Origin of the sequence: Bartonella sp. PS7NMGDW, assembly GCF_042193585.1 — a bacterium.
Taxonomy (GTDB): Bacteria; Pseudomonadota; Alphaproteobacteria; order Rhizobiales; family Rhizobiaceae; genus Bartonella; species Bartonella grahamii.
This window is the reverse complement of the sequence record NZ_JBHILX010000010.1, coordinates 18,268-75,938: the sequence shown is the minus strand read 5'-3', so window position 1 is coordinate 75,938 and position 57,671 is coordinate 18,268. Positions and strand designations below refer to the sequence as shown.

54 protein-coding genes, 1 tRNA gene, 1 other RNA gene and 3 pseudogenes (1 of these 59 running past the window's edge) are annotated in these 57,671 nt (G+C 40.0%); 41 read left to right on the top strand and 18 right to left on the bottom strand.

Annotated features, from left to right (window positions below; all coding sequences use genetic code 11):
* Positions 1–795, bottom strand: the 5' portion of a protein-coding gene (locus ACFIKJ_RS06995) for a DUF1376 domain-containing protein (RefSeq protein ID WP_375670377.1). Its footprint begins 273 nt before the window's first position; 795 of the gene's 1,068 nt are visible here — the first part of the coding sequence; its start codon is at positions 793–795; the stop codon falls past the left edge of the window.
* Between the two features lie 416 nt (positions 796–1,211).
* On the opposite strand from ACFIKJ_RS06995, the gene ACFIKJ_RS06990 reads away from it, so the two are divergent.
* From ACFIKJ_RS06990 to ACFIKJ_RS06970, 5 genes are all read left to right on the top strand, one after another.
* Positions 1,212–1,529, top strand: coding sequence for an XRE family transcriptional regulator (locus tag ACFIKJ_RS06990; RefSeq protein WP_375625349.1), 318 nt, complete (start codon positions 1,212–1,214; stop codon positions 1,527–1,529).
* A gap of 312 nt (positions 1,530–1,841) precedes the next feature.
* Positions 1,842–2,231 (top strand): hypothetical protein, encoded by a 390-nt coding sequence (locus ACFIKJ_RS06985; RefSeq protein WP_375626389.1) that lies wholly within the window; start codon positions 1,842–1,844, stop codon positions 2,229–2,231.
* A gap of 2 nt (positions 2,232–2,233) precedes the next feature.
* Positions 2,234–2,422, top strand: a complete 189-nt coding sequence (locus tag ACFIKJ_RS06980; RefSeq protein WP_375626388.1) for a hypothetical protein — start codon at positions 2,234–2,236, stop codon at positions 2,420–2,422.
* A 392-nt stretch (positions 2,423–2,814) separates the two neighbouring features.
* Complete coding sequence (locus tag ACFIKJ_RS06975) at positions 2,815–3,087, top strand: hypothetical protein (protein ID WP_375670375.1); 273 nt, start codon at positions 2,815–2,817, stop codon at positions 3,085–3,087.
* Between the two features lie 276 nt (positions 3,088–3,363).
* Complete coding sequence (locus tag ACFIKJ_RS06970; protein ID WP_375626382.1) at positions 3,364–4,107, top strand: lambda exonuclease family protein; 744 nt, start codon at positions 3,364–3,366, stop codon at positions 4,105–4,107.
* 565 nt (positions 4,108–4,672) lie between these two features.
* Here the strand turns inward: ACFIKJ_RS06970 and ACFIKJ_RS06965 are convergent.
* Positions 4,673–4,747: transfer RNA gene (locus ACFIKJ_RS06965), tRNA-Thr, on the bottom strand.
* Between the two features lie 177 nt (positions 4,748–4,924).
* Between ACFIKJ_RS06965 and ACFIKJ_RS06960 the strand changes: the two genes are divergently transcribed.
* The 5 genes and pseudogenes from ACFIKJ_RS06960 to ACFIKJ_RS06940 all read left to right on the top strand — a co-directional run bounded on the left by ACFIKJ_RS06960 (position 4,925) and on the right by ACFIKJ_RS06940 (position 8,927).
* Positions 4,925–5,077 carry a hypothetical protein gene (locus tag ACFIKJ_RS06960; RefSeq protein ID WP_015856869.1) on the top strand — a complete coding sequence of 51 codons (153 nt, stop codon included), beginning with the start codon at positions 4,925–4,927 and terminating at the stop codon, positions 5,075–5,077.
* A gap of 159 nt (positions 5,078–5,236) precedes the next feature.
* Positions 5,237–6,532: a UDP-N-acetylglucosamine 1-carboxyvinyltransferase gene (murA, locus tag ACFIKJ_RS06955; protein WP_375625353.1), complete on the top strand. Its 1,296-nt coding sequence runs from the start codon at positions 5,237–5,239 to the stop codon at positions 6,530–6,532.
* A gap of 188 nt (positions 6,533–6,720) precedes the next feature.
* Positions 6,721–6,920 (top strand): annotated as a pseudogene (locus tag ACFIKJ_RS06950) (UDP-N-acetylglucosamine 1-carboxyvinyltransferase); the annotation flags it as partial.
* Positions 6,921–7,110: 190 nt separating this feature from the next.
* Positions 7,111–7,377 carry a hypothetical protein gene (locus ACFIKJ_RS06945; protein ID WP_375625354.1) on the top strand — a complete coding sequence of 89 codons (267 nt, stop codon included), beginning with the start codon at positions 7,111–7,113 and terminating at the stop codon, positions 7,375–7,377.
* Positions 7,378–8,150: 773 nt separating this feature from the next.
* Entirely contained in the window at positions 8,151–8,927 is a 777-nt protein-coding gene (locus tag ACFIKJ_RS06940; RefSeq protein ID WP_375670374.1) for a type IV secretory system conjugative DNA transfer family protein, read from the top strand.
* A 6-nt stretch (positions 8,928–8,933) separates the two neighbouring features.
* Here ACFIKJ_RS06940 and ACFIKJ_RS06935 read toward each other — a convergent pair whose 3' ends face one another.
* The gene (locus ACFIKJ_RS06935; RefSeq protein WP_375649683.1) at positions 8,934–10,130 is read right to left on the bottom strand and encodes an RNA-guided endonuclease InsQ/TnpB family protein; all 1,197 of its coding nucleotides are present in this window, start codon (positions 10,128–10,130) and stop codon (positions 8,934–8,936) included.
* Positions 10,127–10,750 (bottom strand): IS607 family transposase, encoded by a 624-nt coding sequence (locus ACFIKJ_RS06930; RefSeq protein ID WP_375626484.1) that lies wholly within the window; start codon positions 10,748–10,750, stop codon positions 10,127–10,129. The genes ACFIKJ_RS06935 and ACFIKJ_RS06930 overlap by 4 nt, the downstream gene beginning before the upstream one ends.
* 51 nt (positions 10,751–10,801) lie before the next feature.
* Between ACFIKJ_RS06930 and ACFIKJ_RS06925 the strand changes: the two are divergent.
* From ACFIKJ_RS06925 to ACFIKJ_RS06915, 3 genes and pseudogenes are all read left to right on the top strand, one after another.
* A pseudogene (locus ACFIKJ_RS06925) lies at positions 10,802–11,955 on the top strand (type IV secretory system conjugative DNA transfer family protein); the annotation flags it as partial.
* 119 nt (positions 11,956–12,074) lie between these two features.
* The gene (locus ACFIKJ_RS06920; RefSeq protein WP_375670373.1) at positions 12,075–12,503 is read left to right on the top strand and encodes a hypothetical protein; all 429 of its coding nucleotides are present in this window, start codon (positions 12,075–12,077) and stop codon (positions 12,501–12,503) included.
* 348 nt (positions 12,504–12,851) lie between these two features.
* Positions 12,852–13,204 (top strand): annotated as a pseudogene (locus tag ACFIKJ_RS06915) (helix-turn-helix domain-containing protein).
* 359 nt (positions 13,205–13,563) lie between these two features.
* On the opposite strand, the gene ACFIKJ_RS06910 reads toward ACFIKJ_RS06915, so the two are convergent.
* The 5 genes from ACFIKJ_RS06910 to ykgO all read right to left on the bottom strand — a co-directional run bounded on the left by ACFIKJ_RS06910 (position 13,564) and on the right by ykgO (position 17,374).
* Positions 13,564–14,385, bottom strand: a complete 822-nt coding sequence (locus tag ACFIKJ_RS06910; RefSeq protein WP_375626371.1) for a TIGR00282 family metallophosphoesterase — start codon at positions 14,383–14,385, stop codon at positions 13,564–13,566.
* An 18-nt stretch (positions 14,386–14,403) separates the two neighbouring features.
* A complete protein-coding gene (locus ACFIKJ_RS06905) occupies positions 14,404–15,009 on the bottom strand; it encodes a 5-formyltetrahydrofolate cyclo-ligase (RefSeq protein WP_375648811.1) in 606 nt (201 codons plus the stop codon).
* 319 nt (positions 15,010–15,328) lie between these two features.
* A non-coding RNA gene (gene ssrS, locus ACFIKJ_RS06900) (6S RNA) lies at positions 15,329–15,489 on the bottom strand.
* An 819-nt stretch (positions 15,490–16,308) separates the two neighbouring features.
* The gene (locus ACFIKJ_RS06895; RefSeq protein WP_375670372.1) at positions 16,309–17,094 is read right to left on the bottom strand and encodes a tetratricopeptide repeat protein; all 786 of its coding nucleotides are present in this window, start codon (positions 17,092–17,094) and stop codon (positions 16,309–16,311) included.
* 154 nt (positions 17,095–17,248) lie between these two features.
* Entirely contained in the window at positions 17,249–17,374 is a 126-nt protein-coding gene (gene ykgO, locus ACFIKJ_RS06890; protein ID WP_013545486.1) for a type B 50S ribosomal protein L36, read from the bottom strand.
* A gap of 502 nt (positions 17,375–17,876) precedes the next feature.
* Between ykgO and ACFIKJ_RS06885 the strand changes: the two genes are divergently transcribed.
* Complete coding sequence (locus tag ACFIKJ_RS06885) at positions 17,877–18,065, top strand: hypothetical protein (RefSeq protein WP_375626368.1); 189 nt, start codon at positions 17,877–17,879, stop codon at positions 18,063–18,065.
* On the opposite strand, the gene ACFIKJ_RS06880 is transcribed toward ACFIKJ_RS06885, so the two are convergent.
* Together ACFIKJ_RS06880 and purE are read right to left on the bottom strand one after the other, a co-directional pair.
* Positions 18,039–19,190, bottom strand: a complete 1,152-nt coding sequence (locus tag ACFIKJ_RS06880; protein WP_375648816.1) for a 5-(carboxyamino)imidazole ribonucleotide synthase — start codon at positions 19,188–19,190, stop codon at positions 18,039–18,041. The two genes, ACFIKJ_RS06885 and ACFIKJ_RS06880, sit on opposite strands and share 27 nt — an antisense overlap.
* 1 nt (position 19,191) lies before the next feature.
* Positions 19,192–19,689: a 5-(carboxyamino)imidazole ribonucleotide mutase gene (gene purE / locus ACFIKJ_RS06875; RefSeq protein ID WP_375625365.1), complete on the bottom strand. Its 498-nt coding sequence runs from the start codon at positions 19,687–19,689 to the stop codon at positions 19,192–19,194.
* Between the two features lie 810 nt (positions 19,690–20,499).
* On the opposite strand from purE, the gene ACFIKJ_RS06870 reads away from it, so the two are divergent.
* The 3 genes from ACFIKJ_RS06870 (at position 20,500) to ACFIKJ_RS06860 (ending at position 22,058) form a co-directional block, all read left to right on the top strand.
* Positions 20,500–20,652, top strand: coding sequence for a DUF5993 family protein (locus ACFIKJ_RS06870; protein ID WP_375626364.1), 153 nt, complete (start codon positions 20,500–20,502; stop codon positions 20,650–20,652).
* 10 nt (positions 20,653–20,662) lie between these two features.
* Positions 20,663–21,238 carry a disulfide bond formation protein B gene (locus ACFIKJ_RS06865; protein WP_375626362.1) on the top strand — a complete coding sequence of 192 codons (576 nt, stop codon included), beginning with the start codon at positions 20,663–20,665 and terminating at the stop codon, positions 21,236–21,238.
* Positions 21,239–21,935: 697 nt separating this feature from the next.
* A complete protein-coding gene (locus tag ACFIKJ_RS06860) occupies positions 21,936–22,058 on the top strand; it encodes a hypothetical protein (RefSeq protein ID WP_375626360.1) in 123 nt (40 codons plus the stop codon).
* A gap of 49 nt (positions 22,059–22,107) precedes the next feature.
* On the opposite strand, the gene ACFIKJ_RS06855 is transcribed toward ACFIKJ_RS06860, so the two are convergent.
* Positions 22,108–22,302 (bottom strand): hypothetical protein, encoded by a 195-nt coding sequence (locus ACFIKJ_RS06855; RefSeq protein ID WP_375626358.1) that lies wholly within the window; start codon positions 22,300–22,302, stop codon positions 22,108–22,110.
* A 346-nt stretch (positions 22,303–22,648) separates the two neighbouring features.
* On the opposite strand from ACFIKJ_RS06855, the gene ACFIKJ_RS06850 reads away from it, so the two are divergent.
* Positions 22,649–22,822, top strand: a complete 174-nt coding sequence (locus ACFIKJ_RS06850) for a hypothetical protein (protein ID WP_375670371.1) — start codon at positions 22,649–22,651, stop codon at positions 22,820–22,822.
* Between the two features lie 322 nt (positions 22,823–23,144).
* Here the strand turns inward: ACFIKJ_RS06850 and ACFIKJ_RS06845 are convergent, their stop codons facing one another.
* Positions 23,145–23,516, bottom strand: coding sequence for a helix-turn-helix domain-containing protein (locus ACFIKJ_RS06845; protein WP_375626356.1), 372 nt, complete (start codon positions 23,514–23,516; stop codon positions 23,145–23,147).
* A 1,777-nt stretch (positions 23,517–25,293) separates the two neighbouring features.
* Here ACFIKJ_RS06845 and ACFIKJ_RS06840 point away from each other — a divergent pair.
* The 6 genes from ACFIKJ_RS06840 to ACFIKJ_RS06815 all read left to right on the top strand — a co-directional run bounded on the left by ACFIKJ_RS06840 (position 25,294) and on the right by ACFIKJ_RS06815 (position 28,935).
* Positions 25,294–25,452: a hypothetical protein gene (locus ACFIKJ_RS06840; RefSeq protein ID WP_375626353.1), complete on the top strand. Its 159-nt coding sequence runs from the start codon at positions 25,294–25,296 to the stop codon at positions 25,450–25,452.
* A gap of 317 nt (positions 25,453–25,769) precedes the next feature.
* Entirely contained in the window at positions 25,770–25,988 is a 219-nt protein-coding gene (gene infA, locus ACFIKJ_RS06835) for a translation initiation factor IF-1 (protein WP_004857577.1), read from the top strand.
* Between the two features lie 275 nt (positions 25,989–26,263).
* Positions 26,264–26,956 (top strand): Maf family nucleotide pyrophosphatase, encoded by a 693-nt coding sequence (locus ACFIKJ_RS06830; protein ID WP_375648872.1) that lies wholly within the window; start codon positions 26,264–26,266, stop codon positions 26,954–26,956.
* A 21-nt stretch (positions 26,957–26,977) separates the two neighbouring features.
* Positions 26,978–27,262, top strand: a complete 285-nt coding sequence (gene yacG, locus ACFIKJ_RS06825) for a DNA gyrase inhibitor YacG (RefSeq protein WP_375626349.1) — start codon at positions 26,978–26,980, stop codon at positions 27,260–27,262.
* A 234-nt stretch (positions 27,263–27,496) separates the two neighbouring features.
* On the top strand, positions 27,497–27,643 hold the full coding sequence (locus tag ACFIKJ_RS06820; RefSeq protein ID WP_375670370.1) for a hypothetical protein: 147 nt from the start codon (positions 27,497–27,499) through the stop codon (positions 27,641–27,643).
* Positions 27,644–27,726: 83 nt separating this feature from the next.
* Complete coding sequence (locus tag ACFIKJ_RS06815) at positions 27,727–28,935, top strand: MFS transporter (protein WP_375670384.1); 1,209 nt, start codon at positions 27,727–27,729, stop codon at positions 28,933–28,935.
* A 428-nt stretch (positions 28,936–29,363) separates the two neighbouring features.
* On the opposite strand, the gene ACFIKJ_RS06810 is transcribed toward ACFIKJ_RS06815, so the two are convergent.
* A complete protein-coding gene (locus ACFIKJ_RS06810) occupies positions 29,364–29,729 on the bottom strand; it encodes a helix-turn-helix domain-containing protein (RefSeq protein WP_375670369.1) in 366 nt (121 codons plus the stop codon).
* A gap of 359 nt (positions 29,730–30,088) precedes the next feature.
* On the bottom strand, positions 30,089–30,472 hold the full coding sequence (locus tag ACFIKJ_RS06805) for a helix-turn-helix domain-containing protein (RefSeq protein WP_375670368.1): 384 nt from the start codon (positions 30,470–30,472) through the stop codon (positions 30,089–30,091).
* 999 nt (positions 30,473–31,471) lie between these two features.
* Here ACFIKJ_RS06805 and ACFIKJ_RS06800 point away from each other — a divergent pair.
* From ACFIKJ_RS06800 to ACFIKJ_RS06790, 3 genes are all read left to right on the top strand, one after another.
* The gene (locus ACFIKJ_RS06800) at positions 31,472–31,618 is read left to right on the top strand and encodes a hypothetical protein (RefSeq protein ID WP_375625376.1); all 147 of its coding nucleotides are present in this window, start codon (positions 31,472–31,474) and stop codon (positions 31,616–31,618) included.
* 589 nt (positions 31,619–32,207) lie between these two features.
* A complete protein-coding gene (clpB, locus tag ACFIKJ_RS06795; protein WP_375670367.1) occupies positions 32,208–34,787 on the top strand; it encodes an ATP-dependent chaperone ClpB in 2,580 nt (859 codons plus the stop codon).
* Positions 34,788–35,648: 861 nt separating this feature from the next.
* On the top strand, positions 35,649–36,788 hold the full coding sequence (locus ACFIKJ_RS06790; RefSeq protein ID WP_375670366.1) for a hypothetical protein: 1,140 nt from the start codon (positions 35,649–35,651) through the stop codon (positions 36,786–36,788).
* Positions 36,789–37,027: 239 nt separating this feature from the next.
* Here ACFIKJ_RS06790 and ACFIKJ_RS06785 read toward each other — a convergent pair whose 3' ends face one another.
* A complete protein-coding gene (locus ACFIKJ_RS06785; protein ID WP_375625379.1) occupies positions 37,028–37,399 on the bottom strand; it encodes a helix-turn-helix domain-containing protein in 372 nt (123 codons plus the stop codon).
* A 374-nt stretch (positions 37,400–37,773) separates the two neighbouring features.
* Positions 37,774–38,145, bottom strand: coding sequence for a helix-turn-helix domain-containing protein (locus tag ACFIKJ_RS06780; RefSeq protein WP_375670365.1), 372 nt, complete (start codon positions 38,143–38,145; stop codon positions 37,774–37,776).
* Positions 38,146–39,082: 937 nt separating this feature from the next.
* Between ACFIKJ_RS06780 and ACFIKJ_RS06775 the strand changes: the two genes are divergently transcribed.
* From ACFIKJ_RS06775 to ACFIKJ_RS06765, 3 genes are all read left to right on the top strand, one after another.
* Complete coding sequence (locus tag ACFIKJ_RS06775) at positions 39,083–39,505, top strand: hypothetical protein (RefSeq protein WP_375625381.1); 423 nt, start codon at positions 39,083–39,085, stop codon at positions 39,503–39,505.
* Between the two features lie 114 nt (positions 39,506–39,619).
* Complete coding sequence (locus ACFIKJ_RS06770) at positions 39,620–40,072, top strand: DNA polymerase (protein WP_375626650.1); 453 nt, start codon at positions 39,620–39,622, stop codon at positions 40,070–40,072.
* Between the two features lie 490 nt (positions 40,073–40,562).
* Complete coding sequence (locus tag ACFIKJ_RS06765) at positions 40,563–41,798, top strand: MFS transporter (RefSeq protein ID WP_375625382.1); 1,236 nt, start codon at positions 40,563–40,565, stop codon at positions 41,796–41,798.
* A gap of 989 nt (positions 41,799–42,787) precedes the next feature.
* Here the strand turns inward: ACFIKJ_RS06765 and ACFIKJ_RS06760 are convergent.
* The gene (locus ACFIKJ_RS06760; protein ID WP_375670383.1) at positions 42,788–43,159 is read right to left on the bottom strand and encodes a helix-turn-helix domain-containing protein; all 372 of its coding nucleotides are present in this window, start codon (positions 43,157–43,159) and stop codon (positions 42,788–42,790) included.
* Positions 43,160–43,971: 812 nt separating this feature from the next.
* Between ACFIKJ_RS06760 and ACFIKJ_RS06755 the strand changes: the two genes are divergently transcribed.
* From ACFIKJ_RS06755 to ACFIKJ_RS06705, 11 genes are all read left to right on the top strand, one after another.
* Positions 43,972–44,313 carry a hypothetical protein gene (locus ACFIKJ_RS06755; RefSeq protein WP_375625412.1) on the top strand — a complete coding sequence of 114 codons (342 nt, stop codon included), beginning with the start codon at positions 43,972–43,974 and terminating at the stop codon, positions 44,311–44,313.
* 731 nt (positions 44,314–45,044) lie between these two features.
* Positions 45,045–46,406: a PBSX family phage terminase large subunit gene (locus tag ACFIKJ_RS06750; protein WP_375648314.1), complete on the top strand. Its 1,362-nt coding sequence runs from the start codon at positions 45,045–45,047 to the stop codon at positions 46,404–46,406.
* Positions 46,406–48,247 (top strand): portal protein, encoded by a 1,842-nt coding sequence (locus tag ACFIKJ_RS06745; protein ID WP_375670364.1) that lies wholly within the window; start codon positions 46,406–46,408, stop codon positions 48,245–48,247. Before ACFIKJ_RS06750 ends, ACFIKJ_RS06745 begins: the two co-directional genes overlap by 1 nt.
* A gap of 352 nt (positions 48,248–48,599) precedes the next feature.
* Positions 48,600–49,373, top strand: coding sequence for a hypothetical protein (locus tag ACFIKJ_RS06740; protein WP_375625387.1), 774 nt, complete (start codon positions 48,600–48,602; stop codon positions 49,371–49,373).
* Between the two features lie 241 nt (positions 49,374–49,614).
* A complete protein-coding gene (locus ACFIKJ_RS06735) occupies positions 49,615–50,733 on the top strand; it encodes a N4-gp56 family major capsid protein (RefSeq protein WP_375625388.1) in 1,119 nt (372 codons plus the stop codon).
* A gap of 83 nt (positions 50,734–50,816) precedes the next feature.
* Entirely contained in the window at positions 50,817–51,512 is a 696-nt protein-coding gene (locus tag ACFIKJ_RS06730; protein WP_375625389.1) for a hypothetical protein, read from the top strand.
* A gap of 500 nt (positions 51,513–52,012) precedes the next feature.
* Positions 52,013–53,476 (top strand): hypothetical protein, encoded by a 1,464-nt coding sequence (locus ACFIKJ_RS06725; protein ID WP_375653682.1) that lies wholly within the window; start codon positions 52,013–52,015, stop codon positions 53,474–53,476.
* 284 nt (positions 53,477–53,760) lie between these two features.
* A complete protein-coding gene (locus ACFIKJ_RS06720; RefSeq protein ID WP_375626325.1) occupies positions 53,761–54,243 on the top strand; it encodes a hypothetical protein in 483 nt (160 codons plus the stop codon).
* Entirely contained in the window at positions 54,240–55,379 is a 1,140-nt protein-coding gene (locus tag ACFIKJ_RS06715; RefSeq protein WP_375626323.1) for a tail fiber domain-containing protein, read from the top strand. Before ACFIKJ_RS06720 ends, ACFIKJ_RS06715 begins: the two co-directional genes overlap by 4 nt.
* On the top strand, positions 55,376–56,380 hold the full coding sequence (locus ACFIKJ_RS06710; protein WP_375651936.1) for a phage tail protein: 1,005 nt from the start codon (positions 55,376–55,378) through the stop codon (positions 56,378–56,380). Before ACFIKJ_RS06715 ends, ACFIKJ_RS06710 begins: the two co-directional genes overlap by 4 nt.
* A 952-nt stretch (positions 56,381–57,332) precedes the next feature.
* Positions 57,333–57,536, top strand: coding sequence for a hypothetical protein (locus ACFIKJ_RS06705; protein WP_375626319.1), 204 nt, complete (start codon positions 57,333–57,335; stop codon positions 57,534–57,536).
* Positions 57,537–57,671: the final 135 nt, after the last annotated feature.

Here is a 57,671-nt window from a genome sequence, read left to right as displayed (position 1 = left end):
AAGGCGATGCCCTTTGGCAACTGAGGCAGTGGGTTTTTTGTTGGAAGAAGGCGGAATGGATACAGAGAGGCTGGGTGGGAGTGTGGTGGCGGATTTTGTTTTTTCCTCCGTGACAATTTGTGTAATAGGGGCAGGGGCAAAATCGGTTTGGGGAGCGTTTAAAGAGGGGGCGTTTTTTTGCTCCGCTTCTTCTTGTGGAGGGGAAGGGAGAGCAGAATCAAGAGCCGATGAGGGTGATGGGTGATCGCTTTGTTCAAAGTTCTCTTCGCAGGAAAAACAAGGTTCTGTCTCATCAAACAAAATTTTCTTTTCTAAAACACCGTAAGGTGTTTCCTTTTCTTCTGTCTTTTGAGCTTCTGAGCTTTGTGCAGCATCTTTTGTACTCTCGTTAAGCAGGTGTTGAATCTCAGCATTGATTTTCTTGCGTTTTTTTGCCGAAGAACGACCCGCAAAGGATTTTTGTTCAAGCAATTTTTCACGCTCTTGAAAAACATTTTCGCAACGCTTGTTCCATAATCCATTGGCTAAATTTAAAATCTTACCCTCTTGGATGAGCATTTCTAAAACATTAACAAAAGTTCGCTTGTCACAACCACAAAGACGCGCTAAACGTTCTTTCGATATTTCTAGAGGACGGCCGCGTGCATACATTTCATTGAGAAGAATCGTATAGATTCCAATTTCGTGTGCGCGCATCCCACGTACGCCTCCTAGAAAGTCATTTTGATACCAACAAACATATGGAAGCCTAGACGATTCATAATGAGGAGTTTCTTGTTGATTAGCGTGTTTCATACTGCAATCTACTTTCTTCTTTTTTATACATTTTTAGTGATGATAAAAGCGCAAATAAGGATTTAACTTGTGTTGTGTTGGGCTCTGTTCGATGATGACGAGAGGCTTCTTTACGACGCTTATAAATGATTGGGTGTGCTTGAAGGGCATGCAAACTTACGATTTAAGATTGCGGTGATGGAAAAAATAAAGAGTACCACACATTTTCAATGTATCTGCTTTGGGCAGCAACTTTGGGAGGTGGTTTTGTATATCCTATAGGGTGGTTAAAGTGTTTTTATGATCCAAAAATAAAAAAATTTTCTCCCTAAAAAGTAAAATTTGTTTCCTTAATTTTATCCTTTTTAGAGGATAATGCAAGCTCGTTTTATAAAAAGGACGTGTTTTTTTAAAAAGACGCGCTATATGGTGAAATTATGAATATCGATGGTTGGCGTCAAAGATTAAGGATCGCTTTTGAAAAAAGTGGGCGGTCAAAAAGATCTATCTCCCTCTCTGCCGGTAAAGGTGCGGGGTACCTTCATTCTATTCTTTCTGAAGGAAAAGAACCAACAATCGAATCTCTTTCGCGAATTTGTCACGAAATTAATATCAGTATGAATTATATTCTTTACGGTAAAGGGGCTAGCCCTGAAGATAAAGAATTTATAGAGCTTATTTCAAAACTCTCTCCGCAAGAGAGGCAGGCGATTTTGACTCTTTTGCGGCGACCCGTTGACGAAGCTCCAAAATAACTTCCTTCTGTGCTTTTGAATCAAGACGACTCCAGTATTTTATTAATATCATATCACTCATTTTATCTCTCCTGTGTGTTTATAATTGCAATCGAGTAAGAACAAATAGAGAACAACAAAGGGACATGAGAGGAACAAAGAATAATAGATTTTTATTTACATATGTCATTTGAACCCCGCAGAGATTTAAAATATATCTTTTATGAAGGATAAAATGGTTGACATCTCTCCTATAGAGGATATAAGACTAACGCTATATTTAGTCTTGTCAAGACAAGGTTATGCTTTATCAACTATCTAAAGGGGGAAATAATGAAAAATATTCCATTCGTTAAAGAGGATGAAATCATTATCGTTTTATGCGAAGAGGAAAATCCTGATACTTATGAAGGACCAATTGACGAAATCGAAGAAGTGCTCGAATTGATTGAAGAATGTGAAACTGTTTATAGAGTTTTACGACTCGATCTGACAACTTCTCATGCTGAAGATGTTACGGAAAAAATCGCTGATTTTTATGTCGAAAATCATGAAATGAATGAAGAAAATACGCCATTGCAGCCCTTCGTTTTGAATAGTGAAGCTTATCATGCTTGTTTAAATGAAAGAGCGGCTTGCGATTATGAAGATAATCTCTATGGCTCTTATGAAAAACAGCATCGTTTACGGCCATGTGATGTCTTGACAGATTATTGGTGGTAAACATGCCAAGTTATCTCAAGACTTCTTATCAAGGGATTCCACTTTATTATGCTGGAAATGCGCGAAATTTAATCAGACTCGAACCACAAAAACACAACGCTATTCTTTTCATATCGCAAGAGGTGGCTCTGTTGATGGTAAAAAAATTGGAGGAAGAATATTGTCGTCATGATTTTTCCGTCGTGCAATAGCTAGATTGAAAAAGGAAGCCGCAATGATGGGCCCAAATGCTTTTTTATTGCGGTGACCATGATGCGCGTTATGTTTTCCTTCTTGGGGGGGGGGAGCGTTTTGCGGGAAATTTTTTAGCCGATATGAGAGAGAGGGGGGTATGAAGAAAAGAGCCTATATGTGAGAAATTGTGGGCGTTTTGCGAGGGGAAAAGCTGTCGGCTGGGTTTCACATTGGGGGGATTGAGGAAATGGAGGGAGAGGTAACTATTAGTGGCTTGGAGTGAATAGAAAGCATGTTGTAGAACGAACATGAGGCTTAGGAGGAAGAGAAGAAGCAGTACAGCATTGAGCAGAGGCAAAGTTTTATAAAAAGGAAAGAGCAGAGGAGGAAAAGCAAGAGGGGATTTGGAGTGAATAGAAAGCATGTTGGGAAATGGAGGAAGATGTTTGAAGGGGGAATTAAGACCGTTAAAGTTTGTTTAGAAGTATTGGGACAGAAAGGGGGGCTGGGAGCTTTTGTGTTGCGTGTTAAGGGGGGGGGCATTATTTTACTCATGAAAGAGCAAATGCTTTTTTATTGCGGTGACCATGATGCGCGTTATGTTTTCCTTCTTGGGGGGGAGCGTTTTGCGGGAAATTTTTTAGCCGATATGAGAAGCCGATATGAGACAGGGGGGGTATGAAGAAAAGAGCCTATATGTGAGAAATTGTGGGCGCTTTGCGAAGGGAAAAGCTGTTGGCTGAGTTTCATTGGGGAATTGAGAAATCTGCGGGGGGGATGTTGGGGGGCAGTTTTTGTGTTTTCGGGGGCACAATACTTGAAGGATGCATTGAAGGATGCTGTCGCTTTTAGTCTGTGTGAGGGACACTGCTTAAACAGGAATACAGCTTAAAAAATGTGAATGTTTCAAAGAGAATATATTGCAAAAAAAACTTTAAAGGTGAAGGGGAGAAATACTATGCCAATCATTATCGATTGTGTTCAGGGAACAGAAGAATGGATGAAAGTGCGTAATGGTTTGATTACGGCTTCTTTGTTTGAGATGGTTATGGCACAAAAAAAACAGGGGCAAAAAACTTCACGATATCATAGTGTGATGATGAAATTGGCGGGAGAAAGAATTACAGGAAAAACCGTTGAGGAAGGAACAACAGTTTCTCAGCGACGCGGGACAGAATTAGAACCAATCGCACGACAGCTCTATGCAAAACTTACGCATACAGAACCTGAATGTATTGGCTTTGTTTTGGCAGATGATCGCGGACAAGGATTTTCTCCCGATGCTTTTGTGGGAGAAAATGGCTTATTAGAAATTAAAACAAAAAAACCTGAAATTTTGATCCCTCATTTCATGCAAAAGACTTTTCCAGCAGAACATAAAGCACAATGTCAAGGAGGGTTATGGATTTCTCAACGCGAATGGGTGGATTTAATGCTCTATTGGCCTGATATGCCACCTTTGATTAAACGTGCTTATCGTGATGAAGCGTATATTTACAAGCTGGAAAATGAAATTAGCCGTTTTAATGAGGCTTTGGAGAAGATGGTACAGCAAATTAAGTGTGTTGGGACAGGTTTTAGTATAAGGACAGAAATTGCTCTGAAGGAAAGGAAAAACAGAGAGCGGGGAGCGAATGCAAAGCGTCTGTTGGTGGGAAACACAAGAATGAGGCGGGCAAGAAAGGGATCTGTACAGCGTTGAGGAGGGGTAAAGTTTTATAAAAAGGAAAGAGCAGAGGGGGAAAAGCAAAGTGGGGTGTTTGAGGAAAGCGCAAGGAGGGAGCTTGGAATGAATATGAAAGCATGTTGGAAAATGGAGGAAGATGTTTGAAGGGGGAATTAAGACCGTTAAAGCTTATTTAGGCGTATTGAGCACGTTGTTGTTCTGGGAGCTTTTATGTTGAGTGTTAGGGAGGTACAATGAAAGGGCCAAGAGCTTTTTTATTGCGGTGACAATGATGCGCGTTATGCTTTTGTTTTTTGCGGGCTATCTGTTTTAGTCAGTATGGGGAAAGAGAGGCATGAAGAGCCTATGCATGAGGAACTGTGGGAGGTGTGTTGGGGGAAGTGAGACAGGAGACGTATTGGGGTTTGAGCTGTTTTTATGTTGAGTGTTAGGGAGGCACCAATAAATAAGGCAAGAGCTTTTCTTACTGAGAGAGTGCTGCGTATGATATTTTCGTTGATGGAGGATTCAATGGAGGTGATTGGTGTTTGCAGAAAAAGAGGAGAGGGGTAAGAGAAGAATAAACAAAAGAAGAATAAAATGGTGCTGCGAGAGAGGATTGAACTCTCGACCTCTCCCTTACCAAGGGAGTGCTCTACCACTGAGCTACCGCAGCCCCTTTTCAATCTTTGCGCTGTCTTGTGCCATATTGTCAGAAAATAGGCAAGAGAACATTTGTATATTCTTGCAAGAAAACGTATCTTATGTCATGACATATGTTTCTTATACGCTTGAATATTTAAGGTTATGAGTTGCTTGGATAGAAGCTCAACACTGTTTAAAAGGTTGCGCAATGACACAAATGCATCAAAAACAAAAACAAAATGAAATGAATCATCAAGATGAAAAAGCAAAACGACGTCAAGAAAGATTGGCGCAACAATTGCGTCAAAACCTGAAACGTCGAAAAGAGCAAAGCCGACAAAGAGCGCAAACAGAGCTCTAAAATGCAAAAAAATGTTTTTTAGTGAAGCTTTGCAACCAAACTTCTCAATAATTTGTTCTCATATTTAGAATGCGTTCTAAAACGATTAATAAAGCATAACTTCTCGAAGGGGGAAAAACCTTTGGAAGGGCAGGCACAAAGGAAAAGAGGGAAAACACGATGGATTCTATTCAAATTATTGGGGGAAAAAAACTTAAAGGAACAATTCCTATCTCAGGGGCAAAAAATGCTGCATTGCCTCTTATGATTGCGGCGCTTTTGACAGAAGAAACGCTCACTTTAGAAAATATTCCTCATCTGGCTGATGTCGAACTGCTTATTCGTATCCTCAATAATCATGGTGTTGGATATGCCGTTGATGGACAAGAGTTTAACGATGAGTGTGTGAATTCAAGAACAATTCATTTTACTGCGCAAAAAATAGCGACAACACGGGCGCCCTACGAACTGGTGAAAAAAATGCGCGCAAGCTTTTGGGTTATCGGACCTCTCCTTGCACGATGCTTAGAGGCTTATGTTTCGCTTCCTGGAGGATGCGCTATCGGAACCAGACCTGTCGATTTTATCCTTGAGGGGCTCAAAACTTTAGGCGCACAGATTACGATCGAAAATGGATATGTTCATGCAAAAGCACCAAGGGGGTTAAAAGGTGCTCACTATCGTTTCCCTAAAGTTACTGTTGGTGGAACCCATGTAATGCTTATGGCGGCGACATTGGCAAAGGGAACAACCTTTCTTGAGAATGCAGCTTGTGAACCAGAAGTGGCAAATCTTATTCGAACTTTGAATGCTATGGGGGCTCAAATAACTGGTGAGGGAACAACAACGCTTACAATTGAAGGGGTTAAAAAACTTAAAGGAACAAAAATACGCGTTATTGCTGATCGAATCGAAGCGGGGACATATGCAATGGCTGTTGCTATGACAGGAGGCGATGTCTTTCTTAAAAATGCAAATCCTAATCACCTCACAAAAGTGCTTAAGGTGCTCCAAAAAACAGGGCTCGAGATTCAAATAGAACCTCAAGGAATTCATGTTAAGCGAAATCCAAAGAACACCAAAATTATGCCTGTTGATATTAAAACAGGACCTTATCCTGCTTTTCCAACCGATCTCCAAGCGCAATTCATGGCGCTCATGACACGGGCTGAAGGCATTGCGCATATTACAGAGACGATTTTCGAAAATCGTTTTATGCATGTTCAAGAACTCAATCGTTTAGGGGCTTCGATAAAGCTTGATGGGCAAACGGCAACCGTTTATGGAACAGAGAATTTGCAAGGGGCTCCCGTTATGGCGACGGATTTGCGCGCTTCTGTTTCTCTTGTGATTGCAGCATTGGCAGCAAAGGGGGAAACAATCGTTAATCGTGTCTATCATCTTGATCGTGGATTTGAGAGATTAGAGGAAAAATTAGTCCGTTGTGGCGCAAAAATCCAACGCATCACAGTGTAATTCTCTTCAAAGGTATTCGGTCTCCCTTTAAGGGGCTTGATCTCAGACAACAAGGGTTGTTAATCCTCTCAATAAACGCGGGGCTCTCATGGTTTTGGAGTTTTTACGAGTTGGCATAAGCGTTTGAGAGGCGGGTGGGGCTTCATAAAACAAACAAATAGAGACTTGTATCATTGTTCTCAGTGTCGTTTACGGCGCTTATGACACGGGGTTGAGGGAACCACGCATATTACAGAGACGGTTTTCGAAAATCGTTTCATGCATGTTCAAGAACTCAATCGCTTGAGAGTGCAGATAAAGTGCCATGGGCGAGAGGGCAACTATCTCATGGAACAGAGAATTTGGAACAGAGAATTTGGAAGGGGCTCCCGTTATGGCGACGGTTTTGTATTTGCGCGCTTGTTGTTTCTTTTGTATTTGTGTTCGTTGTATTATCATTGTCAAAGCAAAGTATTAAAGAATATATATTCAAAATGATAGTAAATATTCACAGTATTTATTGTTTTTTAATATAAAAATATGGTAATAAAATAATTTATGTACTTTTATAGTATTTATAATTATTCAAGGAAAATAAAATGAAGAAGACTTTTAAATTATTGAGTGCTTTATTGATTATGATTGGATGTTATCAAGCTCAATTGCCTCAAACGATTGCAGGTACATGGAAAAAGTCTGGTGCAAATCAACTTGAAAAAAAAGTTCTTTATGATGATCCTGAAGATTTTCAGAATGACCCCGCTTATATAGAATGGTGTATAGTACATGACAAGAATCCGGAGTGTAATCCTTTAAAATCTCGCAATCCATGGAAGTTTAGTAGAACTCTTGGGCACGGGTATTGATGAAAAGGGCGATGTAATTTCTTTAATTGATGAAAAAATGAATATGGAAAACCTATAAAAGACGACCATAACAAAAAAGTCGCTTCATTCTTTAAAAGCTGAGGATGGCATTGTTAATGGGGTGCCGATAAAGTGCCCATGGACTAGAAGGAAATGCATCTCATAAAACAGAGTAGGGGTGCTCGTCATGACGCCTGATTTGTACGCTTTTTCTTGTCTTTGTTTTTCTTCCGCTTTAAAGGATGCATATTCCTGACTTAAGGGCTGTTTTGTAAAAAGTTCGGATTCTGTTGGCGCGGTTTGACCTACTCCTGACTACTCCATGTGGTTCACTTTAAAAAGGCTCTACGGGATAAGTCATGCCCATTTATTACACACTCTAAAAAAACACTTAAATATGTGAAGTTTTACATGCCTTATATCACGGCTCTAAACAACGATGTTTTACGGAAAAATATGATAAACCGCGCTTTTTTTCAGTGAACACTAATGCGTATTGTTATTGGGGGGCTCTGTTAAGAAGCCGATACAGTGTCGTAAAAGAGTTAAGTAAGAAATTTAAATAGCGCGTGAAGCATCAAAGAAACTTTGGAAAAATTTTTGAAAAAATTAGTTTAGGAGAGCTTTTTATAAAAGCCCGTCTTAGAGAGGCAGATAAGTCTTTCATCTGAAGATGGTTTGCTTGACGTTTCAAAACTTGATAAAAATTCAAAAAATTCAAAAATTTCGAAAAAAATAGGAAGAGAAGCTTTTTCTGATATGTCGGGGGGAAAATGGTCAATAAATTAGACAAAAAACAGATTATATTTTTAGCATTGCCACTCATCTTTTCAATCATTGTAGCTTTTTTGGTCAATATAACGATCAATAACATTACAGAAAATGGAACGACGCCTGATGCTTATTGGTTTGTAAGATCAAAGCCACTGGATATTTTAATCCTTATTGCACTTTCATGTTCTTCATTCATCTTATTACAAAAAAGGCATACCAGAAAAAATATCACTATTTCGTCCATGATCATCTTTGGTTTGTTTGCAACTTATTATAGTGCAAATGAATATATCAGACTTAGTCCCTATGTAGGTCAAAATAATATGACATGGGCGGATGTTTTTCCTTTCTTTGATAGGATGGTTTTAGGGGGTGTTATTGTTGGCATTGTTATCCTTGGTTACACGATAAAACTATCATTACCTAAAGCTTCACCTTTGAAAAATTCAAAAAATACGATCTTTGGTGGTGTTCAATGGATGAGTATGAAAAAGATTGAAGAGATTTTTCCTCGTGATGGTGAAGTCGTCATAGGAGAGCGCTATAGAGTTGACGAAGATGTTGTTAAAGATGTCAAATTTGATCCTAAAGACAAAACAACATGGGGAAAAGGTGGTAGACAGCCATTGTTAACATACAAACTTAATTTTGATTCAACTCATATGTTATTTTTCGCTGGTTCTGGTAGTTATAAAACAACCAGTAATGTTATTCCAACTTGTCTCAAATATTCCGGTCCACTGGTCGTTTTTGACCGTTCTATCAAACTTATGTAAATGTGATCATTTCTGATTAAATATACTGTTGATTTCCTGCTTCTTTGAGGCTGGTTTCACCAAAGTCACAGGACATTGGCCAGAGCCTTCCTCTCCACAGGCTGATACGGTGGAACTCACCGCCAAGTTTTTTAAATTAATCGCGGCATTAATGTCTCGATCATGGTGTGTACCACAATGAGAACATCTCCACTCACGTATGTTAAGAGGCAATTGTTCAATCTTACATCCGCAATGATGGCAGATCTTACTGCTCGCATACCAACGATCTGCAATAACAATCTGTCGACCATAACGTGCCACCTTATATTCCAATTGACGGCGAAACTCGAAAAAACTTTGATCTGCAAGGGCACGCGATAAATGCTTATTTTTCAGCAAGCCTTTTACATGAAGATCTTCCAGACAAAATGTACCAAAACGCTGAATTAAATCTGTTGTAACTTTATGCAAATGATCTGTTCTGATATTACTTATCCGTGCATGAAGCTTAGCGAGTTTTTGTTTCTCCTTATAACGATTGCTCGAGCCTTTTTGCTTACGACTTAGCCTTCGTGATAAGCGCCGTAAACGATTTAGCAAAGCCTTATAAGGTTTAACGCCTCCTATGGTTTCTCCTGTCGAAAGCGTTGCAAGTGCATTGATGCCCAAATCAAGACCAACAATAGCTTGGTTCTCGCTCAGTGACTCTTGATTATCTGTTTCAACGCTAAGACTTACAAACCACCGATCCGCTTTACGGCTAATGGTTGCTGACAAGATCTTTCCTTGAAATCGCAATTGTTCTCGCAGACGAACCCAACCAAGTTTGGGAATTCTTATCTTGAAACCTTGCAACTGTATTTGATCATTGGTCAAAGTAAAACGATCGTGCACTCCTTTCTTTCTAAAAGTGGGATATCGGCTTCTCCCTGAAAAGAAATTCTTAAAAGCCACACCCAATTGAATAATTGCCATTTGTGGAGCATTTTTAGTAACTTCCATCATCCATGGAAATTGTTCTCGTTTTAGAGAATTGAATTGTCTACGTAGCGCATAGTCATTAGGCTTTGGTAAATTATTATCTTTCTTCCATGCTTCATATTGCTGCTGCCATTCCTTCAGTGCCCAATTATAAGCAAAGCGCGCGCAACCACTGGCTCGAGCCATGTAGCTTCGTTGTTTATTGTTTAAGTCTAGAGCTATTTTGTGAGCAACAATCATTGCGATGCCTCTACAGCTTGACGAACATTCTCTAATAACTTTTGATTTTTTCTCGAACGACTTCCATAAAGACGAGCACTAAAGACAGTAATAATTTCTAAAATATCTTTGGCTAAATCCTCTTCAAAACTGCTTTCTTCCCCCTGATTGAGAATGACAACCTCAACTTGTTTGGCTTCACAAATGGCGAAGACCAATTCTGCACCAAAGCGCAATAAACGATCTTTATGCGTAATAACCAAACGACCAATTTCATTTTCAATGAGAGCATCCAATAAACGTTTAAGACCCTTTTTACGATAATTCATCCCTGACCCTAAATCAGAGATGAGTTCATAAGTCCAACCTTGGCTTGCGCAATAAAGCTCAAGAACCTGTTTTTGTCGCTCTAAATCGTCTTTTTGATCATGGCTCGATACACGCGCATAAGCAATGGTTTTTCTTTGTGATAGTTCTCTCGAATGAAAAAGCTCAGGCCTAAGCCTAGATAGGTCATAACGGCGGTGACCTCCTGCCGTATGCTCAGAAATAATTTTGCCTTCACCTTCCCAACGGCGCAAAGTGCTAATCGAAACACCCAAAACTTGAGCGGCCTTACCTATCCCAACAAATCTATCCATAATGTATATGATTACACAGATATAAATAGATTACAAGTAAGCTGTTAAAGCCCTTCAACTGAAATCGCTCCAATGGTAAAAAAACAAGGCAGCTGTCAAAAAGAGAAGTATACGTTCTTGATCCTCATGGTTCTTCAACAAAAACTTTTAACCCTTTAGATTGGCTATTAGATGAAAATCTCCCCCTTTATGAAAGAGAAGCGGGTGTGGTTGAAGTTGCTAGACTCCTTCTTTCTGAAAACGACAAATCAACTTCGACTGATCAATTTTTTGTATTACAAGCACATAATTTGTTAACAGGGCTTCTTGCGCATATTGTCTTTTCTGATGAATACGCAGTAAAGGAAAAAAACTTAAAAACCCTTCACACGATCATGTCAATGCCAGAACCCTCTGTGATTGGAAAATTGCAATCTATACGATCAAATTCTTCATCGCAATTTATTCGTGAAACCCTTGGCGTTTTTACAAACATGGCGGCGCAAACTTTCTCAGGTGTCTATTCTACTGCTGCAAAAGATATACAATGGCTTTCACTCTCTAACTATGCAGATCTTATCAGTGGTCATGATTTTAAAACTACCGATATAACAAAGGGAAATATTGATATTTTTCTAAATATCCCCTCAAAAATTTTAAAATCTTATCCAGGTGTTGGGCGTATCCTTGTTGGCTCTTTTCTCAGAGCTATGGAGGCTGCTAATGGTAATTATGCAAAAAGAGCGCTCTTTATTTTAGATAATGCTGATCTTTTAGGATATATGAACATTTTAGAAGAAGCACGTGATCATGGACGCAAATATGGTATATCTCTCATGCTTTTTTACAAGTCTGTAGAGCAAATAGAACACTATTTCGGTTCGTCAGGCGTTATGACATGGTTTGAAAATTGTGCTTTTGTAAGCTATGCCGCAATAAAAGATATTAAAACTGCTGAAAATATATCTAAGGCATGTGGTCAAATGACCATTGAAGTGAAAGATTCAAGCAAACCTCTAGGAGGATTCCATACAAGAGGGTCAGAAAATATAAGCACCCAGCATAGACCTTTAATATATCCACATGAAATAACACAAGAAATGCGAAAAGACGAACAGATTATTCTTATGCAAGGGCAACCACCTGTTCGTTGTGGACGCTCTATCTATTTTAGACGTAAGGATTTAACAGCTCTTACTAATGAAAATAGCTTTTCTTCTCAATAAAGCACTTGTTTTTTAGTTAAAATGAATAAAATATTGTTGTATTTTGGGATGATATAATTAGAGATAAATTATTTTTATAGTACATTTTTATAGTACAGTGGCTTGAAAATGGGAGAGTCATGAGCAGTCTTTCTTCTAAGAATACAAACACCAAAGAAGAAAGGTTAGATGCAAAACAGAGCATTGCTTCAACTATAATGCGTGGGGTGTTCAAGATAATACGTAGAATATTCGTTTGGATATTTAAAACAATACGTAGAATGTTGGCTGTGATATTTAAAAGGTTGCTTTACGCAATCTTCCTTATTTTATTATTCATTCGTAAACCAGTTTTTGCCTTCTTAAACTTCTTTGCTGGTGGCTTGGCTTTATTCCTATTTTTTCTTTTTTTCGGATACACAGCAGGAGCTGCACCCTATGAACACCAAACAGCAATGGTCATTGGTGGTATCATCATGATATTTCTTTGCTTGTTTGCTCATGATGCCTATGAAAGGTTTTTACTACGTCTAGCATCTCCTGATAATGATCTTATAATTTTTAAATAAATAGCGCTCACTTCGTTCACACATAATTTAATCAAAAATGAGAGGTTATCTGCCTCTGATAAAAATACAAATAAAGACTGTTTTTAAATTTTATTGCTAATTTCATGAAATTACTTTATAAATAACACTGTAATTTTGGTCGTCTACGCAGCGATCAACAGGGAATGAAAGACCCGAAACTTGAGACACGTATTTATCCAGCTTTATGGATATCCCGGATTTCCGGGAGTTTTTGCCATGTCCAGGTGCGCTCTAGCACTAAAAGCAAAAAAAGCTGATTCGAACTCAGTACTTTCAGACTCCCGGAATACGCATAAGAGGCGCTCGCAACCGGTAGGGGAGCTTGAAGTGAAAGCTAAAAATCCACACTTTAACGACATTTCGATAGGCAGAAAAATTCGCTTTAAAAGAACAATGATCGGGATGTCGCAAAAGCAATTAGGCAGCCAGTTAGGTGTGACGTTTCAACAAATCCAAAAATATGAAAAAGGCTCTAATCGTATAGGAGCGGGGCGTTTACAAGAAATTGCTGATATTCTCAATGTTCCCATTTCCTTTTTTACGCTGATCTTTCAACAAAGGAAAACGTCTCAACTTGTGATGATGAGATCGGAAGTAAAGAAGAGCAAGTCCTTTTGAAAAGTTTTAGAGAGCTTAAACCTAAAAAGCAGAAGGCAATTTTAAGATTAATTTTTTGTTAGAATAAAGAAAAAATTAAAGAGGCTCTTGCTAAATAATAAATTATTCTATAAACCCTTTTTTAGAGAAGGGGGTTAGCATTTCTCCTCCCCCCCCCCCGCAGAAATGTCCAAATAGAACCTCCTTCTCGTCATTTTAAAAATCATGAAAATTTGGACCTTTTCCCTTTTTAAAGAGTGACTTATTTGTGTTAGAAAAGTTGCTGTGTTAGGCAAATTGGAAGGCGTGGTGTTTTTAGGGATTTGGGAAGGGCTTGAAAAGTCATCTTGCCAAAAAGAGTTCTCAAAAGGAAACATTGGAGAGAAACTACCAAAGGGCGCCCAGTGGAGAGCGATCATCAAAGGGGGCGGCTTAAAGGAAGCTACCAAAAATCTGGAACTTCAGGCTTTAAATGAGGACCAATCCGTACTGCCGAGACCTTTTCTGCTAAACCTGTGCGGTCTGAAATCTCAACCGCTAAACCACAAAGGGTGGCGGGACCACATGCCGGTTCAAAACGATCTTGCTTCGTCTTATAAAGAAAACGGTGTAAGGGTTCTTCTTTGTCCATTCCAAGAGATGAGTTGTAATCTCCACACATGCCTGCATCTGTTAAATAGGCGCTCCCACCTTCTAAGATTTGTGCGTCAGCCGTGGGAATATGCGTATGCGTGCCAACGATAACACTCACACGACCATCAAGAAAATGGCCAAAACATTGCTTCTCGCTTGTCGTTTCTGCGTGAAAGTCAAAAATAACCGTATCGGCTTGCTCCATCAACGAACAGGCTAAAAGAATATTTTCTGCTGTTTCAAATGGATCTTCTACTTTGCACGGCATAAAAACGTTGCCCAACAGATTGGCGACAAGAACACGGGCTCCATTTTTTGCTGTAAAAATACCTACACCTCTTCCAGGAGTTTCTTTCGAAAAATTGGCAGGGCGTAAAAAACGATCACTCTCATGGGCATACTGCAATGCTTCTTTGTGAGAAAAAGCATGATTGCCCGTGGTCACAACATCAACACCGGTCATCAAAAGATCTTGATACGTTTCTTGTGTGAGACCAAAACCACCAGAGGCATTCTCACCATTTACCACAACAAAATCAAGCTGCCACTTCTTAATCAGTTGAGGAAGGTGTTCAAAAACAGCTTTACAGCCTGTGTTACCAACAATGTCACCTAAAAATAAAAAACGCATAGGCGCTTTAATCACATTTTAACATTTTAAGAAACCTTTTTCTGTAAAAATCCCCTGTACCTGTAGATCATGTTCTGCTGCGGGAATAGAGGAAACTTCCTGACATGAAAATCCTATGCCCCATAATGTTATTTGATGTCCTTGTTTTTCAAGAGCTTCAACCGCACGGTCATAATATCCTCCTCCATAGCCAAGACGGTGACATTGACGATCAAACGCAGAAAGCGGAACAATAATATTATTGGGGACAACAACGCTACTGTCTGCACTTGGACCAAAGGTGCCAAAACGCATGGGCTCTAAAATCGTGTTGGGCGAAAATGCACGGAAAACCATGGTGGTGGAATCAAGCACTGCTGGTAAGGCTAAACGTCCGCCGCGTAACGCTACAGCATCCAGTAAAGGACGCGGGTCAATTTCCGATTTAATGGGCCAATAGCCTGCTAAAATGAGCTGTGAAAAATTTGTCCCCTTTTTTTCAAGGTATTCAATAAAGTGGCAACAAGCACGCTGCGAAAAGAGTGCCCGCTCTTCTGTTAAAAGAGCATCACGACGCGATAAACCGCTTTTTCGCTGCTGTGTACGAAGGGATAAAGCCGATTCACAGAGGGGATTATGTGTCATTGTCTCGCCAATTGTTTTATAAGATGCTGGTATTTTATCCATTGTTGGCGTTTTGTAAATCTCTGTGTGGATAAGAGCTGTGCTCATGAAAAAATGTGCGCTCTTATGATAGGGTATCTTGATGCGATAAACCGCTTTTGCGTTGCTTGCGTGCAAAGGGATGAAGCAGATTCACAGAGGGGATTATTTTTGTAAGTGCTGTCTGTTTTATAAAATAAAGCTCATCGTAATTTTTCTTTCTTGAAAAGAGAGTATCGTCATTGGTCTTATGTAAAAGGACGCTCTCAATTTTTATCTGGAAAAATTTTGATGTAAAAAAGGGTGATCCACAACAGCCGATGGAAAAAGCTGATCCCGGGAACCTATACAAATAGGTGGGCGCCATATGAAAAAGCCCACGGGCTTGATCAGGGACAGCTCCCTTGGAGATCATTAAGGTCTCAGGAATACGTTATTTCCTGTCGAGAAGCGCAGAACACCCTCCTTAATATAAAACAATTTCAGAGTTTCTGCTAGAGATAAAATAACTACAATCTCTTATTTTTCATAAAGTTTTTTCAGGATGATTCTATAACCTTGCGGGTGGCTGCTAGAAATGGCTGTATGATATATAGAACGCGTTATTCAAAGTAAAAAAAGCAAAAAATATGAGTGGGGGTGGGTGATTGAGTGAGGCATAACGGTTTATTGGCAATCGCTTGATTTTTATGTTTCGCGGGAATACTTGGGGGAGCTTTGAAGGGGAATATTTTTTATTCAAGGATGTTTGTTAACTGACGTTGCGTCTTTGAAATTTTTGCCTCGTGGGGAATATTTCAGTGCTGTTTTATCAACTTTGAGGGGGGAGGAGAGCCGATACGGTATGTGCTGCTATGGTTGAAGCTCATAAAAATAAAAAAAAGGCGATAATAGTTTATCAAAGGGCTCAGCGATGTTTTAAGTTTTTTTTCAAAAAATATTTTTTGAGGATCGTGTTTACAAAATTTTTTTTGTCCATGATGGAGAGATGTGAAAAAAGAGGCGGTGTGAAGAGGACTCAAGCGTGAAGCGTTTGCTTGCTAGGAGAAGAAATTCTTTAAGGGGTATATTGGAAGTGTTTGGACGCTTCCTTCAATACAAAAAAGGTCAAAATTCAAAAAAGACATTTTCAATTGCGTGGGGTGGGGTCAATTGCGTGCGGGGTGTTTGAGGGCGTGGTTATGAGCAGGGGGCTTTGAGTTTATTGAGTGGAATGTAAAGCTGGCTTGCGTCTTATCCAAGTTTGAAAGGATGCGTAAAGCATCTCGTTCTTGAATGGTTTCAAAGAGCTTGTGGTGATTGTTCGTCTAACAGAGCTTGTACGCGCTTTTGAATTCTGCGCATTTGTGGATAGTAATCCAATGCGGTTTCATAGGCTTTAAGAGCCAGTTTTGGACGCTCTGTTGCTTCCATGGTAACGCCAAGTTCAAAAAAAGCTATATAGTTGCGCGGCTCAAGTTCAAGAGCATGGTTGAGATCAAGCATGGCAAGCTTGAAATCGTTTAGTTGAATGTGAATCCAAGCACGTCTTACCCAAGCTTCAGCGTGAGTAGGTAAAAGTGCAATAGCATTATCAATATAATCAAGTGCAAGTCCATAATCGTCGCTACTGATTGCATTTTCAGCCCATGACATTAAAAGATCAATCGTCTCACTCCCCGATTGGGACCACAAATGTTGAAGTTGTTGACTGATCTTTTTTGCTTGAGAAACATCAGCACAATATTTCAACTCTTTCAGTAAACGTAAAATTTCGGCTTCTTTGCGTTGCTTAACTCTGTCAATATGGGAAAGCTGCTCTTTGTCAAGATCTTCAAGAATAACCGCAGACAAATCAGAATCGGAGGGCGTTGAGGAAGGGGGAGGAGAATTGGGAATAAGATCATCTAAGGGTAAAAGCGATTGTGGAGAAGGCCGATCTTCAGGAAGCGAAGGAGGATTTTGCCCATAGCTAGAGGGAACAAAACAAAATATGCCAACAAAAAAAAGAAAAAAAACGCGACTGAAAATACAGAAAAAACGCGACTGAAAAAATCGAAAGGTTTTTAAAAAAATAGAAGAATCCATAAAAACAAGCCCCCAAAAGATAAATCACCAAATATTATCAAATACTAGACTTGTAATCAACGAACTTATAACCAACCGACTCGTAACCCAAAAAATCTTAAGAAAAAATTTTTAAGCCTACAAAAAGTAGGCATAAAAACATTAACCAAAAGAATTAGCCTTGACGCGCTCTAAAACGAGGGTTCGTCTTATTAAGAATATAAATACGACCCTTACGACGCACCAAACGATTGTTACGGTGGCGCTCCTTTAGTGCTTTAAGCGAATTTTTAATTTTCATCATATTCACCGTTAAACAGTTTACGTAACACAATACTATGATACAACATTAAAACAACTATGATATAACATTAAAACACAAAAATACAACACCACAACCCCAATACACTGTTCACTCAATGAACATTGCATTGCGATATTGTACTTGCATCATAACATCACACGATACACTTTTTCACTGTGATCACAAAAAGAAAAACGCACCCTTAAGGTACGCATTAACACACTTCATTAGCACAACGAATAAGTGAAAATTGCAAAAAAGTAAGGAAGATTTAACAAGAAGTCTTATTCTTGTCAAGGGTGTATTATACATTTCCTATGGTGGGTTAATGGTTTCCTTGAAGGTAAAAATATTCTCGCAAAAGAAGGACAAAGAGTGGAAAAAAGTAAAAGCCTTTTCAGCTTTAAACAAATAAGCTCTGTCAAGGGGGTGTTGAAAGGTCAGGAGCGCTGTTGAGCCGTTGGATTGTTGATTGGTGTGGTTTTTGAGGGTGGGGGGTATGGAGGAGAAGGAGCTTGTAGGAGGGCGTGAAGCCCTGCTAGGGGGCAAATTAAAAGGATTGGGGCGGGGGGCGGCGCGCTTTGAGCCGCTGGATATCGGTGTGAGGGGAGAGGTTGTTTTTCAGTTCATTGAGGGGAAAAGCATTTGTATATATGTGGGTTTAAAATTTGCTAGCTGGTCCCATTAATTGGATGACATGCCCCATTTTGCGGTAGGGTTGAACAGTGCTTTTGCCATATAAATGGATCGAGGTGCGCTCTTGCTTCAGAAAATATTTTAACGTGCTTAAATTTTTCCCAAGAAGATTTGTCATTTGGCAATCGCTATGGCGGTATGTGCTGCCCAATGGAAGACCGCAAATAGCACGGATATGCTGTTCAAATTGTGAAGTTATGCATGCTTTTTGTGTCCAATGACCAGAATTATGGACACGCGGCGCGAGTTCATTTACTAAAAGATGACCATCCGTTAAGACAAAAAACTCAATACAAAGAACACCAACATAATCGAGGGCATCCATGACTGTTAGGCTGATTTCTTGGGCTGCTTTTTGCACGTCAAGTGGAATATGTGATGGAACAAAGGATTTATGAAGAATTCCGTTTTTGTGTTGGTTTTCAGGGCAATCATAAAAAATATGTTCTCCTTGTTTTGTGCGAGCCGAGAGAACTGAAATTTCCGATAAAAAAGGAACTATCTCTTCCAAAATACAAGGCTGCTCCTGAAAAGTCCTTAAGGCTTCGTCAAGGGTTTGTTCATCGGGGTGGTCAAGCTTGATCTGGTTTTTTCCGTCATAACCAAAACGACGCGTTTTTAAAAGACCACGTCCGCCTAAGGCATCGAGCGCGGAAAGAAGAGAAGAAGAATTGTCAACAGCATACCATGAGGCGGTGCCAATTCTTTGATCACGCAAAAATTGCTTCTCAAAAAGTCGATCTTGCGTGATCTCTAATGCTTTGGAAGAAGGATAAACAGGCTTACTCTTCTCTACATATTGAACCGTTTGAAGCGAAAGATTTTCAAATTCATAGCTGACAACATCACACTGAGAAATAAAATGATCTAAAGCTGATGTATCGTCATAGGAGGCAACAATATGGCTGTTTGCTGTTTGAGCGGCTGGGCAATCGGCCTCAGGGCAAAAAATAACTGTTCGAAATCCTAATTCTGCGGCCGCTATGGTGAGCATCCGTGCTAACTGTCCGCCGCCGATTAAACCAATGACGCTGCCTGGAGGTAACATGTTAGGTGAGAGGGTGTTGGGTGAGGGGGTGGTGTTGGGTGAGGGGGGCGTGTTGGAAAACGGTGCCATTTTAACCCTCCGTTACAGGCGTTTTGGCGACATTAGCTGTTTGTTGTTGACGCCAATCTTGTAATCGTTGGGCGAGATCATGATCATAAATGGCCATAACGGCTGCGGCTAAAAGTGCTGCATTAATTGCACCTGCTTTGCCAATTGCTAATGTGCCAACGGGTATCCCTGCTGGCATTTGCACAATTGAAAGCAAAGAATCTTGACCAGAAAGAGAATGAGAATGCACTGGAACGCCAAAAACAGGAAGAGGCGTAAGGGCTGCTAGCATACCAGGAAGATGCGCTGCGCCCCCTGCACCGGCGATTAAAACTTTAAACCCTGCTTCTTTTGCTTCTTTTGCAAATTGATAAAGGCGTTCAGGGGTTCGGTGTGCTGAGACAATATGCGAACTATGAGAAATACCAAGATTTGTCAAAATATCTGCGCTATGGCACATCGTTTGCCAATCCGATTGGCTCCCCATTAAAATCGCGACATCACATGATTTTTTCATCATTCACCATCCTTTTCAAAGGTTCAATGCGATTCTTTATCATTATTTTTTTAAAGTTTTATATTCTCTTTGCAAAGCCAATTGATGACAGAGAAACAGTTATTTTTCAAATAAGATGGAAAGCTAAAAATTTAAAGGGGGATCTCGAGAGATGAAAAATTAAAGTATTGAAGGTTATGAAGCACTTCTTTTGAGGGGGAGGGATGAATTTTGAGGGGAGGTGTTAAGGGGTGGTGTTGGACCTATGAGACTGTTGAGCTGCGGAATTGCTGTTTATTTAAGGTAAGAGGAAAAAATACATCGGGGGAAAGGCATTGATTGTAAGTTTTTTTAAAAATGTTTCATTTTTATTTGCCAAAATAAACATGGTCACCATATATTATGAAATCTGCTGCAATTTGAAAAATTGCTCATGAGAAAAAGAGATTTTTATGGCGAAAATGCGTTGCAAAGTGAGGATATTCTTTGAGAAAAAAGAGATATCGATCTCTTAATTTCAAAGGCTATTTATTTTGCTGTTCAAGTGGTTATTTTAATTGAGTGGGGGGATGTGCTCTTTGTAATCGTTGATATATTTTAATAATAGCTGATATAAAGGGAAGCGAATAATCAGCGCTTTTGTGCTTTTGTTGAGATGTGTTTCTTAGCGATTATATGGTTCTTTGTTTTTTCACTTAGATAGTATGACAAGAAAAGTGAATGACGAATTGTGAATAATAAATCCATGGTCTCTTTTTTGCCCAATTTTGTAATAATGGTGGAAGCTGAAATAAATTAAGAGTTAAACACCGGATGTAAAGGAGATTTAAAGCTATGTTTTTTCCATTTTTAATCGCTTTAGGTACTGCAATAACGACTATGTATGGCAAAAAAAATATAAGTTATGCTCTGTGGGCAGTTTTATTCGTTGTCATTCTTCTCACTTTCAATCATCACGCAACTTCTACTTTAAATTTATCTTTTTGAGAGAATAGCCATGGAACATGTTGAACAAAAAAATCCTCACTTCGTCATCTTTATGAATACGCTAGGACTCATTGGGTTATCCATTGTCTTGGTGGTGGCTTTTTATTATCAATTGGTAAAGTTTGAGTTACCGTGTCCCCTTTGTTTGCTGCAGCGCGTTGGATTGATGCTAGCAGGTTGTGGGTTCTTGCTCAATATTCACTATAAGGTGAAAAATACCCATTATGGTATGGTTATTCTCGGTTGTATGGTAACGAGTGCCGTTGCAGCACGGCAAGTGTTTTTGCATATAACACCTGATGATTTGGGATATGGTTCAACGTTCTTTGGATTGCATTTTTATACTTGGGCTTTCATTATTTCTGTCCTTTGTATCTTTGCTGTCACATTTGTCATGATTTTAGGCGAATTGGCACACAAGTTCAAAGAATTTTCTCCTTTTCCATTTTTGAGTAAAACGGCAAGTTTTTTATTTGTGTTTTTGATTGCGGCAAATTTGATTTCTACCATACTGGAATGTGGTGGCGGACAATGTGCCGATGATCCTGTAAGGTATGAATTGTTATCAAATTGGTTCCCTTCATAGTCTTGAAATTTTTTAATAATCCCTCATCATGGTTTTATTGTTAAAGAGGCGGAAATATTTAAAAGTCCGCTTCTTTTTTATTGACTGGGAAGACATTTCAGCAAGCTTTTCGATAATCTGATCTTTTATGCCAACGCTGCCTTTTATGAGCGCTTGCGATTGGTATTTTTTTAGCGAAGACCTGCTCTGTGAACCTTTTATACGGTCTTTTGAGGGAGATGAAGGGATTGGTCGGAGGCGTTTATAGGGCAGCCCCAAATTGTTGAGCCGCGTGGGTTAAAAAATTCGTTTTTTAAAGGTGCATTAACGATAAAATTTTTTTCTTCTTGATTTTTCTTAACGTTGTGTTAAATAAACCTTTGTATTCATTTTTGATGCTTCTGAAGTATCTTTGCTGCTTTTAGAGGGATTAATTTAAAATTTTGAAAATTATCTGAATAATTTTCTACAGGGGTTTGTTTATTAGAGGCAAACCTTTTTTTTATCTAATTTTTAGATGTTTTTTCAATGTGAAGCCTTTTTTAGAAAAAGGTAAGCATCTTGATGATGACTCTCCTATTTGTTAATATATTGATTTATAATGAAATCATTTTCAACGTGAAGCACAACGCTGAATAGAATAAGATTTTCTCATCATCAGTTCTCTTATATTGAATCAATTAAAATTACTTGCTTGCACATCATGAGCGGGCGGGCCATGTGGGTCAAAACTTTACAAGAAAGGCATAACTTTAATGAATTGGCTCTTGAACTGAAGGCTGTCGGCAACATTAGAAGCTGGCAGAATTTTTGTGATAGTGCCGGTTTTGTTCCTGCATAAGCGTAAAGATAAGGAGGGTTGAATGGATTTTATTCCCTTCATGGGGGCTTTACCATGCCTTTATGGATAGCGTTTGCGAAATGGGTGTGACGAGCGTTGAGAGATCTGTCTTTAAAACAAGCGTGTGAATATGCAACGCAAGTATCGTGTGTTTTGTGCGTTTTGTCTTACGAAAAAATACTGACTTATAAGGATAAGTTATCGTTGCGAATGTTGAATGAGAAAAACGAAAAGGTTCTCTCATTTCAAATTTTCTTCTAGTCAATCAATTAAATGTACTCTCGTACGTTACAAGAAAGCACTGGGTGTAAATAAAAGTTCTTTTAAAAGTCGTAAAATGCTTCTTATGAACCCTTTTGATAGCTAGAATTTGTCGAAAAATTTTATGTTGGTCAAGGGAAATAATAGGGCGGTTTATATCTATGATTTAAGTAAAAATAGGAGGATTTAAATGAAAAGGGAGGCGAGATTTTAAAGACAGTTGTCGAGAACGTTATTGTGTAATGATTTTTTACAGATTTTCTGATTTCTTTAAATATGTAAAAACATAAAAACGGAAATGTGCAAAAAAGGAAGCTGGGACTTTATGCGTGGTGTGTGATTTTATCATGGCATGGCATGGCATGGCATGGCATGTGATGAGAGGAGTGGAGGGAAGATTGGGGTGTGGGGATAAAGAGTCTTATGAAGGGAGGGGGCGTTTTAATGAAGAGGTGGGTGTGTTGACGGGAGAAAAGATTGGGGTGTGGGGAAGTTGCTTTTGACGTGGGATTGACCGGTGCTTTGCGTGATCTTACTTTAGGGTGGTGAAGGGGCAAGAATATTTTAAAATAGGACGTATCTGTCGCGTTTGATGAAATATCATCCTTTGAGGGGTGGTGATCTGAAATCAGCAGGGGAATTCGCTAGAGTAAGAAGCTGTATTGTTGACAAACCTATGTTTACAAAGCGGTGCGAGAGGAATTTGAAAGTTTCGTTTGGCTGCTTTCTGTAAATGTAGAGAAGCATCAAAACGTTGATCCGTAAAATAAAAATGTATATCCGTAAAATGATGCGGAGGGATTTATGCTTTGTGTGCGCTTTTGCTTAATCAGAAATCAACCATAAGATTGCTTTTTGTTTTTTCGGCTGGAGCTCTCTAAAATTTTTTAAAAGGGCGTGCTCTTTTTCGCTATAGGTGTATTGATTGTGGTGTAAGAGAGTTTCTTTTGTTGAAAGATCTTCTTTTGTAGCAAGGTCTGCATAAAAAAAGCTTATGGGAACATCTAGTTTTTGGGCGATTTCGAGTAAACACCCTGCGCTTACACGATTGAAGCCTTTTTCATATTTTTGGATTTGTTGGAAACTGACGCCTAAATAGTTTCCTAATGCTTTTTGGGAAAGTCCCATTGAAATGCGTCTATGACGAATTCTTTTGCCTATCAAAATGTCGATAAAATGTGGATTTTTGGTTGGCACGTCAAGCCCCCCGCCGGTTGCGAGCGCCCTCGCATTGGTATTCCGGGAGTCTGAAAACACTGACTTGACTCAGCTTTTTGCTTTTAGTGCTGAGAAGCACTTGGACATAGCAAAATCTCCTGGAATTCCGGGAAACCTACAAAAGTGGGCTCAATTGTACGCTAGGGTTTAGGGCTTGTTTTCCCTCTTGATCGCTGCGTAGACGATCAAAATCACTCTTTAAGTGATAAAGTAATTGCAGGAGATTGGCAAGAAGAATCAAAGTAATCTTAAAGACTACAAGATTGGGTACTCTTTAAAAAAGTGCGAAATATGGATTATAAATAGCGTTTTTTTCTATAGAGATGTCGATAAAATTTGGATTTTAGTTTGTACTTCAAGCCCCCCTCCGGTTGCGAGCGCCCTCGCATTGGTATTCCGGGAGTCACAAGTACTGAACCCTAGTCAGTTTTTTTGCTTTTAGTGCTTAAAGCACTTGGACATAGCAAAAACTCCCGGAATTCCGGGCCCCCCACAAAAGTGGGTTCTATTGTACGCTAGGGTTTAGGGCTTGTTTTCCCTCTTGATCGCTGCGTGGACGATCAAAATATCTTTTAAGTCATAAAGTAATTTCAGGAGATTGGCAAACAAAAATAGTTTTTATTTATAAACTTTATTTTTTAATGAGAGGCTTTCCGTCTTTCAAACTCTCCGGAACGCTCACCAAAATCATGATTTCAGATCCGCGTTTAATGAGGAGACTAACAATCCTAGGTTCTTAAGGTCAAGGAGACCATTACATGGCGCCTAACGGCGTCCTTGACCCCAAGAACCTAACGGCTTGTTTTGTCTCTCTCACGCGGCTCCGAAATCATGATTAGAAGGGGAGCTTATAGGGGGTGTGGTATCAGGCATATCAATTTATCAAGGTGTTTTTTGTGAGAGTGTGTGATGAATATTTAGGCTGGATTTCCTTTTCTGGTCTGGTGAAATAGTCTCGTTTGAGGGGTGTGATCTGAAGTCCGTGGGGGGATCTGAAGTTTATAGGGGGTGTTGGCTAGGTAAGAAGCTGGGTTGTCGAGTATTGTTTTTAGAGTAGCGCGGGGTGGGGTGGAAGTTTCGTTTGGCTGCTTTCTGTAAATGTGTAAAGGCGTGAAAACGGAAATGTGCAAAAAAGGAAGGTGCGACTTTATGCGTGGTGTGTGATTTTATCATGGCATGGCATGTGATGAGAGGAGTGGAGGGAAGATTGGGGTGTGGGGGTGACGCGGTCTATAAAGGGGGGTAAAGCTGGGATGAAGAGGCGGGTGCGTTGATGAGAGAGAAGAGAGGGGGTAGGGAATGGGAATGAACAGATTAGAAGGGGGGGATAAGAGACGGTGGTGCGAAGGGGATGCATGAAGGATGGTGTGAGGAGATAGGCTTGGCTTATGGTCCTTAATGAAGTGGTGTCATTTGAGGGGGTGATCTGGAGTGCGGGGGGGGATCTGAAGTTTATAGGGGGTGTTGGGTAGGTAAGAAGCTGGGTTGTCGAGTATTGTTTTTAGAGTGGTGTGGGGAGGGGTGGAAGTTTCATTTGGTTGCTTTCTGTAAATGTGTAAAAGCGTGAAAACGGAAATGTGCAAAAAAGGAAAAGGCTTTATGTCGTTAGGGGCGTTGTGGTTAATGATACGCAATGTATGGGGATCGTGTTTTCGAAGGTAGGGAGAGCAACATAAATGGAAGGAGTGGCTTAGAGGAAATGTGTGGAGAGAGGAAAAATGGGGCAAGGCTGTATGGGAAATGCATAGAGAGTGGCGTGTGGGGTGGTGAAGGATGTTGTGGAAGGCTGCGTGAAGAATGGAGGAGGTTTTTGAGAAAAGGAGGGGGCTTTTGGTGTGGGGAGTGGTGTTTATCTGAAGGGCGCATGTTTAAGGTGTGGAAGGGAGAAGGTGAGGAAAAGTTGGAGGGAGGATGATTGTTTGTAAGTGGTGGAGGATAAGTCAGAGGCGTTGGGAAAATGCTTGAGGGGGAGAAAATTTAGCGTAATTTCTCGTCACTCTGAAATCAAGATCATCATAAAAATTGGAGGAAATGGGTGGGTAAAATTGGTGGAGAGAAAGTTTTGTGCCAAAATGTGTGGGGTGATGTTTTTTGAGCGCATGAGAGAGTAAACTTGAAAAACCTTTCTCTTTTTGTTGAATTTTTATTCACAAACTCAAGAAAATAGGGTATGAACGCTGGAAATAACGCACAGCTTAACAAAAATGTGCACTGTAAAGGAAATGTTTGTTTATGTCAAAAGAAGAAGTTTTAGAATTTTCTGGTATCGTTACTGAACTCTTACCGAACGCAATGTTTCGTGTGAAACTGGAAAATGATCATGAAATTATTGCGCATACTGCTGGTAGAATGCGAAAAAATCGTATTCGCGTGTTGGCAGGTGATAAAATCATGGTGGAAATGACACCTTATGATTTGACAAAAGGGCGCATTACATATCGCTATAAGTAGCTTTAGGGGTGGCTTGTGCTTTTTTGTAAAAGCCATCATATTATTTCTATTATTTTTTAACAGTTTTTAAGCTTGCTTTTCATGAGTGAAAAAAGGGGAGTGTTTGAATGGCCTTGAAAAACTGTAAAATTAATGCGGAAAAAGATCAAGGAGATTAATGGCGCTTAAAAAGGGGCTCTTAAAAGGGAGTGCTTAAAAAGGGGCGCTTAAAGGGGGTCGCGTAAAAGGGGGTGTTTAAAAGGGGTGAGAGGGAAGTCGATTGTGAAGGGGTGGAAATGAAAAATATAAGAGAGTGGGGGGAAAAACGTTTGGCAGATGCTCTTACAGAAGAAATTCATTTGGTGCTTGCTTCCGCTTCGCCAAGGCGTTTAGCGCTCTTAGCACAAATAGGGATTGATCCTCAGCAGGTTTGTGCAAGCGATATTGATGAAACGCCAAAATTAAAAGAACATCCTGCAAACCTTGCCAAACGTTTGGCAAAAGAAAAAGCCCTGAAAGCCCAAGAAATTTTGCGCTGGTACAATCAGAATGCTCAAGAAGAATTACCTCAACAGAAAATGATTATCTTGGCTGCTGATACGGTGGTGGCTGTGGGGCGCACCATTCTCCCTAAACCAGAGGGTGAAGACGAGGCTTATGAATGTTTGCGATACCTTTCGGGGCGGGCGCATAAGGTCTATGGCGCTATTTGTGCCTTGAATGAAAAGGGGAAAAAAACCGTAAAATTGGTTGAAAGTCGTGTCCGTTTTAGACGCTTAACCCCTGCTGTGATGAAGGCTTACCTTGCTTCAGGAGAATGGCAAGGGAAAGCGGGTGGCTACGCTATTCAGGGAAAAGCCGGTGCTTTTGTTGTCTATATCAGGGGTTCTTATTCCAATGTGGTTGGTTTACCGTTGGCTGAAACAGCCGATCTCTTGACCGCTTATCACTATCCGCTTTTTACGCACTGGGCTGAAGAAACGCATTAGAAAAACTTTAAGGCAAGATCAATGCAAGGTGAAAACCAAAAAAAAGAGAAAAGCCAAAATGAAAAAAAAGGAACAGAAGAAAAACTAATGAAGGAGCAAATGACAAAGGTGCGCCAAGAAAAAAAAGAGCTCAATTTGCAAAAAGAGACTCGCCCTCCGCATCCTTGTCCGATTTGTGGTCAGATGGCACAACAAAACGCCTATCCTTTTTGTTCCACACGGTGCCGAGCCATTGATCTTAATCGTTGGCTTTCTGGCGCTTATATTTTACCGCCCCCGCCGCAGAAAAGTGATGAGGAAGAATAAAGAGTCCTCTTGAGGAGAGAATGCTCAGAGCGTTTTTTGTGTTGGAGCTTAAGGGGGTACGCGGGATTATCGTAAATGGATTCAAGGGTTGGATTAACGGCTTGCTTATTGTCGTGGTTCGTAGAGATGCAGATTAAGTTCAATCAATGGTGGAAGTGTTAATACATATCTAAGACTTAGCACCAGTGGTTCCCATGGATCATTATAAATTTCTTTGTTGCGGGGAGGTCGATAATGTCTTTAGGGTGTGAGGGAAGAATTGATCATCTCATCAGTATTGCTGAGGTATGGCTAAGGAAAAAGAAGGGCGCGTGTTTTGGTGCAAATAGATGGGGCAGCAAACAATCGTTTGCTGGTGCTTTGTTGCGTGAAAGTTGTTGATGTCTTTAGGGTGTGAGGCAAGATTGATCATCCAATCAATATTGCTAAAGTATTGCTAAGGAAAAAGAGGGGTGCGTGTTTTGGTGCAAAGAGATGGGGCAGCAAACAATCGCTTGTTGGTGCTTTTGCTGGGTAATGGTATGGTGTCATTTGGGGGCTGGATTGATTATATCGTGATTTTGACCGTATCTGTGTTCATCTGGAAAGCTGATCAATATGATGTCGCTTTTATTGGAGCGGCAACATTATTACCTGGTATCGTTCTGTCTAAGCCAATTGGAATGTTGGTAAGTCATCGTTCTATGATCCATTGGCTGCGGGGGTCACTGCTGTTACGGGCGCTATGTACTGTCGGTTTATTGCTGGCGACGAGTCTGCAAGGATTTATTATATTGGCAGTTATTCGAGCGACATTCAATAGTGTCGCCATGCCTGCAATTTCCGTTCTTAGTGCAAATTCGGTGCCTGAAAACGGACGGACTCGTTACTATTCTGTGCTTAATATGATCAATAGCATGGCGAAGATGATAGGACCTGCTTTGGGTAGTGCTCTCTCTGCATTTTTGTCAGATACATATACTTTATTGTTTTCTGGATTTCTGACATTGCTAGGCTTTATCGTGTTTTGTTTTATTGGTGCACAACCTGTCTCGTCGCTAAGAATAAAAAAAGCGAATACCACGCAAGCACAGCAGAGGCTTTATGGGACAACTTGGTATGCCTATGTGGCGGTGATATTTGTGTATTTTGCCATGATCTTTATGGTGAATAATCAGTTGCCCGTTATTCTTAGTGTAATGAAAATGAATAAACAAGCTCTTGGGATGTTGGTATCGGCTTCGGCGATTGGTAATTTTCTCTATGGGTTTTGGCGTGTGAAACAATCAAAGCATAAACCCCTTACAGGCAAAATATCGGAGTTGTTAATGCCGGCAATGTCATCAATGATTGGTTTTGTCATGATCTCAGTGTGCTTTTTTTACTTTGATTTACTCCGTATTGAGACTTTGTTGTTCTGTTTTTTTCTTATTGGAATGGTGAGCGCTTACTTTTCCATATCTTCTAATGTTTATCTGGTAAGCAATTTCAATGAACAGATTGGGGTGGCTTCTGGATGGGTGCAGTCTATACAAAATTTAGCTATGTTGGTGGCGCCCTTTGTTGGAGCGTTTGTTTTAGGTCACACTTCGGCTGGAAAATTGTTCCTTCTTTCTGGATTGAGTGGATTATTCTGTTTATTGGCTATCAGGATATTGGTGAACCGTTCTTTGTCAATTGTTCGTTCTCAATGATTGGCTCATCAACGAAACATGTATTTTAAATCATTTTTCTGAGATTCAGGGGGCACGGGAATAATCCAGCATCGGGAAGCTTTTTCAACGTTATAGATTCAATTTTTGATTTTTACTTAACCGCTCATATGTTTTTTTTCGGGGCTTTGCCTTCTTGACACTGTTCCACTGTCTCGTAAACTCAATAGGGGGCATGGTTTTGAGCAACAATGTCATTTTTGTGTGACTCTGCTTTGCTACGAATAGTCAAACTTTAAACCCCAGTCGCTGATCCTCAAGCAGCTTGGCTTAAAGCAATAACAGAAACAGAAAACGAGCTATAGCGTGAATTATCTTATCATGCTGTAAAACATCACTCTTTGGGGGGGATATCAGGTATGGGAAATTTTAAGCAGGGGGGGAGGATATATTGATCGTTGCATTTTTTCCTAATCAGAAATTAACCATAAGATTGCCTTTTGTTTTTTTGGCTGGAGGTCTCTAAAATTTTTTAAAAGGGTGTGTTCTTTTTCGCTATAGGTGCATTGATCATGGTGTGGGGCATGTATTGAAAGATTTTCTTTTGTGGCAAGGTCTGCATAAAAAAAGTTCACGGGAATTTCTAGTTTTTGGGCGATTTCCAGTAAACATTTGGCACTTACACGATTGAAGCCTTTTTCGTATTTTTGGATTTGTTGAAAACTGACGCCTAAATGGCTTCCTAATGCTTTTTGGGAAAGTCCTATTGAAATGCGCCTGTGGCGAATTCTTTTGCCTATCAAAATGTCGATAAAATGTGGATTTTTAGTTGGCACTTCAAGCCCCCCTCCGGTTGCGAGCGCCCTCGCATTGGTATTCCGGGAGTCTGAAAGTACTGAGCTCTAGTCAGCTTTTTGCTTTTAGTGCTTAAAGCACCTGGACATAGCAAAATCTCCCGGAACCCCGGGACACCCACAAGAGTGGGTTCATTTTTACGCTAGAGCTTAGGGCTTTCAGTTCCCTCTTGATCGCTGCGTAGACGACCAAAATTACACTTTAAGTGATAAAGTAATTTCAGAAAATTGGCAAGAAAAATCAATATGTCATAAAACAGTATTGTTTGAGGGATGTGGTGATATCAGGTATGGGAAATTTTAGGCAGGGGGGGAGGATATATTGATCGTTGCATTTTTGCTTAATCAGAAATTAACCATAAGATTGCTTTTTGTTTTTTCGGCTGGAGCTCTCTAAAATTTTTTAAAAGTGCCTGTTCTTTTTCGCTATAGGTTTCTTGATCATGGTGTGGGGCATGTATTGAAAGATTTTCTTTTGTAGGAATATCTTCTTTTGTGGCAATGTCTGCATAAAAAAAGTTCACGGGGACATCTAGTTTTTGGGCGATTTCCAGTAAACATTTGGCACTTACACGATTGAAGCCTTTTTCGTATTTTTGGATTTGTTGAAAACTGACGCCTAAATGGCTTCCTAATGCTTTTTGGGAAAGTCCTATTGAAATGCGCCTGTAACGGATTCTTTTGCCTATCAAAATGTCGATAAAATGTGGATTTTTAGTTGGCACTTCAAGCCCCCCCTCCGGTTGCGAGCGCCCTCGCATTGGTATTCCGAGAGTCAAAATACTGAACCTAAATCAGCTTTTTGCTTTTAGTGCTCATCGCACTTGGACATAGCAAAAACTCCCGAAATCTCAAGATATCCGTAAAGCGGGTTCGTTTTTACGCTAGAGCTTAGGGCTTGTCTTCCCTCTTGACCGTTGCGTGGACGATCAAAATCACACTTTAAATGATAAGGCAATTTCAGAAGATTGGCAAGAAAAATGAAAATAATTTCAAAGGCTATAAGATTGGGTACTTTTTAAACAAGTGTGAAATATGGATTATAAATCGCGTTTTTTGCTTAATCAGAAATGTCGATAAAATTTGGATTTTTAGTTGGCACTTCAAGCCCCCCTCCGGTTGCGAGCGCCCTCGCATTGGTATTCCGGGAGTCTAAAAGTACTGAATCCGAGTCAGTTTTTTGCTTTTAGTGTTGAGAACACTTGGACATAGCAAAAACTCCCGGAAACTCAAGATATCCGCAAAGCGGGTTCGTTTTTACGCTAGAGCTTAGGGCTTGTCTTCCCTCTTGATCGGTGCGTAGACGACTAAAATTACACTTTCAGTGATAAAGTAATTTCAGTATATTGGCAAGAAAAATCAAAAATATTTTTTATTCTGTTATGCCATAAAACATCGCTCTTTTAGGGGGGAAGAGCTAGAATATTCATGATAGGGCTTGATTTGTTGAGTCTGAGGAAGTGCTGTCGTTTGAGGAGGGGTGTCTGAAGACTGTAAGGGGATTAGGCAAAAAGCTTTGTTCGTTTATAGACTATTGTTTATAGAGCAGCGTGGGGTGGTGAACCTTTCCTTTAGCTTTGTTCTGTAATAATGTAAAAGCGTAAAAATGTGAATCTGTAAAAGTGAAGTGGAGGATTTGTGGATTTATGCATTGTGCGTGTTTTGGGTCATGTTGGGCTTTTGTCTGGCATGGAATGTGGTGAGATAAATGGGGGGACGCATTTGTGAATGGAGCGGGGAAGTTGGGAGGAAGAGGGGTGTTAAGCGCGTTGGTTGGAGAAGAGTGTGTAAGGGAATATTTTAGGCTGGACTTAACTGCCTTGTCTGATGAAGTGCGTCTTTTGGGGGGTGGTGATAATTATATGAAGTGATCAGTAGTCCTTCCTTAGATAAGAAGCTGGATTGTTTACAGACCAGTGTTTACAAAGCGGTGTGCGGGGCGATAGTTTGGAAGTTTCGTTGGCTTACGTTCTGTAAAGATGTAAAAGCGTAAAAATGTATATCCGTAAAAGTGAAGTGGAGGACTTATGGATTTATGCATTGTGCGTGTTTTGGGGTCATGTTGGGCTTTTGTCTGGCGGGGAATGGGGTGAGATAAATGGGGGAAAGAGTGCTGTGAATGGAGGGGAAGTTGGGAGGAAGAGGGGTGTTAAGTTGTTAAGTGTGTGATGGTGAGGCTTTGCTGGTGGGGCTGTGCTGGTGAGGGCTGTGATGGTGAGGCTGTGATGGTGGGGTTATAGGGGAGTTGCAGTTTTTATTTAAATAATGACAGTGTGCCTTTCTCTCCCTCTTGCTATAGGGCTTGTGAGGACCCATATTCTTTTTAGCACTACGGTTCTTCTTCATGTGGCATCATTTGCGGTGTTTTGTGGGGGGTGGTTGGTCCTTTGAAGATGTCTCTTTTGTGGAATGTTGGGGGAATTTAAAGTGCGGTGGTGGCTTGAGATTTAAGGAAAAAAAATGAACTTGGAAAAATATAGCGAACGCGTGCAGGGTTTTTTACAATCAGCACAAAGTGGTGCCCTTGCTTCTGATCATCAGCAGTTTTTGCCGGAGCATCTGTTGAAAGTGTTGTTAGACGATTCTCAAGGATTGGCAGCATCACTGATACAAAAAGCGGGTGGTGATCTTACTCTTATTCGAAAGGCGCTTAACGAAGCGCTTGATGCTTTGCCTAAAGTGCAAGGGGGAAATGGACAGCTCTATCTCTCTCAGCCGTTGGCAAAAGTCTTTAACATAGCGGAAGATCTGGCGAAAAAAGCTGGTGATCAATTTGTGACTGTGGAGCGTGTGTTGCAAGCGCTGATCATGGAAAAGACCGCAAAAACTGCTGATATTCTTACAAGCGGAGGGTTGACAGCGCAGGCGCTTAATGAGGCTATTAATGATTTGCGGAAGGGAAAAACAGCAACAAGCCCCCATGCCGAAAGCCAATATGATGCTTTGCAAAAATATGCTCGTGATTTGACAAAAGATGCCCGTGAAGGAAAACTGGATCCTGTTATTGGGCGGGAAGAGGAAATCCGCCGCACTATTCAGGTGCTTTCACGGCGGACCAAAAATAATCCTGTGCTTATTGGTGAACCAGGGGTGGGGAAAACAGCTATCGTGGAAGGGTTGGCATTGCGCATTGTTAATGGTGATGTGCCTGAAACCTTGCGTGATAAACAGCTTCATGCGCTGGATATGGGAGCGCTTATCGCTGGTGCAAAATATCGTGGGGAATTCGAAGAGCGCCTTAAAGCGGTGCTGGCAGAGGTGCAAGCTGAAAATGGGCAGATCATTTTGTTTATCGATGAATTGCATAATCTCGTGGGGGCTGGAAAATCTGACGGGCCTATGGATGCTTCTAACTTGTTAAAGCCTGCTCTTGCACGCGGAGAGCTCCATTGTGTGGGGGCTACTACGCTCGATGAATATCGAAAATATGTTGAAAAAGATGCTGCTCTTGCACGCCGCTTTCAGCCTGTCTTTGTACCGGAACCCTCTTTAGAGGATACTATCTCTATTTTGCGCGGTATTAAAGAAAAATATGAACAACATCACAAAGTGCGCTTGGCAGATAGTGCTTTGATTGCGGCGGCGCGTTTGTCTAACCGCTATATTACGGATCGTTTCTTGCCGGATAAAGCTATTGACCTTATCGATGAAGCGGCGGCGCGGTTGCGCATGCAGGTCGATTCAAAGCCGGAAGAACTCGATGCTGTTGATCGGCGTATTTTACAGTTGAAGATCGAACGGGAAGCTTTGAAAACAGATGTCGAGCCAACAGCAAAAGAACGTTTGAAAAATGTGCAGGAGGAACTGAAAACATTGGAACAACAGTCCGCTGAGATGACAACGGCTTGGCAGGCTGAGAAACAAAAATTAGGGCATGCTGCTGATTTGAAAAAACAACTCGAAGAAGCCCGTAATGCTTTGGCTATTGCACAACGTGACGGACAATTCCAACGCGCTGGAGAGCTCGCTTATAGTGTTATCCCTGAACTCGAAAAACAATTGAGCATCGCGGAAAATGATGATCAACAAAATCATCTCGTTGAAGAGACGGTTACTGCTGAACATGTGGCACGGATTGTTTCGCGCTGGACCGGTATTCCTGTTGATCGGATGCTGGAGGCAGAACGGGAGGCGCTGTTGCGGATGGAAGATGAAATTAGCAAACGTGTGATTGGGCAGGGAGAGGCTGTGCAAGCTGTTTCTCGCGCTGTACGTCGTGCGCGCGCAGGGTTGCAAGATCCCAATCGCCCGCTTGGCTCTTTCATGTTTTTGGGTCCTACCGGTGTGGGAAAAACCGAATTAACCAAAGCACTTGCTGCTTTTCTGTTCCAAGACTCTAATGCCATGTTGCGCATCGATATGTCGGAATATATGGAAAAGCATGCTGGGGCGCGGCTGATTGGGGCGCCACCTGGATATGTTGGATATGAAGAAGGTGGGGTGCTGACCGAAGCCGTACGTAGAAGACCTTATCAGGTTATTCTGTTTGACGAAATTGAAAAAGCACATCCGGATATCTTTAATCTCTTGCTACAAGTGTTGGATGAGGGACGTTTGACCGATAGTCAAGGACGTACCGTCGATTTTCGCAATACCTTGCTGATTATGACTTCTAATCTTGGTGCTGAATTTTTAACCGCTTTGCCTGAAGGACAAACAACCGATCAGGCAAAAAATGATGTTATGAATGTCGTGAAAGCGGCTTTCCGTCCGGAGTTTTTAAACCGTATTGATGAGATTATTCTCTTTCAAAGGCTGCAACGTCACGATATGGAAGCGATCGTCGATATTCAGATAGAACATTTGCAAAATTTGCTCAATGAACGCAAAATAACTTTGCAAATCGAGCCAGAGGTGAGAAAATTTCTTGCCGATAAAGGCTATGATCCGCTCTATGGTGCGCGTCCGCTTAAACGGATTATCCAAAAAGAAATTCAAGATCCACTGGCGGAAAATATCTTGTTTGGAAAAATTCACGATGAATCAACGGTGAAAATTACAAAACAAGGCGATCGGTTGGAATTTTTGCCTGAAGATTAAGTGTGGAGAAATTCACGCTATAAAGAGCGGTGATAATCCTATTATGTGATAAAACACCGCTCTTTGAGGCATGCTGATTTAGAAAAATTCACGATGAGACAGGCGGGGTGTTTTATTGCAAAGCAAAGGGAGTGGTCGGTTTTTTTGCATGTTAAATGAGCGTTCTCGAATATCGTAGGATTCTTTTACTTCTGTTTGTCGTGAAAGCTATTTTCTTGCAATGTTATAAGTGAAGTCACAAGCGGGATTGCTTTATTGCTTTGTGGGTAAAAGCGTTAAAGAGAAATGCCGTTTATTCGCCGTAAAATATTGCTCTTTGAGGGGGCTGATCTGTGGCATGGGGGATTTTAGACGAAGATATTTTGACGATGGGTTGGAGTTTTGCTGTTTAAGCAAAAGGTGGAGGATGCGTAAAATGCACTGCTCTCTCATTTTTTTCGGTGATATGCGTTTTTCTGCTTTAAAATTTTGCTAAAAGTTTTTTAAAACTGTTTGATTGATTGCACTCTTGTTAGTGGCTCGTAGATAATGAAGCATGATTATCTGCACAATCAAGTTTGCTCCTTTGCAGTTTTTTAATCAAGATAAAGACTTAAAAACAAGACCCCTAACCTGTTTTTGGTTAAAATTTTCGCTATTCGTTGTTATAAAAGCAAGTTTAAGTGAAGGTGTATATTAAAAATATCATTTATATCTTAATTGATTTTACTTTACTTTACTTATTTGCCAATAAACTATAATATGGTAAATACTAAGTAAAACAAAAAGATAATGAACTTTTTTCAAGAGTTTTAATAAAAACTGTATTTGGATTTATTGATAAAAAGGATCATTTGAAATTTAAGCGGGGGGTATAATCTCATGAAATTAGCCACAAACTTAGCCACAAACAAGGAATTAATTAACAGCTGGTTTGCAAAGGAAGTTAAGAGTTGCAATCGGCGTATTCCAAAAGGCTTAAAGGATTTCTATGAGGATAGGAAAGATTCGTTAATAAGTGATGATAAGCTTCAACAGGAAATTTTGGACTTTTTAATACGGGATATGCCGTTAACACCGGACGATTCCAATCCATTAAAGATGTTTCTTGAACAAGGCTTTTCTTTTAGGGAGAAGCAAGGGGAGAGAATTTCTGATACTATTAGAGGTGAGCATTCGATACCTGTTAAAAGTGGAGAAAGCGTTGATCCATTTAAAGTGAATGATCCAGAAATTGACGCATCATCTATACCGGACAAACGAGAAAATACCCATACATTTACGATGACGTGTGATCGAAGAGAGCGTGCTTTTAGAGAAGAGTATGGGCTGGACAATCTTTTAGAAGAGATTAGATCGTCTGTCAGAGAGCAGGATAATAGTGAGAGTTACAATTGGTTAGAAAAGCTTATTGATCGTGCATTAAACAGTGAAGTTGCACCGTTACAAGAAACACAAGAAATCTACATTCCAGACATTCGTGATCTTCGTTTAGATGAAAAATCATATGAGCTCGCTATAAAAATCATTCGACAAGCAGTCGGATGTCTTGGGATTCGCTCACGTTTGTACAATGCTTGTTATTTTCAAAAAGCTTGTTCTTTGCGTGATCTTATATTCATTTTTGTCAGCAATGCTCAATTTGATATAAATGCTCTAGTTCTTGACGAAGTCATGAATATATCGACAGTTGATGACGCTAAAAATAACCTTTTAAAAGTACAAAATTTTGGTGAGAGAAATAGCGATGTTATTGGTCTTGCCATGTCAAAAAAAGCGATATCTATCGATGACTTAAAAATAAAAAGGTATAGCGATTTTGATCCAAGCAATTTGCGTACGAATATCTTGTTTCATATTTCGCAATCGTCATTATTTCGTCCGTTTGAAACAATGATTGTCTTTAAAGCAGGGACTGATGATCAGATTGAAAAAACAATAAAAAGGTACGAAAGCGCCAATGGCATGAAGTTAAAAGAAGAAGCAGAGAAAGAAGCTTTAAAAAGAGTAAAAGTGCTATAAAAAGACTAATTGAGGCATTCAAAAGTCATTGGAAAATTATAAGTGACAACAAAAATGCAGCTGATTATCCTCCCTTCCATAAAACATTGCTCTTTGAAGGGGTGTGGTGTGCTAGAATATTTGAGGGCAGAGCTTGAGTTATTGAGCCTGATGAAGTGCTGTTGTTTGAGGGGAAGCTGGTTTGAATTTGACTTAAGGGGGGGATATGAATGGAATAACGTTGATCGTTGCGCTGTTGCTTAATCAGAAATTAGCCACAAGATTGCTTTTTGTTTTTTCGCTTTGAGTTCTCTAAAGTTTTTTAAAAGGGTGTGTTCTTTTTCGCTATAGGTTTCTTGATCGTGGTGTAAGAGAGTTTCTTTTGTTGAAAGATCTTCTTTTGTGGCAAGGTCTGCATAAAAGAAGTTTACGGGGACATCTAGTTTTTGGGCGATTTCGAGCAAACATTTTGCGCTTACACGATTGAAGCCTTTTTCATATTTTTGGATTTGTTGGAAACTGACACCTAAATGGCTCCCTAATTCTTTTTGGGAAAGCCCTATTGAAATGCGTCTGTGACGGATTCTTTTGCCTATCAAAATGTCGATAAAATGTGGATTTTTAGTTGGCACTTCAAGCCCCCCTCCGGTTGCGAGCGCCCTCGCATTGGTATTCCGGGAGTTAAAAACACTGACTTGACTCAGCTTTTTGCTTTTAGTGCTAAAGCACCTGGACATAGCAAAATCTCCCGGAATTCCGGGATACCCGCAAAGCGGGATAAATTTATGTGTCAAGTCTTCGGGTTTTTAATCCCTATTGATCGTTGCGTAGACGACCAAAATTACACTTTAAGTGATAAAGTAATTTCAGAAAATTGGCAAGAAAAATCAAAAATTTTCTATTCTATTATGCCATAAACATCGCTCTTTGAAGGGGCTGTGGGGTGGTGGTTTGAATTTGACTTAGGGGAATATGAATGGAATAACGTTGATCGTTGCGCTGTTGCTTAATCAGAAATTAGCCACAAGATTGCTTTTTGTTTTTTCGCTTTGAGCTCTCTAAAGTTTTTTAAAAGGGTGTGTTCTTTTTCGCTGTATGTTTCTTGATCGTGGTGTGAGGCATTTTCTTTTGTTGAAAGATCTTCTTTTGTGGCAATATCGGCATAAAAAAAGTTCATAGGAACTTCTAGTTTTTGGGCGATTTTGAGTAAACACCCTGCGCTTACACGATTGAAGCCTTTTTCATATTTTTGGATTTGTTGAAAACTGACACCTAAATAGTTTCCTAATGCTTTTTGAGAAAGCCTCATGGCAATGCGTCTGTGACGGATTCTTTTGCCTATCAAAATGTCGATAAAATGTGGATTTTTAGTTGGCACTTCAAGCCCCCCTCCGGTTGCGAGCGCCCTCGCATTGGTATTCCGGGAGTCTAAAAGTACTGAGCTTAATCAGCTTTTTGCTTTTAGTGCTGGGAAGCACCTGGACATAGCAAAATCTCCCGGAATCCCGGGACACCCACAAAAGTGGGTTCATTCTTATGTATCGAGGTTTCGGGCTTTCAGTTCTCTATTGATCGTCGCGTATACGACCAAAATTACACTTTAAGTTAAAGTAATTTCAGAAGCTTGGCAAGAAAAATCAAAAATTTTCTATTCTATTGTGCCGTAAAACACTGCTCTTTGAGGGGGAGTGAAAAGCTGGAATATTTGAGGGCAGGGTTTGAGTTATTGAGCCTGATGAAGTGTTGTCGTTTGAGGGGGGTGTCTGAAGACTGTAAGGGGTACTAGGCAAAAAGCTTTGTTCGTTTACAGACCCGTGTTTACAGAGCAGTGCGGAGTGGTGGTTTGGAAGTTTCGTTTGGCTTTATTCTGTGAATGTGTAAAAGCGTAAAAACGTATATCCGTAAAATGATGCGAAAGATTTATGGATTTATGTATAGTTAAGCTGATTTTAAATTTAAAGTACTAGGTTATTCAGCAGGTAAAGCAGAACTTCTTAGTTTAGACAAAAAGACTAATACTGTACAAACAGTTCTGTATTTTGATGATAAAAAAGTTCTATTTGTCATAGCAAGAACAGCTATTCGAGATTTTTTGATATTGTCTCTAAATTTGGAACCACCAGTCAAAATATGGGCCTAATTTTATCAGTAAAATTAACTAAATCTAGTAACGATAATAGAGCTTACTATGTAATAAAATACACGGTATTGCTAATGAGACTTGACTTTAAAATAAGAATGCAAGTTCAATTTTCTAATCCAGAAACAAAAAACTTATGAGTTTAAAGATTATGAAATTTTAAACAGATGTTTTAATGGTGAAAAAATTTATTAATTTATTACAAGAAAAAATAGATGATACAAGTTATACTTGTCACCTTATTATAAAAATAAGCCCTCTGCGGGAACAGAGGGCTTCAATAGCGGAAAAAATTCTCAACATTGGGGTAAACAATGTCAAAAAAACTGATCTGCAAAACTTAAAAAAACGTATAAATTATGCACATTCATATCTTAGTACTTCATTAGGTATAAAGGCGATGGAGGAAATCGCACCTTCGGAAACCGTCACTACTAAGAATGTGTGTGAAGCTAGCAGAGAATTAAAAAAATGGCAAGCAGAAAAAAAGTTTAAACAAAAAAAGAAAACTTTGCTGTTTGTGCCCATAAATATAATGAATCAATTCCAAATAGTGCTTTTTATTTTAAAGCGTATCCAGAAACTGAAAATCAGTTAATTCACTACAATAAATATAATAACTAATTTAAAAAGAAATATTGTTAAAGAGAGCAGTGCTAAAAGACTGATTTAAAAAATAATTTCTCAAAAGCTGAAGATGATATCATAAAAGATATGGTTTAAAGACATTTTATTAAAAAAGGATACTTTAAAAAAATACGATACTTTACCAAGCCCTGTAATGAACAATTTATCGGAAATTACAAAAGCAACTTTTTTAACACCTACTTTAGAATTAAATGATGATGAGATATTAAGAAATGCATATAAAGGTGGCTTTGTTTTTTTAATCAAGACAGGGGGACATATATATAATGGAATTGAAGTATATGATGTTAACAGTATGTACCCAGCTATGATGTTAAAACTGTTACCTATAAGTAATTCTATCTACAAAAAAGACGAAATATTCACCAATTCATATTGGGCATGTTTTTTGTCATGGTATGGAGGAGTGAGAAGGATTGGGGGAAGTGTTTTCGTGAATGGAGGGGAAAGTTTAGAGGAAGAGGGGTGTTCAGTTGTTAAGTGTGTGATGGGAGAGAAAAAGGGGAATGGAGAATGAAGAGAGTGCGCATGGATAGGAGGAGAGTGTGGGTAAGGCGGGTATTGCAAAGAGATGCGTGAAGGATGGTGGTTTAAGGAGAGAGGGCTTGATTTGTTGAGCCTGACGAAGTGCTGTCGTTTGAGGAGTGGTTGGGTGTAAGCTTTATTTTGTGGGGAAAGCTGCTTTTTGACGTGGGATTGTAGACTAGTTCTGGTTGGGAATTTTCATTCTTTGAGACGTGGGCTGGAAGTCAATATAATAATATAGCAGATTTTGATCTCATAATTTTTACATTCTTTCTTTTTTAAAGCAAATAAGAAAGAAAAATTAATATATTACTTGATATTGGTCTAAATGCTTATATCAAGAGGAGTATTTCTTTAAAAATTTTCACTTAACTTATTAAGTGATTTATTAGAATAAAAGACTCTTCTGAAGTTCATATCACCAATTGTATCGAAGGAAGTGTAACTTTAAGTGTAGAAAAGTTTAACATTGGATGGTTGGTATGAATTTATTTTTAAAAAAGAGTCCTTTAGCTCTTTTTTGCTCTCTCTTTATTTCTAAAGTTGGTGATTATGCTTATGAAGTTGTTTTTGTTTTACTGGTCTTAGAATTAACAGATAACACCTTTTTTATAGGTCTTGTGTATTTTTTTCGATTTATCCCTTTTCTCTTTTTTGGCCCTATAGGAGGTTGGTTAGCGGATAATTTTTCTTTGAAGAAAAATATGATCTTAAGTGAAGTTGTTAGATTATTAGCTTCATTATTCGTTTTTATAACCACTATAACAGGTACGGCACATATCATTGTTCTTATTGTTGCAGCAATATGTACAACGATAGGAAGAAGTATTTTCCAACCAAGTTTTCAAGCTGCTATTCCCAGAATGTTTTCAATAAAAGATCTTACAAAGGCCAATAGCATTGCTCAAATTATCATGGAAACTGCAGCCGTCATTGGACCTTTGGTTTGTTCCCTACTGCTTTTTTTAGCAAATAAATCGGCAGTACTCATTTTTGATTTTTTTACCTATTTTATATCTATTATCGTGTTATTTAATCTCATGAATTTAAATTCAAGCGAGAATAAATCATTCAATTTTATAAAAATTTATCGAGAAACAGCTTCATATCTTAAATATATTTCTACTGAAAATAAACATTTATTTATTACGCTGGTTGGATCGTCGTTTGCTATTCTCTTTACGGGTGCTATTTTAAGATTTTTAATTCCAGCTTTTGTTCTCTCTATAGGGGGAGAGGAGAGCCTTGTGAGTTATATTTTTTCTCTCATGGCTGTTGGAACTATTGTTGGTGGTTTGTTATATCATAAAATTATATTAAATATTACATCGTTGAAGCTCATGGTATTTTGGCTTCTTTATGGGGTTATTCTGTTTGTTATGCCCTTAGCTGCAGAAATTTATTTAAAATTCCTTCTCGTGTTAGCGTTTGTTTTAGGATTTATTGGTGCCTTTGTGGATATTGGTTTAGTTTCAGCTATTCAATTATATTCTCGTCGTGAAGATTTTGGTAAGAGTTTTGGAACCTTTTCAACTTTAGCGAACTCTGCGGAAGCAATGTCTGGCTTTATTGCTGGATTTTTGGCGCTTGTGGGATTGTTAAGCTCTTTTTTAGCGATGTCTGCCTTCATTATTTCCACGGGAATGATTGGCGTTGTAAAAATTAAGAAAAATAAAGAGTTAACACCTCTTAACACGACAGTCGATGACGACCATTGATATATTTGATATCTCCATGCCGTTTCTTTTTTCTAAAGACGGTTCGTTCATTATCTTATTCATGAGGTAAAAACACCGCTCTTTGAAGGGGGTGATCTGAAACGAAAGAGTGGTCATTGGTGGAAACTTGCTAGGCAAGCATTTGAATTCTTTACAGACCTTTGTTTATAGAGTGGTACGGGGTGGTGAACCTTTCCTTGGCTTTGTTCTGTAATGATGTAAAAGCGTAAAAATGTGTCTGTGAGAAAGGAGTAGAGGGGTTATGTATTGTGCGTGTTTTTTGTCATGATATGGAGGGGTGAGAAGGATTGGGGAGGTGAAGAGTGTGTGAATGGAGGGAAATGAAGAGTGCTGTTCGTGTGTTGGCTAGAGAGAAGAGTTTGGGAATAGCTGTGAATAGATTGCAGGGGTGATGTTGTAAAGAGGGGATGTGTAAAGAGGTGTGAAGAGAGAAAAATCGTGGTTGGCTTTTATATTCTATGCGAAATTTAACAATTATATTTACGTCTATATTTGTATGGGGGATATCCGTGAAATGGGTGTGAGAAGCATTGAGAAATGTTTTTTTAATAAGTGGGTGAATGAGAAATACAATAATAATCCTATTTAGGGGCACTCCTATTAGGGGCAATCCTGTTTTAGTTCTTGTTGTTTTGGACATTGTGTTTTTTATGAGAGGTGTTTTGATGGATGTGGATTCCTTAAAGAAAAACACAAAAATATCAAAAGAAAAATATAAAAACTTGACAAGGTAAATGTAAAAAGGTATCATAATGATACAATCGGAATTGTGCGTTTAAATCAGAAGAGATCTCTTGATAAAATTCTGTGAGAGGGGTGGGGATGTTTTTCCAAGGTTTTGGTGTTTGTTATCCTATGATGTTGTAAACCGGTGCTGTAAACCGTTTTTTGAGATGTGGTGGTATCAGGCGGGAAAGGCTTTAGGCAGAGGGGATATTGGCGAGGGATGTCGCTAGGTGCGCTTTTGTCTAATCTGAAATTAACCACAAAATTGCTTTTTGTTTTTTCGGCTGGAGCTCTCTAAAGTTTTTCAAAAGGGCGTGTTCTTTTTCGCTGTATGTGTCTTGATCGTGGTGTAAGAGAGTTCTTTTTGTGGGAATATCTTCTTTTGTAGCAATATCAGTATAAAAAAAGGTAATAGGGACTTCTAGGATGTTGGCGATTTCCTGTAAACATCCTGCGCTTACACGATTTAAGCCTTTTTCGTATTTTTGGATTTGTTGAAAACTGACACCTAAATAGCTTCCTAATTCCTTTTGAGAAAGTCCCATTGAAATGCGTCTGTGACGGATTCTTTTACCTATTGAAATGTCATTGAAATGTGAATTTTTAGTTTGCACTTCAAGCTCCCCTCCGGTTGCGAGCGCCCTCGCATGAGTATTCCGGGAGTTTGAAAGCACTGAGCTCAGCCAGCCTTTTGCTTTTAGTGCTGACAAGCACTTGGACATAGCAAAAGCTCCCGGAATTCCGGGATATCCGCAAAGCGGGATAAATTTATGTACTGAGCGTTCGGGCTTTCAAATCCCTATTTGACCGTTGCGTGGACGATCAAAAACACAGAACTATCAATAAAGTAGTTTCAGAAGATTGGCAAGAAAATTAAAATATTTTTTAGTCTGTTATACTGTAAAATAGGAATGTTTGGGGGCGGTAATCTGATGTTAGTAGGGGAATTTATTGGGTAAGAGGTTGGATGATAGTTTAAAACCGGTGCGGGGTGGAAGCTTTATTCAGCAGAGGAAAATTTGCTTTTTGAAGTCGAATTGTAGATCAGAGCTTATCTGGCGTGTTTGATGAAACACCATTCTTTAAAGTGTGGGATAGCCATATGAAATAATCAGCAGGGAAATCTGATAGACGAGAAATCAGATTGTTAACAGACCAGTGTTTACAAAGTGGAGCGGGGTGGTGGTTTGGGAGTTTCATTTGGCTTTGTTCTGTAATAATGTAAAAGCGTAAAAATGGTGATCTGTAAAAATGGAGATCCGTAAAAACGGAGCAGAGAATTTGTGCTTTGTGGGTGTTTTTTACCTTTTAGTATGTGTCCCATTTTTTTAAAATTGCTGGTTGCTTTTGAGGTTTCATTCCTGATTTTCATATCATTTTTTGTGTTTGAGGTTTTGGTTTCTCTTTAGTTGGAAGGATCATGATGATGGTAGATGAACATTGTCTTCCCTTACGTCGAAGAGGGCGGAAAAAAGGGTCTTTGAATAAAACAACAAAGCGATTTAATGAAGCTCTTCTGACTGCGGCGGAGCAGGCTGGCTATCACTATGGTGAAGATGGGCTGGTGTCTTATCTTCAATATCATGCTCTAAACAATCCCGTACCGTTTTTTTCGCTTCTTGCAAAAGTGTTGCCTCTTCAGGGGACTGGAGAAGGGCAGGTTAAAACAGTTTCGCGTATCGAGATTGTACCAGTGAATGCAAAAAATAGTGAACCGGAGAAGCGTGATTTTTCAGCAACGGAGGCTTGTGATATTGAAAAATGTTAGGCTGAGGTGGATGATGCGGGGTGATGTCTTGCAAGGGGGGCTGCTTTGGTGATTGCTTGTCTTGAGGGGATTGAAGCGGAGGCTATCTTGCTTGTAGGCGCTCGTGATACTTGGCTTGGGTGAATGATGCCTGAGAGCCATGTGTTGGAGGAGATTTGGTGCAGGATGTTTGTGTGGTGGATATGGGACAGTGTTTTGATGGGTGAAGGGCGTGAAACTTGAGAGAAGTATTATGCTTGCGGGATGCATGTGTTTTGGTGGGGGTATCGGGGATAGACAAGTGTGAGGATTGGGGAAGCTTGAGAGGCATGATATTGGAGGATGTTGGGCTTTGGATATGCTTGAGAGCCATGTGCTGAGGCTATGATTTGGTGGGGGGATGCTGTGCTTGTGGTTGGGGGATGACAGGCGCGGTGTTTGAGGGGCGGTTTGGGGGGGGAATAGGGACCCTTGTGATTTAAGGACCCTTGGGGGCGCATATCGTGTATATGCGGGGTCCAAAGTGGTCAAAGGGGTTCAAAGGGGTTGAAGGGGGGGGGCTTCATGCAAAAAAGTGAAATTCATTGAGTATTAGGATGAAGGAAGGTAAAGCGCTGCTTTTGAGAAGGGCGTTTTGCGTTCAATTGCTCTTTTCCTTTAATTGCTCTTTTCTTTCAATTGTTCTGGGAGAATTAAACTTGGGATAAGCAAAAGGGTGAAGCGCAATTATTGCTAAAGTATGAAAATTTATAATGAAAATTGTTCAGAAAATTTCTCAAAAAATGGAGCAGAAAACGGCTCAAGTGGCTCTTATTCCAAAGCTTATTCCTGTTTTTACTGGAAAAGCAGATGTGCGAGCCGCTTGGGGAGGACGGGGTTCTGGAAAAACACGTTCTTTTGCTTTGATGTCGGCTGTTGTGGGATATCGCCATGGAATGGCTGGAGAACGCGGGATTATTCTTTGTGCAAGGCAATTTCAAAATTCTCTCAATGAAAGTTCTTTGGAAGAAATTAAACGCGCTATCGAATCTTACCCTTTTTTACAAGACTATTATGAAATCGGCGATAAATATATTAAGTCAAAAGATGGACGGATTGTCTATGTGTTTGCTGGGCTTGATCGCAATATCGCAAGTATTAAATCAATGGGGCGCGTTTTCCTTTGTTGGGTCGATGAAGCGGAGCCGGTCACTGAGACTGCTTGGCAAACACTTATTCCAACTTTGCGCGAAGAAGGAAAAGATTGGAATGCAGAATTATGGGTCACATGGAATCCGTGCCATGAAAATGCACCCGTGGAAAAACGTTTCCGAAATGTCGATAATCCTCATATCAAAGGGGCAGAAATTAATTGGCGTGATAATCCGCAATTTCCTGAAAAACTCAATCGTGATCGAATGGACGATTTGCAGCAAAGACCAGAGCAGTATAACCATATTTGGGAAGGCGAATATCTTCAAGCTGTCCAAGGGGCTTATTATCAGAAATGTCTTCTCGAAGCCGAAATGGAAGGGCGGATTACCACCGTTCCACGTGATCCTTTGATGCAGGTCAAAATCTTTTGGGATATCGGGGGAACAGGAGCAAAGGCTGATGCTACCGCATTGTGGGTTGCGCAATTTGTTGGACGGGAAATTCGAGTGCTCGATTATTATGAAGCCCAAGGACAGCCTCTCTCAGAGCATGTGGGTTGGGTTTTTCAAAGGGGATATGAAAAGGCTCTCATGGTTTTGCCTCATGATGGCGCAACAAAAGATCGTGTTTATAATGTGAGTTTTGAAAGTGCACTTCAACAAGCCGGTTTTCAAACTAAAGTGATCCCTAATCAAGGAACAGGCGCTGTGAAAATGCGTATCGAGGCCGTAAGGCGATTGTTTCCTGCACTATGGTTTAATCGTGAAACGACATGTGCGGGTAGAAAAGCGCTTGCTTGGTATCATGAAAAGCGCGACGAACAGCGCAATATCGGACTAGGCGCTGAACATGATTGGGCTAGCCATGGGGCCGATGCCTTTGGACTGATGTGTGTGGCTTATGAACAGCCAAATGCTAGAGCGCGAAAAAATACCTATCGCTCGTTTCACCATTCTCAAACGTCATGGATGGCTTTTTAATGAATATTTCTACAGATTCTACTTTTAATCAAATCGAAACGCTTGAAAATCAAGCACTTTTTAAAAAACTCGTGGAGTGGTATCAGGATGATATTGCCCATGTCGAAAAATGGCGAAAAAATGCCCAAGAAGATTACGATTTTTATAATGGACGGCAATGGAATGAGCAAGACTTGGCTGTCTTGCACGAACAAAACAGACCGGTTATGACTTTTAACCGTATTGCGCCTTTAATTAATGCCGTGATTGGGGCTGAGCGCAATAATAAAAGGCAAGTTCAATTTATTCCACGACAAGAAGGAGCAGCCTTTGCAAACCAGATTTTGACAGGGGCGGCTGAGTGGTTTCGTGATGAAGCCGATGGGGAATACGAAGATTCCGATGCCTTTCAAGATGCAATTATTTGCGGAATGGGGTGGACAGATACACGCCTTGATTATGAAGAAGATCCACAAGGAAAACCAATCATTGCGCGGCTCGACCCTATGAAAATGGTGTGGGATGCAAGTGCTGTTAAGCCTAATCTTATTGATGCACAACGCTTGTGGTATATTGATGAAAAACCCCTTGCTGTGGCTGAAGAAATGTTTCCCAATGTTCATTGGAGTGATCTTAATGCTGATTGGGTTAAACATCAGAGTTTTTCACATTCAACCAGCAATGGGATGACACAAAGTTATCAGTCCGAGAGGGGATATCAGGGAGAGTGGGAAGAGGGAGGGACCTATCAACGTCCTAAAATGGTGACATTGGTAGAATGTCGTTGGTTTGAACGCGAGGTGATTTATAAAGTTCTCGAGCCTCAAAGTGGAAAGTTTGTCGATTATTCAGAGCAAGATTTCCAAAATTTAAGTAAAACCTTTCCGCATGTTCAAGCAACAAGGTTGAACAGAAAAATTGTCAAAAGGGCATTTTTAGGCAGAAAGCTGCTTGAAGCGCCTGATAAGCCCTTGGTTCCACCCAATCAATTGGGATGGGAGTGTATTACCGGTACTTTTGATAAGTTAAGCCGGCACTTTTACGGACTTGTGCGCCCTACAAAAGATCCACAACGGTGGGCAAACAAATATTTTAGTCAAGTGATGCATTTGCTCAATAGCCAATCAAAAGGCGGAATTATGGCAGAGCGCGATGCTTTTGATGATGATCGACAAGCCGTCGAGAGTTGGGCTAGAGCTGATAGTATTACTTGGTTGAAAAGTGGTTCTGTGTCTGGGGGAAGAATTCAGCCTAAACCCGTGGCACAATTTCCGCAAGGGTTTTTCCAATTGTTTAATGAAGCAAAGAGCGCACTTGAACAGGTGACGGGGTTGTCTTCTGAATTTATTGGGACAAGAGCTGTCAATCAGCCTGGCGTTCTTGAACAACAACGGCGACAATCGTCACTTAATCTTTTGGCTTCCTTTTTTGATGGGTTGCGTCGATATCGGCAACGACAGGGAAAAATTATTCTCTATCTTATTCAAAATTATCTGTCCGATGGGCGGCTGGTTCGTATTGCTGGTGATGAAAATGCCCAGTATGTGCCGCTGACACGCGAAATGGTGACAAGTTTGGAATATGATATTGTCGTGGATGATGCGCCAACAAGTCTTAATGAAAAAGAGCGTACTTTTGCACTGATCATGCAATTGCTTCCTTTGATGCAAAATTTTGCAACGCCTGAAATTATGCTCGATCTCTTACGCTATTCGCCTTTACCGGCTTCACTTATTCATAAAATTGCGATAAAGGCGCAAAACTCTTTTCAAGAAGAGCAAAATGCCTCAGCGCAGATGGGGGGTAATATGGGAACAGAGCAGATAATGCAGATGTTGCAGACAGTAAAGGCTCAACAATAGGATGCTTTATGATGTGCTCTCTTGGATGAATTTCATCTATCAGAAGTTGCTTATCTAAACAATGTCCATAGTTTACCCATGTTGCTTATGTCGTGCAATGTCGCCTCTCTTTATCTCAGAAGAGCTGTTGTGTTGAGCCGTAGTGTTGGTGTTGGGAAACATCTTTAATAGAGTCTTGCTGTCACGGCGGGGATATGGTGGGAGGTGTTTTGCTGTCATGGTGGGGGAGCCATGTGAGGAGAATGCTGGAGCCTAAGTGATGATGGGTAAGCATTAAGGGGACAAATGCTTATGGGGCTGTTTTATCTGAAAAATTTGATTTTATTGTTTTAAAAAAGAGAAGGCTAATGTCATGGATCAAGAACACTTAACGCCAGCAGAACAAAACCAATTGAAACAGGATTATCTACTCTCAACACAAGAGGGAGAAGACGGTGAAATTGGAAGAGAAGAAAAAACTCTTGAAGATAATTTCCAAGGGCAAATGCATCAAAAACAGGACTCTTCGCAAAAGGCTGGAAAAGAAGTTCAAGGGGGAGAAGATGGTCCGCCAGATCCGCAAAAAGACTTTATGGGCTATATGCAATGGTTGGGAAAAACACTCCAAAAACAAGGGCTTTTACATGAAAAACAACAACCTTCTCTGGCTCGCGAAGCAGAACAGTTGCATGCGTTTTTTCAGCAGTCTGTTGCAAGTGTTAAACAAAAGCATCATGATTTTGATCAAGCCGCTGATTTTATTTATGAAACGCGGGCTAAACAGTTGGCAGCTTGTGCTTCTCTTTATCCTGAGATGGCAGATCCCAAAAATATTGATGCGTTGATTGGTGATGAGTTGAAACAGATCTTGCGCGATTGTGCGCAAAAAAATCAAAATCCGGCTGAAGTGATTTACTCTATTGCACAAAAAATTGGCTACACAAATGTTCCCAATAACATGGATGAAAATTTACAGGAAAGACACAATTCTGCACGTACACTTGCTGCTTATAACGGCTTGACGCCAAATGGGCCGATTTCTTTGGAGATGCTTGATAAAATGTCAGAAGCAGAGTTTAGCGCTTGGGTTTCTGATCCTAAAAATAAAGCTTCTTTTAATCGCTTAATGGGGGGAAGAGAATTTTAAAAAACAAGAATGTGGCAAGTGTTTTTTGTGGGAACGTGGAGAGGCTTTTAGCGCAGGGAATACGGGGGATTTCTCAAAGCACGGATGTGGTGAGGAGAGCTCTTATAAGGGGGAGGCAGACGCTAACAGAAATTAGATAAAACTCACGAACAACCTATTCACCATTTGAAATGAAATGTGGTGTTTTAATAACCGGCGCTTTGCCGGGTTTTTTATGTCAATAAAACTTTTAGAGGACAAAATGACTGTAACTTATATCGGACTTAATGACCCAATGGCAGTGCGCACATGGTCTAAATTACTAAACCAAGAAGTCTCAAAAGCACTTCCGATTGCACCGCTGATTGGAAATGATTCAAACAGTATCGTACAATTAAAAGATGAAACCACGAAAGCAAGTGGGGATGCTATTAGCTTTAATTTGCGTGTGCAGTTGCTAGGCGATGGGGTGAGCGAAGGGCAGACATTGGAAGGTAATGAAGAAGCTTTACAGTTTCTCAATGATCGTTTGGCAATTAATGAACTCGTTCATGCTGTGCGTGTCAAAAATGAGGGAACGATTGATCAACAACGAATTCTCCATGATTTGCGTACTGAGGCAAAAAATGGTTTGGTTGATTGGTATGCAGATCGTCTGAGTATGATGTTCTTCATTCAAGTGTGTGGATATACTGCAAAAGCTATTAACTTTGAGGGACGTACGATTAATCTTAAACCTGTCCATTATGGGTTTAATGCACCAACGGCACCAACCGATAAACGCGTCGTGCGCCCTAATGGAAAAACAAAAGATGAAGATTTAAAATCAAACGATGTTTTTGATCTTAAGCTCATTGATAAAGCTGTTGAACGGGCTAAATTGGCAAATCCTAAAATTAGACCCGTGCGGATCGATGGGGAAAATGTCTATGTGCTTTATCTTCATCCAACCCAAGTGACACAATTGCGAACCAACACAGATGCGGGGCAATGGCTCGATATTACCAAGGCAATCTATAGTGGAAGTCGTATCAAAAATCCGCTCTATGATGGATCTTTGGGCATGTATAATGGTGTGGTTTTACGCGAAGCTGAACATATTACCGAAGGGGTCGAATCTGGGACGGCAAATAAAGCTGTACCAAATGTGCGTCGTGCTGTTCTCCTTGGTGCGCAGAGTGCTGTGATTGCTTTTGGTAAAGATCGAGGAGCAACACGCTATAAATTGGTGGAAGAACTCTTCGACTATGAAAGAGAATTCGGGGTCGCGGCAAAAACCATTATTGGTATGAAAAAAACTTGCTTTACCTTGCCAGGAAGTACGCAAGGGGCTCAGGATTTTGGCACTATCGTCATCCCAACTTATGGAGCACCCGCTTAAAGCGAATGTTTGCTCACTTCCCCCAACAAGAGGGATCTGTTGGGGGAAAAATTTAAAATGCTTCCAGAAACAAGGACAGGCTTATGACCACTTTATCCACTGATCCCCAAAATCTAAACCTTACACATTCAGACCATTCTAAAACTTTTGCTTATATGGTCGCCCTTATTCAAGATGAAATTGATGATACAACAGCGGAATATTCTCTGCAAATTCAAGATTCAATTTTTACGGCTTTGCGTTTGTGTGAACGCGAACCCTTTTTCTTTAATGAAAAAAGAGAAAGGACGTTTAAAACACAAAGTGGTAAAACATGGTATGGGCAAGAAGAGGGAGTTTTTATTGAATCAGAAAAGAGTTTGGAGGGCGTCTTTTTAGCAACAAAGAATGCAACACCAACAAAGTTGTTCTTTAAGCCCTTGGAAGTGTTGCATCAACAATATGGTATGAATCCTGCGCTAGGAACGCCATTCTTTTATACGTGCCTTGATCAAAAAATAGGACTCTTTCCAACACCAGAACATGTGGAAACTGTACAGCTTTCTTATGCTCCTGTTCATTTTGCCGATGAACAACTAAAAGAGGATGATAATCCTTGGTTGATTTATGCTTTTGATCTTATTAAAGCACGGGCAAAATATGAACTTTATAAAAATATTCTTAAAGATCCTGAATATGCCGCCGTTTCTTTCAGAGATTTTCAAGAACAGCTTCAAGCTTTGCGTATTGAAACATCGCGCCAAAAAGGTTCTTCAAAGATTCGCCCAATGCGTTTTTAAAAGGCTTTGTTCCAAATCGTTGATGGCTGGTTTGTCCCTTATGGTTGGATGAGCGCTGGGGATTGATGGTGAAGGGCTGGTGGATGGCGCTGGGTATGCCATTATTTATGGTATCGTTCTTTCGATGCGTTGGTCAACTTAAGGTTGTGTGTTTTGTTGGATTTTATGCCTTTAGAGTTTTAAGGGCTTTTGTGGTTTCAATCAGTAAGCTTTGGTGTTTTGAATGGTACTAGGCTCTTCAAAGATTTATGGAGAGTTTAAAGGCTTTTTCCCAGTTGTTGGGGTGATTGCGGGCGGTTGATTTTGGTCGGGCGCTGGTGGATGGCGCTGGGTATGCCATTATTTATGGTATCTTTTTTTCGATGCGTTGGTCAACTTAAGGTTGTGTATTTTGTTGAATTTTATGCCTTTAGAGTTTTAAGGGCTTTTGTGGTTTTTTATCAATAAGCCTCGGTGTTTTGAATGGCACTAGGCTCTTCAAAGATTTTATGGGGGTCTTGATGGCTTTTTTCCCAATCGCTGATTATCGACCCGATGTGGCGGATATCAATGGAATTTTTACCGATGAACTTGTTAATGTGCTACCGGCTGATGGCTCCTATATCCCTATGCCAAGTTTTGAACCTTTATCAGAGCCTTGTCCTGAGCCAATTTTAGGCGCTCTTGCGGTTAAAACAAAAAATGGGGTTTCCATTATTGTTGGGACAAGAGAAAAAATCTTCTTGCTTGATAATACAACAATGAACTGGAAAGATATTAGCCAAAAAGGAAAATCTTATCTGGCTAATATCGATGCTCCGTGGTCTTTTGCTTTGTTTGGTGATTTTATCATTGCGGTGAATGCCAATGATAAACCACAAGTGATTGATATTAATCATGATAAAAGATTTAGAAATTTAGGAGGAAATCCACCACAAGCAGGGATTGTTCGAATCTGGGGAGATTTCGTTTGTTTGATGAAATTAACCGAGCATCCAAGACGGGTTCATTGGTCTGGATTAAATGATGCTGAATTTTGGACCGTGGGGAAAAAAAGTTGCGATTATCAAGATTTTCCTGATGGCGGATTTGTTCAAGGGGCAACGGAGACAACAAATCCAATTATCTTTATGCGTTCTGCAATCTATGCCGGTTCTTTTATCCCTGGCTCTAAGATTATTTTTAGTTTCCAAAAAATACACGATAAAAGAGGCGCAAAAAATGCTGAATCAATTGTTTGTCGCGGTGATTTAGCATTCTTTGCCGATGAGGGCGGTTTTTATCAAATAACAAATGATGGACAGATTATCCCCATTGGGTTCGAAAAAGTCGATCGAACGATGACCGCAAAATCAAGGCAGGATAATTTGTATACCATGTCTGCGGCTATCGATGGGGTGTATAATCGTGTTTATTGGATGGTTGATTCTGATGAGAATCTTCATAAACGTATCTTGCTCATTTATGATTGGGGATTGCAAAAATGGACAAAAGCTCTCGTCGATATCAAAATGATATTGCCTATTTTCTTAGCCGGAACAACCCTAGAAGGTCTTGATTTTGTAACAGAGAATATTGATAATTTGTCCTTTTCTCTCGATAGTAAAGTTTGGAAAAATGAATCGCCTATTCTGGGGGCATTTGATCAACAGGGCAGACTTGGTTCGTTTTCTGGTTCTCCTATGGCTTGTGTGGTGACATCACAAGAAATGGGGCAGACAAATGGCATGATAACACGGGTGAAAAATATTATGCCTCAAGTCAATAGTGGAAAGTTTTATTTGTCTGTGGGAATGCGCTTTCGACAATCTCTTGAAGAGGAAACTGTTTGGTTGCCAGAAAAACAGCCCTCTTATAATACGGGACAAATTCATTGTCGCGCAAGGGCACGGTTTTATCGCTTTAAATTGCGCATTCCTGAAGGGGTGAATTGGACTCATGTCACCGGATTTGATGTGGAATTGACGCGGGCCGGCATGCGATAGGCATGCCCTTTTGTAATACCATGCGATAGGATCACGCCCCTATTATTAAAGAATAAATGCTCATAGACCAAAGCCTTTATAAACAAAGGAACAAGGTGGTGCGTCATGCTTCATGCTTCATGCTTTTCTGCGATAAAGGAAAAATAGTCTGCACAATGGCTTATTTTTATAAAGAAGAAGTTTCCTTTTTGTTGTGACAAAGAGATGATGGGGCTTTTTTTCTTTTATTGTGCGGGGGGCATGGAACATGAGAAATGCGTAGGGGGGATGTTCTTTAAGGGGAGATGAGTGATAAAGCTAAAAGAGCCAAAGTTATGATGCAAGAGAGTCAAGATTTATATTCTGCTCATTTGACAGAGCAGTGGCCATGGGAAAAAATAGCGCCCTATCAAGAGGCTCTCAATGCTGCATTGAGAAAATATGCTCGGCGCTTTCCTGATGATGTTTGTCTGGAAAAAATTGCTGAAGAAATCGTTACAGGACAAGCACAATTGTGGCTGGTCTTAAAAAATAAAATCCAATTTAGTGCTTTTGCAATAACCAAAGTTGAAAGTGCCCATACGGGAAAAAAATGCGTCGTTCTCTCTGATCTTGCTGGAGAGGGAGGGCTGAAATTGGTCAAGTTGATTGATGAAGTCGAAAAATGGGCGCGAACAATTAATGCTGAAGAAATGCACATGTTTGGAAGAACTGGATGGGCGAAAAAGCTCGCTCATCACGGATATTCTCGTAATCTTATTCAATATAGAAAGGTTCTCAAGTCATGAGTAGAAAAACCACACCTCAAGTGCAGACAACAACACAAACAAATGCTCCACCTGCTTGGGCGGCTGATATTTTAAAACAAGCCAGTGCTGATGCACTTGGACTTTATAATAAAGGGATTGGCGGAAACGTTTATCAGGGAGACAGAGTCGCTGGTCTTAGCGATATGACAAAAAATGCTCTGACCGGTTTACAACAAGCAGCAGGGCTCTATAACAATCCAACGGTAACGCAATGGTTGAATGCACCAACCAACAGCGCTACAAATCTTTCCGGTATGGCTAAGGGAAGCTGGATTGGAAGCAATAGTAAATTTAATACTGCATTGCAAAATGCTCTGAATAAAACTTCCGATGCAATTAATCAATCAATGTCTGGGGCAGGACGTTATGGCTCTGGGGCTCATACCGGTGTGCTGGCCGATGAGCTAGGCGCCTTGGCAACAAATGCTGCAGCGCAGCAATATAATCAAGATATTAACAATATGATGAATGCAAACCAGATGATTGATCGCTCTCAGAATGATCAGGTTAATGCGGCAAATAGCTATTATCAAGGGCAGAGTAACGTGCAAAGCAATGCTTTGAAAGGGGGCATGATTCAAGATGTAAATCGTCAAAATATCTTAGATGCTGAACGCCAAAAATGGTCAGAAAAAGATAATCAAGATTGGAACCGATTGCAAAGCTTGTTACAGGTCGGGACTCAGGCTGCTGGAAATTACGGAACGACTTCCGGAAAATCCACGACAATGCCTTCTGTGACAAAAGATCCATTGCGTGATGCGCAGCAAGTGCTTGGATTGGTCGGCGGAATTTTAGGGCTTTGTGATGTGAGGGCAAAAGAAAATATTATCCCTGTGGGGCAGAAAAAGGGATATCCACTTTATACCTTTAATTATAAAGGAAATCCACAACGTTATCAGGGCGTTATGGCGCAAGACGTGTTGCGTGTGAAGCCGGAAGCTGTTTATGTCAATGCAAAAACAAAATTATTGCATGTTGATTATGACAAAATAGGACTGAAAATGGAGAAAATGAAAGAGGAGAAAATACCGGCATCTAAAAATAAAATTGCGGCTTTCTTTTCTTCATTTTTTGCTCGTTTTCCCTTTTTGAATAAAGAGTATCTTCTATGAGTTCGATTTATGATTGGTCAATTATCGCATCAGAAAATGCTTATGCCGACGAGAGTATAAACTGGGCAGAAGGGCAACCTCCAAGCACAGTTAATGATAGTGCTCGCGCTATGATGCAACGCATCAAAGAATATTTGTTGGATAATGGGGGCGGGATTGAAACACAGTTTACTGTTGATGTGAAGAACGAGAGGACATCACTTCGTTTGGCGACAAAGTCTTTTTTTGAGACTTATATGGATGGCATTGTTGTGCGCTTCAAAGCACAAGGCGCCAACAGAGGAATAACAAATGTTTCTTTAAATCAATTACTTCCACGACCAACTTATATGGCAACGCCAGAGGGTATTATGCCTTTAAAGGGCGGAGAAATTCAAAAAGGGGGGCTTTATGAGATCGTCTATACGCGTGATATTGCCGGAAAAAATGCTGATGGCTGGTTTTTAACCAATCCTACTATAAAACTTCCTGAAATTCCGCCCTTTCCTCCTTTACCGGAAACGTTTTCTTCTGGATTTATCGGGACTTTTGCTACAGAAAAAATACCCTCTGGATGGTTACTGTGTGATGGTAAAGAATATTCGCGAAGGAGCTATGCCAATCTCTTTGCTGTTCTGGGAGAAACATGGGGAAAAGGAGACGGGAGAACAACATTCAATGTTCCCGATTTGCGTGGAATGTTTTTACGGGGGCTCGATAGTGGAAAAGCAATTGATAAAGGACGTCGCTTGGGAAGTCGACAAGAAGAGTCTTTTAAATCTCATACCCATGAAGGAAAAACAGATTCAACAGGCAAACACCAGCATAGTTATCCAATGATTGACAAGGTAGTTTGGGATATGAATCACGGTGAATATAATAGAAGTCTGGCTCAAGTCTACAATAAAGATCGGTTAACGAAGGCTGCAGGAGAGCATGAACATAAGGTCTTGTTGCAAAAAACAGGGGGTGATGAAACACGCCCTGTCAATATGGCGGTGATTTATGCTGTCAAAGCCTGAGAATGAAAGCTTTGAGAAAGATAAAAATGATTGCAAAATATCTGTTATGAGAAAAAGTCTTATAGAATATATTGTGCAGAAAGTTTTGAGGCGCTTTAGAAAAAACTCAACTCTCTTTATTATTTTATTTTTTGTGCTGCCTTTGTTGGATGTGTAACGGTCAGTTTGCCTATTGTTCTTTAGAGGATCAAGACAGTGATTATTGAAGGTAGGGGTAAAAGAGAACAAAAAAACTTTCTTTATTCATAGAGTTTTTGCTGAGGAATAAAGACTTTATCCAAAATGCTTCTCTCTTGTGGTATCGTGATACATTATTAAAGCGTTGGGTTTAAAGCGCTGGGTTTAAGGTGCTGGTGGGCGATGACAAAAAGCCCATGGATAAAATTTTATCTTGTTATGCCGTAAAACATCGTCATTAAAACACTATTATTGAAGCTGGTGATATAAGGAAAATAAGATATACAATACTTGATCCATTTAAGTATTGAAGAGACATCTATTCAGTGGAGGGCTTGCTTGGTTAAACCTTATGCCAATGAATCATATAAATGATTAGCAGACGGAATCCTTTCAGAGTAGTTGAATTGTTTACAAACCGATAGGGGCTAAAATCTTCGTCCTTTGAGGTGGTGGGAAGAGGTCAACGGATATGTCTATTTAAAGTGAGGAAAGGCAAAATGGTTCTCTCCTTCTTTTGGGAGTGTATGTAAAAAGCGTTTATTCTTTCAAAATGGGCGCTTTGTTGGCTAGAGCAGATTGGCGATGCGTTACATGGTGAGGCATTGAACTCTCTTAGATGGCATTTTGTGCTTATCAGGCAACTTCTTGAAACAGAATGAGAGTGATACGAGAAAATCTGTAAGACAATAGTTTATCCTGTTGTGTCGTAAAATACTATTGTTTGAGGTGCGGTTAAAATTTTATGCATGGGATGCATTCCAAGGTGCATTTGATGAGGGAAGCCAAGCCAAATCCGTTAGATAATAAGCCAGATTGTTTACAGATTGTTGTTTATCGATTGGCATTATTTAAAGACCGGTGGGGGTGGCTTTGTCCTTTTGGGGAAAGTCAACAAAGCATGCAAGGTGACATGTATTTTTCTTTGGTTTCAGGTGGTAAAATCATCATTTTAGGTGGAAAACAGAATATAATCTAAAAAAATACCTTGTAAAAATTTTCGATGAAGAAATTTTTTTCAAAAGCCTTTCACATAGTTGTCTGAGATTGTCTGAGATTGTCTGAGATTGTCTGAGATTGTCTGAGATTGTCTGAGATTGTCTGAGATTGTCTG

Bases quoted from the DNA above. Each gene is read 5' to 3' on its own strand.
- ACFIKJ_RS06990 (WP_375625349.1), top strand. From the start codon at position 1,212: ATGAATATCGATGGTTGGCGTCAAAGATTAAGGATCGCTTTTGAAAAA.
- ACFIKJ_RS06985 (WP_375626389.1), top strand. From the start codon at position 1,842: ATGAAAAATATTCCATTCGTTAAAGAGGATGAAATCATTATCGTTTTA.
- ACFIKJ_RS06980 (WP_375626388.1), top strand. From the start codon at position 2,234: ATGCCAAGTTATCTCAAGACTTCTTATCAAGGGATTCCACTTTATTAT.
- ACFIKJ_RS06970 (WP_375626382.1), top strand. From the start codon at position 3,364: ATGCCAATCATTATCGATTGTGTTCAGGGAACAGAAGAATGGATGAAA.
- ACFIKJ_RS06960 (WP_015856869.1), top strand. From the start codon at position 4,925: ATGACACAAATGCATCAAAAACAAAAACAAAATGAAATGAATCATCAA.
- murA (WP_375625353.1), top strand. From the start codon at position 5,237: ATGGATTCTATTCAAATTATTGGGGGAAAAAAACTTAAAGGAACAATT.
- ACFIKJ_RS06945 (WP_375625354.1), top strand. From the start codon at position 7,111: ATGAAGAAGACTTTTAAATTATTGAGTGCTTTATTGATTATGATTGGA.
- ACFIKJ_RS06940 (WP_375670374.1), top strand. From the start codon at position 8,151: ATGGTCAATAAATTAGACAAAAAACAGATTATATTTTTAGCATTGCCA.
- ACFIKJ_RS06935 (WP_375649683.1), bottom strand. From the start codon at position 10,130: ATGATTGTTGCTCACAAAATAGCTCTAGACTTAAACAATAAACAACGA.
- ACFIKJ_RS06930 (WP_375626484.1), bottom strand. From the start codon at position 10,750: ATGGATAGATTTGTTGGGATAGGTAAGGCCGCTCAAGTTTTGGGTGTT.
- ACFIKJ_RS06920 (WP_375670373.1), top strand. From the start codon at position 12,075: ATGAGCAGTCTTTCTTCTAAGAATACAAACACCAAAGAAGAAAGGTTA.
- ACFIKJ_RS06910 (WP_375626371.1), bottom strand. From the start codon at position 14,385: ATGCGTTTTTTATTTTTAGGTGACATTGTTGGTAACACAGGCTGTAAA.
- ACFIKJ_RS06905 (WP_375648811.1), bottom strand. From the start codon at position 15,009: ATGACACATAATCCCCTCTGTGAATCGGCTTTATCCCTTCGTACACAG.
- ACFIKJ_RS06895 (WP_375670372.1), bottom strand. From the start codon at position 17,094: ATGGATTCTTCTATTTTTTTAAAAACCTTTCGATTTTTTCAGTCGCGT.
- ykgO (WP_013545486.1), bottom strand. From the start codon at position 17,374: ATGAAAATTAAAAATTCGCTTAAAGCACTAAAGGAGCGCCACCGTAAC.
- ACFIKJ_RS06885 (WP_375626368.1), top strand. From the start codon at position 17,877: ATGGAGGAGAAGGAGCTTGTAGGAGGGCGTGAAGCCCTGCTAGGGGGC.
- ACFIKJ_RS06880 (WP_375648816.1), bottom strand. From the start codon at position 19,190: ATGGCACCGTTTTCCAACACGCCCCCCTCACCCAACACCACCCCCTCA.
- purE (WP_375625365.1), bottom strand. From the start codon at position 19,689: ATGATGAAAAAATCATGTGATGTCGCGATTTTAATGGGGAGCCAATCG.
- ACFIKJ_RS06870 (WP_375626364.1), top strand. From the start codon at position 20,500: ATGTTTTTTCCATTTTTAATCGCTTTAGGTACTGCAATAACGACTATG.
- ACFIKJ_RS06865 (WP_375626362.1), top strand. From the start codon at position 20,663: ATGGAACATGTTGAACAAAAAAATCCTCACTTCGTCATCTTTATGAAT.
- ACFIKJ_RS06860 (WP_375626360.1), top strand. From the start codon at position 21,936: ATGTGGGTCAAAACTTTACAAGAAAGGCATAACTTTAATGAATTGGCT.
- ACFIKJ_RS06855 (WP_375626358.1), bottom strand. From the start codon at position 22,302: ATGAGAGAACCTTTTCGTTTTTCTCATTCAACATTCGCAACGATAACT.
- infA (WP_004857577.1), top strand. From the start codon at position 25,770: ATGTCAAAAGAAGAAGTTTTAGAATTTTCTGGTATCGTTACTGAACTC.
- ACFIKJ_RS06830 (WP_375648872.1), top strand. From the start codon at position 26,264: ATGAAAAATATAAGAGAGTGGGGGGAAAAACGTTTGGCAGATGCTCTT.
- yacG (WP_375626349.1), top strand. From the start codon at position 26,978: ATGCAAGGTGAAAACCAAAAAAAAGAGAAAAGCCAAAATGAAAAAAAA.
- ACFIKJ_RS06820 (WP_375670370.1), top strand. From the start codon at position 27,497: ATGTCTTTAGGGTGTGAGGGAAGAATTGATCATCTCATCAGTATTGCT.
- clpB (WP_375670367.1), top strand. From the start codon at position 32,208: ATGAACTTGGAAAAATATAGCGAACGCGTGCAGGGTTTTTTACAATCA.
- ACFIKJ_RS06790 (WP_375670366.1), top strand. From the start codon at position 35,649: ATGAAATTAGCCACAAACTTAGCCACAAACAAGGAATTAATTAACAGC.
- ACFIKJ_RS06775 (WP_375625381.1), top strand. From the start codon at position 39,083: ATGGTGAAAAAATTTATTAATTTATTACAAGAAAAAATAGATGATACA.
- ACFIKJ_RS06765 (WP_375625382.1), top strand. From the start codon at position 40,563: ATGAATTTATTTTTAAAAAAGAGTCCTTTAGCTCTTTTTTGCTCTCTC.
- ACFIKJ_RS06755 (WP_375625412.1), top strand. From the start codon at position 43,972: ATGGTAGATGAACATTGTCTTCCCTTACGTCGAAGAGGGCGGAAAAAA.
- ACFIKJ_RS06750 (WP_375648314.1), top strand. From the start codon at position 45,045: ATGAAAATTGTTCAGAAAATTTCTCAAAAAATGGAGCAGAAAACGGCT.
- ACFIKJ_RS06745 (WP_375670364.1), top strand. From the start codon at position 46,406: ATGAATATTTCTACAGATTCTACTTTTAATCAAATCGAAACGCTTGAA.
- ACFIKJ_RS06740 (WP_375625387.1), top strand. From the start codon at position 48,600: ATGGATCAAGAACACTTAACGCCAGCAGAACAAAACCAATTGAAACAG.
- ACFIKJ_RS06735 (WP_375625388.1), top strand. From the start codon at position 49,615: ATGACTGTAACTTATATCGGACTTAATGACCCAATGGCAGTGCGCACA.
- ACFIKJ_RS06730 (WP_375625389.1), top strand. From the start codon at position 50,817: ATGACCACTTTATCCACTGATCCCCAAAATCTAAACCTTACACATTCA.
- ACFIKJ_RS06725 (WP_375653682.1), top strand. From the start codon at position 52,013: ATGGCTTTTTTCCCAATCGCTGATTATCGACCCGATGTGGCGGATATC.
- ACFIKJ_RS06720 (WP_375626325.1), top strand. From the start codon at position 53,761: ATGAGTGATAAAGCTAAAAGAGCCAAAGTTATGATGCAAGAGAGTCAA.
- ACFIKJ_RS06715 (WP_375626323.1), top strand. From the start codon at position 54,240: ATGAGTAGAAAAACCACACCTCAAGTGCAGACAACAACACAAACAAAT.
- ACFIKJ_RS06710 (WP_375651936.1), top strand. From the start codon at position 55,376: ATGAGTTCGATTTATGATTGGTCAATTATCGCATCAGAAAATGCTTAT.
- ACFIKJ_RS06705 (WP_375626319.1), top strand. From the start codon at position 57,333: ATGAGGGAAGCCAAGCCAAATCCGTTAGATAATAAGCCAGATTGTTTA.